The sequence below is a fragment of the Stenotrophomonas sp. WHRI 8082 genome, from assembly GCF_040223995.2.
Lineage (GTDB): Bacteria > Pseudomonadota > Gammaproteobacteria > Xanthomonadales > Xanthomonadaceae > Stenotrophomonas.
This window is the reverse complement of the sequence record NZ_CP167826.1, coordinates 458,675-514,059: the sequence shown is the minus strand read 5'-3', so window position 1 is coordinate 514,059 and position 55,385 is coordinate 458,675. Positions and strand designations below refer to the sequence as shown.

General features: G+C 66.4%; 54 protein-coding genes and 4 tRNA genes (2 of these 58 running past the window's edge). 31 read left to right on the top strand and 27 right to left on the bottom strand.

The annotated features are described in order from the left end of the window. Positions 1 to 753, top strand: the 3' portion of a protein-coding gene (locus ABRP17_RS02240) for a response regulator transcription factor (RefSeq protein ID WP_349985947.1). Its footprint begins 15 nt before the window's first position; only the last 753 of its 768 coding nucleotides appear in the window; the start codon falls outside the window, past its left edge; the stop codon is at positions 751 to 753. Here ABRP17_RS02240 and ABRP17_RS02235 read toward each other — a convergent pair. Next, positions 698 to 2,095 (bottom strand): ATP-binding protein, encoded by a 1,398-nt coding sequence (locus ABRP17_RS02235; protein ID WP_349985948.1) that lies wholly within the window; start codon positions 2,093 to 2,095, stop codon positions 698 to 700. The genes ABRP17_RS02240 and ABRP17_RS02235 overlap by 56 nt on opposite strands. Before the next feature lie 133 nt (positions 2,096 to 2,228). On the opposite strand from ABRP17_RS02235, the gene ABRP17_RS02230 reads away from it, so the two are divergent. Both ABRP17_RS02230 and ABRP17_RS02225 read left to right on the top strand, forming a co-directional pair. Further along, positions 2,229 to 4,625, top strand: a complete 2,397-nt coding sequence (locus ABRP17_RS02230; RefSeq protein ID WP_349985949.1) for a YadA-like family protein — start codon at positions 2,229 to 2,231, stop codon at positions 4,623 to 4,625. Positions 4,626 to 4,688: 63 nt separating this feature from the next. Continuing rightward, complete coding sequence (locus tag ABRP17_RS02225; RefSeq protein WP_349985950.1) at positions 4,689 to 6,656, top strand: S8 family serine peptidase; 1,968 nt, start codon at positions 4,689 to 4,691, stop codon at positions 6,654 to 6,656. A gap of 147 nt (positions 6,657 to 6,803) precedes the next feature. Here the strand turns inward: ABRP17_RS02225 and ABRP17_RS02220 are convergent, their stop codons facing one another. After that, on the bottom strand, positions 6,804 to 6,971 hold the full coding sequence (locus ABRP17_RS02220; RefSeq protein ID WP_188324395.1) for a hypothetical protein: 168 nt from the start codon (positions 6,969 to 6,971) through the stop codon (positions 6,804 to 6,806). A gap of 216 nt (positions 6,972 to 7,187) precedes the next feature. On the opposite strand from ABRP17_RS02220, the gene ABRP17_RS02215 reads away from it, so the two are divergent. Continuing rightward, complete coding sequence (locus ABRP17_RS02215) at positions 7,188 to 8,105, top strand: hypothetical protein (RefSeq protein ID WP_349985951.1); 918 nt, start codon at positions 7,188 to 7,190, stop codon at positions 8,103 to 8,105. A 58-nt stretch (positions 8,106 to 8,163) separates the two neighbouring features. Here ABRP17_RS02215 and ABRP17_RS02210 read toward each other — a convergent pair whose 3' ends face one another. Continuing rightward, the gene (locus ABRP17_RS02210; protein ID WP_349985952.1) at positions 8,164 to 8,865 is read right to left on the bottom strand and encodes a pirin family protein; all 702 of its coding nucleotides are present in this window, start codon (positions 8,863 to 8,865) and stop codon (positions 8,164 to 8,166) included. A gap of 138 nt (positions 8,866 to 9,003) precedes the next feature. Between ABRP17_RS02210 and ABRP17_RS02205 the strand changes: the two genes are divergently transcribed. Next, a complete protein-coding gene (locus tag ABRP17_RS02205; protein ID WP_349985954.1) occupies positions 9,004 to 9,918 on the top strand; it encodes a LysR family transcriptional regulator in 915 nt (304 codons plus the stop codon). Positions 9,919 to 10,024: 106 nt separating this feature from the next. Here the strand turns inward: ABRP17_RS02205 and ABRP17_RS02200 are convergent. The 9 genes from ABRP17_RS02200 to ABRP17_RS02160 form a co-directional block, all read right to left on the bottom strand. After that, positions 10,025 to 10,101 (bottom strand) — tRNA-Arg (locus tag ABRP17_RS02200). 53 nt (positions 10,102 to 10,154) lie between these two features. Next, positions 10,155 to 10,231: transfer RNA gene (locus ABRP17_RS02195), tRNA-Arg, on the bottom strand. Between the two features lie 58 nt (positions 10,232 to 10,289). Further along, positions 10,290 to 10,366 (bottom strand) — tRNA-Arg (locus tag ABRP17_RS02190). A 63-nt stretch (positions 10,367 to 10,429) separates the two neighbouring features. After that, positions 10,430 to 11,284 (bottom strand): alpha/beta fold hydrolase, encoded by an 855-nt coding sequence (locus ABRP17_RS02185; RefSeq protein ID WP_349985955.1) that lies wholly within the window; start codon positions 11,282 to 11,284, stop codon positions 10,430 to 10,432. Then, positions 11,281 to 12,090 carry a bifunctional hydroxymethylpyrimidine kinase/phosphomethylpyrimidine kinase gene (gene thiD, locus ABRP17_RS02180; protein WP_349985956.1) on the bottom strand — a complete coding sequence of 270 codons (810 nt, stop codon included), beginning with the start codon at positions 12,088 to 12,090 and terminating at the stop codon, positions 11,281 to 11,283. Before thiD ends, ABRP17_RS02185 begins: the two co-directional genes overlap by 4 nt. Before the next feature lie 33 nt (positions 12,091 to 12,123). After that, complete coding sequence (locus tag ABRP17_RS02175) at positions 12,124 to 12,612, bottom strand: hypothetical protein (protein WP_349985989.1); 489 nt, start codon at positions 12,610 to 12,612, stop codon at positions 12,124 to 12,126. An 8-nt stretch (positions 12,613 to 12,620) separates the two neighbouring features. Next, complete coding sequence (locus ABRP17_RS02170) at positions 12,621 to 14,018, bottom strand: PhoH family protein (RefSeq protein ID WP_188324390.1); 1,398 nt, start codon at positions 14,016 to 14,018, stop codon at positions 12,621 to 12,623. Between the two features lie 82 nt (positions 14,019 to 14,100). Next, positions 14,101 to 14,580, bottom strand: a complete 480-nt coding sequence (locus ABRP17_RS02165; protein WP_188324389.1) for a peroxiredoxin — start codon at positions 14,578 to 14,580, stop codon at positions 14,101 to 14,103. Between the two features lie 112 nt (positions 14,581 to 14,692). Continuing rightward, the gene (locus ABRP17_RS02160) at positions 14,693 to 15,253 is read right to left on the bottom strand and encodes a glycine cleavage system protein R (RefSeq protein ID WP_223202868.1); all 561 of its coding nucleotides are present in this window, start codon (positions 15,251 to 15,253) and stop codon (positions 14,693 to 14,695) included. Positions 15,254 to 15,418: 165 nt separating this feature from the next. On the opposite strand from ABRP17_RS02160, the gene dapA reads away from it, so the two are divergent. Then, complete coding sequence (gene dapA, locus ABRP17_RS02155) at positions 15,419 to 16,309, top strand: 4-hydroxy-tetrahydrodipicolinate synthase (RefSeq protein WP_188324388.1); 891 nt, start codon at positions 15,419 to 15,421, stop codon at positions 16,307 to 16,309. Between the two features lie 28 nt (positions 16,310 to 16,337). Continuing rightward, positions 16,338 to 16,886, top strand: coding sequence for a hypothetical protein (locus ABRP17_RS02150; RefSeq protein ID WP_349985958.1), 549 nt, complete (start codon positions 16,338 to 16,340; stop codon positions 16,884 to 16,886). 427 nt (positions 16,887 to 17,313) lie between these two features. Here the strand turns inward: ABRP17_RS02150 and fdxA are convergent, their stop codons facing one another. Continuing rightward, the gene (gene fdxA / locus ABRP17_RS02145; protein WP_188324386.1) at positions 17,314 to 17,637 is read right to left on the bottom strand and encodes a ferredoxin FdxA; all 324 of its coding nucleotides are present in this window, start codon (positions 17,635 to 17,637) and stop codon (positions 17,314 to 17,316) included. 390 nt (positions 17,638 to 18,027) lie between these two features. On the opposite strand from fdxA, the gene xylB reads away from it, so the two are divergent. The 3 genes from xylB to ABRP17_RS02130 are packed head-to-tail and all read left to right on the top strand — an operon-like array spanning position 18,028 to position 22,376. Beyond that, complete coding sequence (gene xylB, locus ABRP17_RS02140) at positions 18,028 to 19,557, top strand: xylulokinase (RefSeq protein ID WP_349985960.1); 1,530 nt, start codon at positions 18,028 to 18,030, stop codon at positions 19,555 to 19,557. Positions 19,558 to 19,578: 21 nt separating this feature from the next. Then, entirely contained in the window at positions 19,579 to 20,919 is a 1,341-nt protein-coding gene (gene xylA / locus ABRP17_RS02135; protein ID WP_349985962.1) for a xylose isomerase, read from the top strand. Positions 20,920 to 20,951: 32 nt separating this feature from the next. After that, entirely contained in the window at positions 20,952 to 22,376 is a 1,425-nt protein-coding gene (locus ABRP17_RS02130) for a sugar porter family MFS transporter (RefSeq protein WP_349985964.1), read from the top strand. A 152-nt stretch (positions 22,377 to 22,528) separates the two neighbouring features. On the opposite strand, the gene ABRP17_RS02125 is transcribed toward ABRP17_RS02130, so the two are convergent. Further along, positions 22,529 to 22,603, bottom strand: a tRNA-Glu gene (locus ABRP17_RS02125). Between the two features lie 53 nt (positions 22,604 to 22,656). Between ABRP17_RS02125 and pcnB the strand changes: the two genes are divergently transcribed. The 4 genes from pcnB to panC are packed head-to-tail and all read left to right on the top strand — an operon-like array spanning position 22,657 to position 26,213. Beyond that, positions 22,657 to 24,036 (top strand): polynucleotide adenylyltransferase PcnB, encoded by a 1,380-nt coding sequence (gene pcnB, locus ABRP17_RS02120; RefSeq protein ID WP_188324382.1) that lies wholly within the window; start codon positions 22,657 to 22,659, stop codon positions 24,034 to 24,036. Between the two features lie 5 nt (positions 24,037 to 24,041). Further along, a complete protein-coding gene (gene folK / locus ABRP17_RS02115; protein ID WP_349985966.1) occupies positions 24,042 to 24,530 on the top strand; it encodes a 2-amino-4-hydroxy-6-hydroxymethyldihydropteridine diphosphokinase in 489 nt (162 codons plus the stop codon). A 31-nt stretch (positions 24,531 to 24,561) separates the two neighbouring features. Beyond that, positions 24,562 to 25,377, top strand: coding sequence for a 3-methyl-2-oxobutanoate hydroxymethyltransferase (gene panB, locus ABRP17_RS02110; RefSeq protein ID WP_349985967.1), 816 nt, complete (start codon positions 24,562 to 24,564; stop codon positions 25,375 to 25,377). Continuing rightward, positions 25,374 to 26,213, top strand: a complete 840-nt coding sequence (gene panC, locus ABRP17_RS02105; protein ID WP_349985968.1) for a pantoate--beta-alanine ligase — start codon at positions 25,374 to 25,376, stop codon at positions 26,211 to 26,213. The genes panB and panC overlap by 4 nt, the downstream gene beginning before the upstream one ends. A gap of 77 nt (positions 26,214 to 26,290) precedes the next feature. On the opposite strand, the gene ABRP17_RS02100 is transcribed toward panC, so the two are convergent. Next, a complete protein-coding gene (locus ABRP17_RS02100) occupies positions 26,291 to 26,857 on the bottom strand; it encodes a hypothetical protein (RefSeq protein WP_349985969.1) in 567 nt (188 codons plus the stop codon). A 170-nt stretch (positions 26,858 to 27,027) separates the two neighbouring features. Here ABRP17_RS02100 and panD point away from each other — a divergent pair, with 170 nt between their 5' ends. Together panD and pgi are read left to right on the top strand one after the other, a co-directional pair. Then, positions 27,028 to 27,408 carry an aspartate 1-decarboxylase gene (panD, locus tag ABRP17_RS02095; protein ID WP_182337771.1) on the top strand — a complete coding sequence of 127 codons (381 nt, stop codon included), beginning with the start codon at positions 27,028 to 27,030 and terminating at the stop codon, positions 27,406 to 27,408. Further along, positions 27,405 to 28,913 (top strand): glucose-6-phosphate isomerase, encoded by a 1,509-nt coding sequence (pgi, locus tag ABRP17_RS02090; protein ID WP_349985970.1) that lies wholly within the window; start codon positions 27,405 to 27,407, stop codon positions 28,911 to 28,913. Before panD ends, pgi begins: the two co-directional genes overlap by 4 nt. 99 nt (positions 28,914 to 29,012) lie before the next feature. Here the strand turns inward: pgi and ABRP17_RS02085 are convergent, their stop codons facing one another. After that, a complete protein-coding gene (locus ABRP17_RS02085) occupies positions 29,013 to 29,597 on the bottom strand; it encodes a response regulator transcription factor (protein WP_192080584.1) in 585 nt (194 codons plus the stop codon). Then, the gene (locus ABRP17_RS02080) at positions 29,594 to 30,823 is read right to left on the bottom strand and encodes an ATP-binding protein (protein ID WP_188324375.1); all 1,230 of its coding nucleotides are present in this window, start codon (positions 30,821 to 30,823) and stop codon (positions 29,594 to 29,596) included. The genes ABRP17_RS02085 and ABRP17_RS02080 overlap by 4 nt, the downstream gene beginning before the upstream one ends. A 114-nt stretch (positions 30,824 to 30,937) precedes the next feature. Between ABRP17_RS02080 and ispG the strand changes: the two genes are divergently transcribed. The 3 genes from ispG (at position 30,938) to ABRP17_RS02065 (ending at position 33,756) form a co-directional block, all read left to right on the top strand. Further along, complete coding sequence (ispG, locus tag ABRP17_RS02075) at positions 30,938 to 32,203, top strand: flavodoxin-dependent (E)-4-hydroxy-3-methylbut-2-enyl-diphosphate synthase (protein ID WP_349985971.1); 1,266 nt, start codon at positions 30,938 to 30,940, stop codon at positions 32,201 to 32,203. After that, positions 32,184 to 32,924, top strand: a complete 741-nt coding sequence (locus tag ABRP17_RS02070) for a phosphatase PAP2 family protein (RefSeq protein WP_192080590.1) — start codon at positions 32,184 to 32,186, stop codon at positions 32,922 to 32,924. Before ispG ends, ABRP17_RS02070 begins: the two co-directional genes overlap by 20 nt. 184 nt (positions 32,925 to 33,108) lie before the next feature. Continuing rightward, a complete protein-coding gene (locus tag ABRP17_RS02065; RefSeq protein WP_188324372.1) occupies positions 33,109 to 33,756 on the top strand; it encodes a response regulator in 648 nt (215 codons plus the stop codon). An 89-nt stretch (positions 33,757 to 33,845) separates the two neighbouring features. Here the strand turns inward: ABRP17_RS02065 and eda are convergent, their stop codons facing one another. The 5 genes from eda to zwf form a co-directional block, all read right to left on the bottom strand. Beyond that, positions 33,846 to 34,505 carry a bifunctional 4-hydroxy-2-oxoglutarate aldolase/2-dehydro-3-deoxy-phosphogluconate aldolase gene (gene eda / locus ABRP17_RS02060; protein WP_349985973.1) on the bottom strand — a complete coding sequence of 220 codons (660 nt, stop codon included), beginning with the start codon at positions 34,503 to 34,505 and terminating at the stop codon, positions 33,846 to 33,848. Positions 34,506 to 34,695: 190 nt separating this feature from the next. Beyond that, a complete protein-coding gene (edd, locus tag ABRP17_RS02055) occupies positions 34,696 to 36,612 on the bottom strand; it encodes a phosphogluconate dehydratase (protein WP_188324370.1) in 1,917 nt (638 codons plus the stop codon). 55 nt (positions 36,613 to 36,667) lie between these two features. Further along, positions 36,668 to 37,390: a 6-phosphogluconolactonase gene (gene pgl, locus ABRP17_RS02050; RefSeq protein WP_188324369.1), complete on the bottom strand. Its 723-nt coding sequence runs from the start codon at positions 37,388 to 37,390 to the stop codon at positions 36,668 to 36,670. Continuing rightward, complete coding sequence (gene glk, locus ABRP17_RS02045; protein ID WP_188324368.1) at positions 37,390 to 38,397, bottom strand: glucokinase; 1,008 nt, start codon at positions 38,395 to 38,397, stop codon at positions 37,390 to 37,392. The genes pgl and glk overlap by 1 nt, the downstream gene beginning before the upstream one ends. Continuing rightward, positions 38,394 to 39,830 (bottom strand): glucose-6-phosphate dehydrogenase, encoded by a 1,437-nt coding sequence (gene zwf / locus ABRP17_RS02040; protein WP_349985974.1) that lies wholly within the window; start codon positions 39,828 to 39,830, stop codon positions 38,394 to 38,396. The genes glk and zwf overlap by 4 nt, the downstream gene beginning before the upstream one ends. A 341-nt stretch (positions 39,831 to 40,171) precedes the next feature. Between zwf and ABRP17_RS02035 the strand changes: the two genes are divergently transcribed. Continuing rightward, a complete protein-coding gene (locus tag ABRP17_RS02035) occupies positions 40,172 to 41,260 on the top strand; it encodes a sn-glycerol-3-phosphate ABC transporter ATP-binding protein UgpC (protein WP_349985976.1) in 1,089 nt (362 codons plus the stop codon). 156 nt (positions 41,261 to 41,416) lie between these two features. On the opposite strand, the gene ABRP17_RS02030 is transcribed toward ABRP17_RS02035, so the two are convergent. Then, on the bottom strand, positions 41,417 to 42,277 hold the full coding sequence (locus ABRP17_RS02030) for a folate-binding protein (protein WP_349985977.1): 861 nt from the start codon (positions 42,275 to 42,277) through the stop codon (positions 41,417 to 41,419). Between the two features lie 39 nt (positions 42,278 to 42,316). On the opposite strand from ABRP17_RS02030, the gene ABRP17_RS02025 reads away from it, so the two are divergent. From ABRP17_RS02025 to ABRP17_RS01980, 10 genes are all read left to right on the top strand, one after another. Continuing rightward, entirely contained in the window at positions 42,317 to 42,490 is a 174-nt protein-coding gene (locus tag ABRP17_RS02025; RefSeq protein WP_223202865.1) for a DUF1674 domain-containing protein, read from the top strand. 58 nt (positions 42,491 to 42,548) lie between these two features. Beyond that, positions 42,549 to 42,944 carry a succinate dehydrogenase, cytochrome b556 subunit gene (gene sdhC, locus ABRP17_RS02020; protein ID WP_188324364.1) on the top strand — a complete coding sequence of 132 codons (396 nt, stop codon included), beginning with the start codon at positions 42,549 to 42,551 and terminating at the stop codon, positions 42,942 to 42,944. Continuing rightward, entirely contained in the window at positions 42,941 to 43,327 is a 387-nt protein-coding gene (sdhD, locus tag ABRP17_RS02015; RefSeq protein ID WP_188324363.1) for a succinate dehydrogenase, hydrophobic membrane anchor protein, read from the top strand. Before sdhC ends, sdhD begins: the two co-directional genes overlap by 4 nt. 31 nt (positions 43,328 to 43,358) lie before the next feature. Then, the gene (sdhA, locus tag ABRP17_RS02010) at positions 43,359 to 45,149 is read left to right on the top strand and encodes a succinate dehydrogenase flavoprotein subunit (protein ID WP_192080596.1); all 1,791 of its coding nucleotides are present in this window, start codon (positions 43,359 to 43,361) and stop codon (positions 45,147 to 45,149) included. Positions 45,150 to 45,218: 69 nt separating this feature from the next. Next, entirely contained in the window at positions 45,219 to 46,004 is a 786-nt protein-coding gene (locus ABRP17_RS02005) for a succinate dehydrogenase iron-sulfur subunit (protein WP_188324361.1), read from the top strand. A 69-nt stretch (positions 46,005 to 46,073) separates the two neighbouring features. Next, positions 46,074 to 46,322, top strand: coding sequence for a succinate dehydrogenase assembly factor 2 (locus ABRP17_RS02000; protein ID WP_188324360.1), 249 nt, complete (start codon positions 46,074 to 46,076; stop codon positions 46,320 to 46,322). Positions 46,323 to 46,338: 16 nt separating this feature from the next. Next, positions 46,339 to 46,710, top strand: coding sequence for a hypothetical protein (locus ABRP17_RS01995; protein ID WP_349985981.1), 372 nt, complete (start codon positions 46,339 to 46,341; stop codon positions 46,708 to 46,710). A 35-nt stretch (positions 46,711 to 46,745) separates the two neighbouring features. Next, positions 46,746 to 47,987 carry a lipoprotein-releasing ABC transporter permease subunit gene (locus tag ABRP17_RS01990; RefSeq protein WP_192080599.1) on the top strand — a complete coding sequence of 414 codons (1,242 nt, stop codon included), beginning with the start codon at positions 46,746 to 46,748 and terminating at the stop codon, positions 47,985 to 47,987. Next, entirely contained in the window at positions 47,980 to 48,693 is a 714-nt protein-coding gene (gene lolD / locus ABRP17_RS01985) for a lipoprotein-releasing ABC transporter ATP-binding protein LolD (RefSeq protein ID WP_188324358.1), read from the top strand. The genes ABRP17_RS01990 and lolD overlap by 8 nt, the downstream gene beginning before the upstream one ends. 165 nt (positions 48,694 to 48,858) lie before the next feature. Next, a complete protein-coding gene (locus ABRP17_RS01980; RefSeq protein WP_349985983.1) occupies positions 48,859 to 49,299 on the top strand; it encodes a DUF6491 family protein in 441 nt (146 codons plus the stop codon). A 6-nt stretch (positions 49,300 to 49,305) separates the two neighbouring features. Here the strand turns inward: ABRP17_RS01980 and ABRP17_RS01975 are convergent, their stop codons facing one another. The 4 genes from ABRP17_RS01975 to htpG form a co-directional block, all read right to left on the bottom strand. Beyond that, positions 49,306 to 49,575: an oxidative damage protection protein gene (locus tag ABRP17_RS01975; RefSeq protein WP_188324356.1), complete on the bottom strand. Its 270-nt coding sequence runs from the start codon at positions 49,573 to 49,575 to the stop codon at positions 49,306 to 49,308. 188 nt (positions 49,576 to 49,763) lie between these two features. Beyond that, a complete protein-coding gene (gene mutY, locus ABRP17_RS01970; RefSeq protein ID WP_349985992.1) occupies positions 49,764 to 50,825 on the bottom strand; it encodes an A/G-specific adenine glycosylase in 1,062 nt (353 codons plus the stop codon). A gap of 31 nt (positions 50,826 to 50,856) precedes the next feature. After that, positions 50,857 to 52,260, bottom strand: coding sequence for a signal recognition particle-docking protein FtsY (gene ftsY, locus ABRP17_RS01965; protein WP_349985986.1), 1,404 nt, complete (start codon positions 52,258 to 52,260; stop codon positions 50,857 to 50,859). A 317-nt stretch (positions 52,261 to 52,577) separates the two neighbouring features. Continuing rightward, on the bottom strand, positions 52,578 to 54,485 hold the full coding sequence (gene htpG, locus ABRP17_RS01960; RefSeq protein WP_349985988.1) for a molecular chaperone HtpG: 1,908 nt from the start codon (positions 54,483 to 54,485) through the stop codon (positions 52,578 to 52,580). Between the two features lie 650 nt (positions 54,486 to 55,135). Here htpG and rsmD point away from each other — a divergent pair. Next, on the top strand, positions 55,136 to 55,385 hold the beginning of the coding sequence (rsmD, locus tag ABRP17_RS01955) for a 16S rRNA (guanine(966)-N(2))-methyltransferase RsmD (protein WP_349986818.1). The gene runs 329 nt beyond the window's last position; 250 of the gene's 579 nt are visible here — the first part of the coding sequence; it begins with the start codon at positions 55,136 to 55,138; its stop codon lies off the right edge, out of view.

Here is a 55,385-nt window from a genome sequence, read left to right as displayed (position 1 = left end):
GAAACCGAAGTGCCTGACTCGCTGATCTGCGTCGCCCTGCTGGAGGACGACGACATGCTGCGCGACCGGGTGCTGTTGCCGGGGCTGCGGCGCCATGGTTTCAACGTACTGCCCATGCGTACTGTGGCCGAACTCGAACAGGTGCTGCAGCACCGTCGGTTGGACCTGATCGTGCTGGATATCGGTCTACCTGATGGCGATGGTCTGGTTGTGACCCGTGATCTGCAGCAGCGCTTCCCTGGCCTTGGCATCGTCATCCTGAGTGGCCGTGGCAGCGCCCCGGACATGGTGCAGGGACTGAGCCAGGGCGCCGATGCGTATCTGGCCAAACCGGTGGAAATCGAGATGCTGGCGGCGACGCTGTTCAGTGTCGCGCGGCGGCTGCAGCGGGTCGCCGTCGGTGCGACGGTTGCCGCGGAGCGTGATATGACCAGTGCCCCGGCCGCCGCGGACTGGGTCCTGCAGGATGATGGCTGGTGCCTGTTCGCACCGGATGGCAGTGCGCTTGCCTTGACCAGCTCCGAGCGGCGTGTGCTGTTGTGCCTGTGGCGCACGCGCGGACGGCTGGTGCAGCGCGATGCCTTGCTGGCGACCCTGGGCGGCGAGCTCGGCATGGAGATCGACCCGCATCGGCTGGATGTGCTGCTGCACCGGTTGCGGCAGAAAGTGCTGGAGCGCACAGGCAGTGCGCTGCCCCTTACCTCGATTCGTGGGCAGGGGTATCTGCTGATGCCTGTGGCAGGCGCAGGCTGAAACACGCCCCCACCGCGCGTGTGCTGTCCACGCTGATCGTGCCCCCGGCGTCGCGTGCCATTTCCCACGCTACCGCCAGCCCCAGGCCGGTGCCCTGGCCGGTCGGCTTGGTGGTGTAGAAGGCTTCGAATACACGCGCGGCGACGTCCGGGCTCATGCCGGTGCCGGTGTCGGCCAACTCCAGCAGTGTCCAGGTGCCTTCGTGCTGGATGCTGATCGAAAAACAACCGCCGGCGGGCATCGCATCGCGCGCATTGGCGGCGAAGTTGAGCAGGACCAGTTCGAACTGGCTGCGATCCAGACGAACCGTGCACGGCTGTGCGGGGACGGTCACCTCCAGTGCCACGCCGGGGCCGAGCAGCTGGCGCAGCATCGGCCGCAGCTCCTGCACGGCGTGGCCGACGTCGAACACCACCGGCACCAACAGGTCCTGGCGGCTGAAACTGAGCAGCTTGCGGGTCACGCTGATGCCACGTTGGGCGGCCTGTTCGACGCCTTCCAGCGCATCGGCCAGCTGCGGTGCCTCGCTGGCAGCATCGAAATCCAGTTCATGGATGCGGTGGCGCAGCGAGGCGTGGCCGATGATGCTGCCCAGGATGTTGTTGAAGTCATGCGATATGCCGCTGGTGAGCTGGCCGACCGTCTCGATCTTCTGCATGTGCAGCAGCCGCTGCTGCACGCGTTCGCGTTCGCGCATCTCCTCGCGCATCCGCCGTGCGGCATGTTGCGCGCGCGCCAATCCTTCGCGCAGCGCGGCGACGGTCCGGTCCAGCACCAAGGTGATCATCAGGTAGCTCAGTGCAAGCGATGGCAGGTTCTGGAACCGGCTGCCGCTGCCCGACGGCGGCTGCCCCCACGGGCTGCCCATGCCCAGCACGAACATCAGCGGGATGCAGGCGTAGACACTCCACAGCGCACCGCGACCGATCACCAGCGCGGCCAGGGTTAGCAGCAGCATCGGGTAAGGATCGAAGGCCTGCAATTGGTAACCGAAGGCGAGGTTGGCGATGAGCGCGCAGCACATCGTGACCGCGATGAACATGGCCGTGCCGGGCTTGACCAGCCCGCGGCGGATCATCACCACACCGCTCCACGCTGCCACCGTCATTGCGGAATCGGTGCCGATATCCACCGCCAACTGCGCGGCGCTCATCTGTATCTCGTAGGTAAGCAGGTGATAGAGCTTGTTGAGCGGTATTTCCACGCCCAGGAAAATCAACAGGATCTGCAGTGCCGGCGCGTTGCGGCGGTCAATCGGATCAGCCACCGGCACGCGGCGCAGCCATGCCGCCGCCCGGCGCCATGGCGCCCACGTGACCCGCTGCAGTCCAGGCATCCCCATGCGGTGAGTCTAGCGTGAGGAAGCAGAGAGAATGCGTGCATTGAAGCGACGTCGTCGCTGTCGGTAAATCGAGGTACGGAACGCGTCGGCCAAGGGGGCCCGGTGCGGCCAACCCTTCCTCCGGACAACCCACATGACCAGCCGAATCAAGCCGATCGCCCGCGTCGGGCAGCGTTCCCTGCGCCGCAGTCTGAGCGCCCCGTCTTTCAGTTCGTTGACAGCCGCATTGCTGCTGGCGCTGTCCTCGCTGGCGACCGCCGCCGAGCCGACGGCCGCCGATACGGCCGCCGTGCAGGCTGACGCCGATCCCGTGGTCACGCCTGCATCGGTCGATGCGGCCAACCGTTACTTCGCGGCAGACGGCGAAGAAGACGATACCGACGACGCCACGGCGGTCGGCACGCATGCGATCGGGATCGGTGCCAGCGCGGCGGCGGACGGCAACTTCGGTGTGGCCATTGGTCCGCGTTCGCTGGTGACCGACGCCTACGGCATCGCCATCGGCCACCGCACGACCGCCGGCAACACCGCCATCGCGATGGGTGACGGCGCGGCAGCCACTGGCCAGTCGGCCGTGGCGATCGGCGGGAGTTTCTTCGGCAGTTCCTTCGGTGACTCGGACGGCGCGCTGAGCAGCGGCTTCGGGTCCGTGGCAGTGGGCTCGGTGGCTACCGCAACGGGTAACACGTCCACGGCGGTCGGCTGGTCGGCCGTTGCCGAAGGCGACAACGGCACCGCATTGGGCTCCGGCTCGCGGGCACAAGGCCTGTATTCGGTGGGCGTGGGCGCTTCAGCGGCCGGCAACGGTGTTCAATCCACTGCAGTGGGTTACGGCGCCTATGCCAACAATGACGTCGCGGTGGCGCTGGGCAGCTTCGCCGAGGCGACCGGCTTTGCCTCGCTGGCCGCCGGTTGGTCCAGCCAGGCTGCAGGCGATGGTGCGGTGGCCCTGGGTGAAACCGCACTGGCCCAAGGGCAGCAGAGCATCGCGATCGGGTCCAGCAGCGCGGGCATCTACACACAGGCCAATGGACTCGGCTCGGTGACCGTCGGTGCAGGCTCGTGGGCACTGTCGGACTATGGCGTGGCGATGGGGTATGACAGTCACGCCGATGGCATGTATGCCACCGCCCTGGGTGGGCAGGCATTGGCCACCGACAACAGCGCAAGCGCATTGGGTGCGATGAGCTTCGCCGCTGCAGAAGAAGCGACGGCAGTGGGCTACGTCGCCAGCGCCAACGGGGTCGGCGCCACGGCATTGGGCGCCGGTGCGACCGCATTGAGTGACGGCTCGTTGGCCTTGGGCCAGAACGCGGCGGCGACGGGCTTGGGCAGCATCGCGCTGGGCGCAGGCAGCGTGGCCGAGCGGGATAACACGGTCTCGATCGGCAGCGAAGGGGCTGAGCGCCAGCTCACCCGGGTCGCGGCCGGTAGCGAAGATACCGATGCGGTGAACGTTGCGCAGTTCCGTGCGCTCTCCACCGTGCTCGGCAGCAGCGATGAAGCGCTGCGGGCCAACCTGGGGCTCACGGTTGCCGCGTTGGGTGGTCGCATCGCCGACGATGGCGCTTTCGTGGCGCCGGCGTACAGCGTGCAGGGCAATGTGTTCAATTCGGTGGATACCGCCTTCGCTGCACTGGACAGCGCGTGGACCCGGTTGGACCAACGCGTCACTGCCGTGGAATCGCGTCCGCAGGGCGGCGCCGGCAGCCCCGGTGTAGCAGTGGGCGGCGATGACAGTGCAAGCATCGCGGCAGGCAGCAATGCCGTGGCCATCGGCTCGGGTGCCAGTGCGGGCGGGCAGAATGCCACCGCCGTCGGTGCGGGTGCCGTGGCTGTGGGTCCGAACGACACGGCGCTGGGCGCCAATGCGCGGGTGCTCGCGGATGGCAGCACGGCGGTAGGGGCCAACAGCACGATCAGTGCAACGGCGACGAACGCGGTAGCGGTGGGCGAGGGCAGCCAGGTCAGCGCCGCCTCGGGTACCGCGCTCGGCCAAGGTGCCAGCGTCACGGCCAGCAACGCCGTTGCAGTGGGGCAGGGCAGTGTCGCCGACCGTGCCAATACGGTATCGGTCGGCAGCAGCGGCAATGACCGACAGGTCGCTCACGTGGCGGCAGGCACTGCTGGCACCGACGCGGTCAACGTGACCCAGATGCAGGCCGCTGATCGCCAGTCGGTGAGCACGGCCAACGCGTACACCGATGGTCGTTTCAACGCGCTCGACAGCACGCTGGATGATCGCTTCGAACGGATGGGCACCGACCTCGACCGACGCCTCGGCAAGCAGGACCAGCGCATGGACCGGATGGGCGCGATGAGCTCGGCGATGATGAACATGGCGATCAACGCAGCAGGCAGCCGCAGTCCGCGTGGTCGTGTGGCCGTCGGCGCCGGTTGGCAGGGCGGGGAGAACGCGCTGTCGGTCGGCTACGCCAAGCAGATCAGCGAGCGCGCCAGCTTCAGCCTCGGCGGTGCCTTCAGTGGCAGTGACAACTCGGCCGGCATCGGCTTCGGCATCGACCTGTAACCCGCATCGCCTGCATGGCGGTGGCTCCCTGCTGCCGCCAGCCCCTTCCTCGGAGAGAAACAGATGAGCAAGCGTTCCACGATGCTGCGCCGCAGCCTGCTGACGGCTGCGCTGCTGTCCGCACTGCCGGCCGTCCATGCCGCCCAACCGCGGTTTTCCACGCTGCAGACCGGCAGTACGACCCAGCCCACGGCGCTGTATGACGGATTGATTGTCACCTACCGCACTGGCACCACCGCACGCACCAGTGCCAGCGCCGCCGCCAGCCGCTTGAGCACCGTCATGGGCAGCAGCACGGTGCGCGCGCAGTGGAGCAGCCAGTACAAACAGGCACCGCCGGTGCTGACCCGCGTGCGTCGACTGGGTGTGGGCGCCGATCTGGTACGGCCCAGCCGCATCCTGACCCAGGGCCAGGTAGACAGTCTGGTGCAGCAGTTGAAGGCTGATCCCAACGTGGCCCATGTCGAGCCGAACCTGATGCTGAAGGCCATCCGCAGCACGGCCAGCACCGTGCTTGCTCCCGGTGCGACCGTACCCAACGATCCCAACTTCAAGGTGCAGTGGCACATGCGTGCGGCGGACGGCACGCTGGAGCGGGTGGAGCCGGATACCAGCATCACGGCACCCAACCGTGGCGGCATCGATGTGATCCCGGCATGGGAGCTGGGCGATGGCGAAGGCATCACCGTCGCTGTGATCGACACCGGCATCACCCAGCATCCGGACCTGGACCTGTCGCTGGCCAACGCGGGCTACGACTTCATCAGCAATGCGTTCGTGTCCGGGCGTGCCACCGATGGCCGCGTTGCGGGCGGTTGGGACACCGGCGACTGGACCACCGACCCCAAGTTCCTCGTCGCCAATGGCGGTTGTGTGCAGGAGCAGGAAGCCACTGACAGCAGTTGGCACGGCACGCACGTGGCCGGCACCATCGCGGAGTTGACCAACAATGGCGTAGGCATGGTCGGGGTTGCACCGAAGGCCAAGGTGCTGCCGATCCGCGCGCTGGGCCACTGTGGCGGCAGCACGGCGGATATCGCCGATGCCATCACCTGGGCATCGGGCGGCCATGTGGATGGCGTGCCGGACAACCAGAATCCGGCCGAGGTCATCAACATGAGCCTGGGCGGCAGCGGCGTCTGCACCGCCGACAGCGTGACGGCACAGGCGATTGCCGGTGCGATGTCGCGCGGCACGGTGGTGGTGGTCGCCGCCGGCAATTCGAACGTGGATGCGGCGTCCTTCACGCCGGCGAGCTGCCCGGGCGTCATCAACGTGGCCGCCACCGGCATCACCGGCAAGCGCGCTTCTTACTCCAACTACGGCAACAGCATCACCCTGTCGGCGCCCGGCGGTGGCGCGTACACCAACGATGATCCGTCTACCGGTACGACGGCACGTGCCGGCTACATCTGGTCCACGCTCAACACCGGCTCGCACGGGCCAGAAACCCCCACGTATGCGGGTTACACCGGGACCTCGATGGCCGCCCCCCACGTCGCCGGCGTGGCAGCCTTGGTGTTCAGCGCCGCATACACTGCCAACCGTCCGCTGCCGACACCGCGCGAAGTGCGTGACATCCTCACCCAGACGTCCAAGGTGTTTCCGGTCAAGCCGATTCTGCGCATCGGCGCGGGCCTGCTGGATGCACGGCAGGCTGTCGCGCGGGCGGCCGGTGTTTCCGCTGGCGGAGACGAAGGTAGCGCGGTGACCCTGGCACGCGGTGCGTCTGCCAGCCAGCTCACTGCTGCGCAGGGCGCATGGCAGCTGTACCGCGTGGACGTGCCGGCTGGCGCGCGAAATCTGCAGATCCGCACGCTGGGCGGCAGCGGGCAGCTGAAGATGTACGTACGCACCACCCGCGCACCGGAACGCGATGGCACTGGCGCGGATATCAGTGCGGTGCGCGCCGGCACGACGCAGAACATGCAGGCCGCGTTGCCGGTGGCGGATTCGTACTTCATCCGGTTGGTGGGCGGCACCGGCGGGTATCGCGCGGTGACGTTGACGGCGACCTACACCGCCCCGTGACGGACGCAGGTCATGCCGGCTGATGGTCGGCATGATGCGGTGCGGCCCGCTGCGCTCGCCGACCATGGGTCGGCGCTACCAAGGCCACGGTAGCGCCGAGCCGTGCTCGGCGGCCGACTGAAGTCGGCTCTACCTTGCGATGCCGGCTCAGCCTGGCGCAGGCTTTTCGTAGTCATCCGGGGTGGCGTGGCCCTCCTGCTCGGGCATGTCGCGTTCTTTCCAGCGTGCGCCGTCGTTGCGCAACTTGTCCGGCGTGTCCGCCTGGTTCTGATCGTCTTCTTCGTTGCCCGGATTGGTCGGCGATTGTTTGTTCATGGCACCCTCCGTGTTGTGACACGGATCGTGCAGCCCGGGTCGTTAAGCGGACGAGTCCGTCGCATGAACGCGGTGCGGGCATGGAAGGCGGACAGACCCGGCACGGACAAAGCCGTGTGTGGGACGCGTGGACGCCGCTGGCGGGACGGTGCGCTACGCTTCTTTGCCGCAGGGGGGGGGCATGCGCTGCCTCACCCAACACAAGGAGCACGGACGATGTGGATCTACAGGGCGACCGCGATGGCGGTTTTCGGGGTGACAGGCTTGTATGCGGGCACTGCAACGGGCGCGACCTGCGCGGAGAGTTTCCAAGCGGTGGGTGACCCGCGCAACGGCATGCGCTATGCGGCCAGTCGGACCATTCCCGGCATCAGCATGGCCAGTGCGCTTGGCCAGGTGCGCAGCATGGCGCTCAGTGTCGGCTTTGAAGCCAGTGGCGACGTCATCACGCCCGAGGACGGCACGATTCTGTTGACCCAGCGCAAAGGCGTCACCATTCCGGTCATCACCGCGGTCCAGGTCCAGCCCAGCGGCGAAGTGTTCGTGACGGTCAAGCTCGCGCGCGGTCAGCTGGTGCGCGATGAAGACGCGAAGACCGGCCTGTGCACCCAGTTGCTGGACAAGATCAAGCCGGGCAAGGAGGGCGAAGCAATCGCCGAGGCTGCGCGTCGTGCCAGCCGTTTCGATGAGCCTGTGTCTGTCGACGCGCAGGCGCTATCAGGTGAGCTCGGCAAAGAGGCGGGTCGCCTGGGACGTTCGATCAGCACGGCGCCGATCCGGGGGTTGTTCAGTGGCAAGAATGCCGGCGATGCAAGTGAACTGATGCTGCCCTTCGCGGCCAAGTACATGGGCCGCCGCTACATCGTCGACGGCACCGTCTATACAATCGGACCCAACCGCTTCACCCAGCGGGTCGAGCTGGATTATCTGGTGACCCAGCCGAAGGGCCTGCTGGGACTGCGCGGCTCTGCGGATTTCAACGGCGGAAACTTCGGGGTGCAGTGCCAGTTGGCGCCTGACCAGCGCCTGCTCGCGGGAACCCTCAAAGGCCGCGACAAGGTGCGCCTGGTCGGTACCGTGCACGACATCAACACCGGTGGCGTCGTCCTCGGTGACTGTCGGCAGGTTCGATAAGGGTGTCGACGACGTGCAGGCGGGTGGCAGGCATTGCCCGCCACCCGGACGACGGCCCTTACAGCGGCACGTCGAACACCAGCACCTCTGCATCGTTGCCGTTTTCCAGCGTTACCTGCACTTCGTCGCGCATCTGCAGCGCATCGCCTGCCTCCAGGGTGATGCCGTTGACCTGCAGCTGCCCGCGGGCCACCTGCACATAGGCTCCGCGGCCCGGTGCGAGGGTGTGGTGCAGGCGCTGTGCGCCATCGAGGATGCTGGCGAAGATGCGCGCGTCCTGGTGGATCAACAGGGAGCCATCGGCACCATCGGGCGAAGCGATCAGGCGGAGCTGGTCGCGCTTGTCATCCGGGGTGAAGTGGGTTTCCTGGTAGGACGGTTCGATGTTCTCCTGGTCCGGGAACAGCCAGATCTGCAGGAAGTGCACCGGTTCGTCGGCGGAATGGTTGAACTCGCTGTGGCTGACGCCGCTGCCCGCGCTCATGCGCTGCACGTCACCGTAGCGAAGGACCGACCCGGTGCCCATCGAATCCTTGTGCTCTAGCGCACCGCCCAGCACGTAGGAGACGATTTCCATGTTGCTGTGGCTGTGGGTGCCGAAGCCCTGACCACCGATCACCTTGTCTTCGTTGATCACCCGCAGCGGGCCGAACTGGGTGTAGCGGGGGTCATGGTAGTTGGCGAACGAGAAGGTGTGCATGGAGTTCAGCCAGCCATGGTCGGCCTTGCCACGGGTTGCGCTCTTGCGGATCTGGATCATGGTGAATCTCCTTGTTCGATGGTTTCGATGCGGGGTTGGCTGCCTGTGCAGGCCGTGTTTCCCGTTGCGAAGAAGTATCCGCTTGCCCTGCCGCTTTGAAAAACGGATAGTTTTGCAAGCCATCATCGAAAAATTCGAATGCTCAAGCTCAGTCTCGACGCGCTGCAGATTCTGGACGCCATCGACCGACGTGGCTCCTTCGCCGCCGCAGGCAAAGCCCTGCACAAGGTCCCCTCGACCATCTCCTACACCGTGGCCAAGCTGGAAGAGGATCTGGGGGTGCAGTTGTTTGACCGCATGGGGCCCCGGGCAGAGATGACCGAGGCGGGGCGCGCGTTGCTCGACGAGGGCCGGCACCTGCTGCGCGCGGCACGCGAACTGGAACTGCGTGTCCGGCGCGTGGCCTCCGGCTGGGAGGCCGAACTCACGCTGGCGATGGACTCGATGTTTCCCACCTGGTTGCTGGGGACGGATATCGCGGCGTTCCGTGAGGTCGCGGCGCAGACCCGCCTGAGGCTGATCGGCGAGGCGCTGTCGGGCACGTGGGAGGCCCTGTTGGATCGTCGCGCGGACCTGCTGGTCGGTGCGGCGGGCGAGGGCCCCAGTGGCGGGGGCTATGTGGTGGAGCCGATGGGGAGCGTGGCGTTCGTGTTCGCCGTGGCACCGGGACATCCGTTGGTGGGCGTGCCGGGCGTGCTGCGGCGCGAACAGCTGGTGGAGCACTGTGCGATCGCCGTATCAGACTCGGCACGACGCCTGCTGCCGCGCACCGTTGGCCTGTTGATGGGACAGGAAACACTGAGCGTGCCCGACATGGCCAGCAAGTTGCGGCTGCAGCGCGAAGGGGTGGGCTTTGGATTCCTGCCTGAGCCCTGCGCGCGCGCGGCCGTGGCGCGGGGCGAGCTGGTGATCCGCGATGTCGAGGAACACAAGCCGGAGGAAACGTTCTGGCTGGCGTGGCGCACCGGAGAAGATGGCGCCGCACTGCGCTGGTGGCGTGAGCGCCTGCGCGCGCCGGGCGTGCTGGATGCATGGTGGAGCGCGATGCGGTAAGCATTCTGTTGGAATGGGGGTAGCGCCGACCCAGAGTCGGTGACGGCCGGAATCCGGACACGCAAAAAAAAACAGCAGGCCGAGGCCTGCTGTTTTCTTCGAATAATGGTGCGCCCGGAGAGATTCGAACTCCCGACCGCCTGGTTCGTAGCCAGGTACTCTATCCAACTGAGCTACGGGCGCACGGTGTACTGCTTTTACGGCTGCATCAACGGCGGCGTTGATGATCGCGTCACTGGTGCGCCCGGAGAGATTCGAACTCCCGACCGCCTGGTTCGTAGCCAGGTACTCTATCCAACTGAGCTACGGGCGCATGCGACAGCGATTTTTTTACCACTCAACACCAGCGGCGGGGCTGGTGTTCCTGTTGATGGTGCGCCCGGAGAGATTCGAACTCCCGACCGCCTGGTTCGTAGCCAGGTACTCTATCCAACTGAGCTACGGGCGCGCTTCAACAGGAGCGGAATTATGCGGATTACCGCCGCATCCGTCAACGTTTTTGTGAAGGGTTTCATTCAAGTGAACGCGTCAGCGCCCCTGCGACGGCCTGTGGCGCCTTCATCCAGTGGAAGTGGTCGGCACGTACGCCCAGCCTTGCCGCATCCAATGTGCAGGTCGTGGCCTGCACCTGTGGCAGTTTCTGCAGCAGGGCCTGCATCGATCCGGCCGGCGCCAGCCAGTCATCGGCCATCAGGACCGCCTGCGCGTGCCCCTGCACCCGCTGCAGTTGGCCGTCCAGGTCCTCATCCAGGCCCGCCGCTGCGTACCGGCTGCTTAGTCCAACCCGCGACCAGTCGGCGATCAGGCTGCGCGCCTCGGTACCGCCAAAGCCCAGCCGTCGGCCAGGCAGCACACCCGTGCGCTGCGCCAGCCACGCCAGGAAGCGATAGGCCAGCGGCAACGACCAACGGCGTGGAGCGGGAAAGCTGCGCCACCAGGGCGTGCCACTGGCCACCAGCCAAAGACGTGGAAAAACGGAGGGGACGCGGCCGGCATGCAGGCAGGCCAGCTGCCCACCCAGGCTGTGCCCGCCGATGATCCAGGGCAGCGCGCCGTCCTGGGCGTCGTGCGCGGCAAGCACCTGCTGGCTGGCCGGCAGGTCGTACTCGAGAATCTGCCGGTAGCCCCAATCCTGCGACCGCGAAGGACGCAATGCGCTGCTTCCATTGCCGCGCCACTCGTGCAGGTACACCGCGATCCCGTCGGCAGCCAGCGCCTGCGCCAAGGGCAGGTAATGGCGCGCGGCCACGCCCAGGGCAGGCAACCACAGCAGCCGCGCACGGGGATGAGTGGGGAGACAGTGCAGCAGATCGAAGCGGTGCCCGTCCGCGGTCTGCAGCGGGCTGGTGCGGCTGTCGACGGTCATGCGTGGGTTGCCGCACCGAAATGGTCCAGCACCAGCACCTCGCTGCGACCAGGCAGGTAGCCCAGCTGCAGGCCACGCGCCACATAATCGATTGCGGCCTCGCAGGCGTTGGGCAGGCTGAGGCCGTTGCAGAGTTGTGCGGCGATGGCAGAGGCCAGCGTGCATCCGGTGCCATGTGCATCCACCACCAGGCGTGCGTGGCTGAACTCCTCGCTGCTGACGCCATCGAAGTACCGGTCGATGACCCGGTTGCCTTCATGCAGATGGCCGCCTTTCAGCAGCACGGCGCCCGCACCACGGTCCAGCAGGATGGCCGCCGCATGCTCGGCGTCGTCGGCATTGAGGATGCGGCGTCCGATCAGCAGCTCGGCTTCCGGCGTGTTCGGGGTGATCAGCGTGGCCAGTGGCAGCAGGCGCGTGCGCAGGGCGTCCAGCGCACTGTCTTCCAGCAGCCGCGCACCACTGGTGGCGACCATCACCGGATCCAGCACGATGTGCGGCGGGCGATGTTTCTCCAGCGCATCGGCCACGCAGTGGATGACCTCGGCGGTCGCCAGCATGCCCAGCTTGACGGCATGCACGTCGAAGTCGTCGAAACAGGCGTCGATCTGCGCTTGCAGGAACGAGATCGGCGGCACGTGCACCGCGATGACGCCGCGCGTGTTCTGCGCCGTCAGCGCGGCGATCGCGGAAAGCCCATGCACGCGGTGTGCGGCAAAGGCTTTCAGGTCGGCCTGGATACCAGCGCCACCGCCGGAATCAGATCCGGCGATGGTGAGGACGGAGGCAGGGGTGTTCGGGCTCATGCAGGCATTGTAGGCCGTGACGAGCACCGGCCGTCAGATGCCCGGTTTGCCGCCGCCATTGGGATGGAACTCGGAGAACGTGGCCGTCTTCGGATCGAACACCGCACCCCAGAACATCGCGCCGCCATCGCATGCGCGGATCGCTTCGCGTGCCGGATTGATCGTGCTGTTGTCCGGCAGGTGGAAGGCGTTGACGTAGATCAGCTCGCTGCCGCCGGCCTCGATGCCGACGTACTGGCGATCGAAATCCTGCGGCGCCGCGACACGGGGCTCCAGTTGCGCAAGTTGCGCTTCGAGCTGCTCCACCTGCTGGCGACTGGGGGCCCAGTAACCGGTGACCCGGCCCTCGTCGCGCCCCGGGCTGGGGCGTGAGCACGTGTCCAGCACCTGCGCGGCAATGACCGGCCGGGTCACCACCCACGATTGCCCTGTCTTGATCGCCGTCGGCACGCTGGGCGGCCCTTTCACCGTGCTGCAGCCCGCCAGCACGGCAACCGCCACCAGCGGAAGCGTTTTCCACATCGTGTTGCTCACAGCACCTCCGAAGCGTAGTCGGCCAAGCGCGAACGTTCGCCCCGGCGCAGGGTGATGTGCGCGCTGTGTGGCCAGTTCTTGAAACGGTCCACCGCGTAGGTCAGGCCCGAGGTGGTCTCGGTCAGGTACGGCGTATCGATCTGCTCCACGTTGCCCAGGCAGACGATTTTGGTGCCAGGGCCGGCGCGGGTGATCAGGGTCTTCATCTGCTTCGGCGTGAGGTTCTGCGCCTCGTCCAGGATCAGGTAACGCGACAGGAACGTACGGCCGCGCATGAAGTTCATCGAGCGGATCTTGATCCGGCTGGCCAGCAGGTCGTTGGTCGCCGCCCGCCCCCACGAACCGCCTTCGGAAGGCTGGGTCAGCACTTCCAGGTTGTCGGTCAGCGCGCCCATCCACGGCGTCATTTTTTCTTCTTCGGTACCGGGCAGGAAGCCGATGTCTTCGCCCACGCTGACCGTCGCACGGGTCATGATGATTTCGCGGTAACGCTGCTGGTCCAGCGTCTGCGCCAGGCCCGCAGCCAGCGCCAGCAGGGTCTTGCCGGTGCCGGCAGTACCCAGCAGGGTGACGAAGTCGATGTCCGGGTCCATCAGTGCATTGAGGGCGAAGTTCTGTTCGCGGTTGCGCGCGCTGATACCCCATACGGCATGGCTGCCGTGGCGGAAATCATCGACCAGCGACAGCGTGATCCTGTCTCCGGCGACCTTGCTGACACGCAGCTCGACTTCGTCATCACCGGGCAGATGGACGTACTGGTTCGGGTACCAGTCTTCGGTCTCATGCGCTTCCACTTCGTAATGCGTGCGGCCCTTGTCGCTCCAGCTGCGCAGGTCGCTGCCGTGCAGCTTCCAGAAGTCTTCCGGCAGCTCGGTGGCGCCGGTGTAAAGCAGGCTGAAATCATCCAGCGCGCGGTCGTTTTCGTAGTCTTCGGACACGATGCCTGCGATCGCTGCCTTGATCCGCAGGTTGATGTCCTTGGACACGAACACCACCGGAACTTCCGGCGTCTCCTCGTTCAAGGCCAGGATCGCGCCCAGGATGGCGTTGTCCGGGATGACCTTGCCAAAGCTCTTGCCGGCATCGAAATGGCTGGTCTGGAAGCGCAGCTTGCCCGCACTGTGCTTGCCACGCAGCTGCAGGCCGTTGGGCAGCTGCAGGGGAATGCCTTCGGCGAGGTTGTCCAGCCCCGACGCCTGCACCAGTTCATTGAGGAACCGGCTTACCTGGCGTGCGTTGCGGCTCGCTTCAGAGGTGCCCTTCTTGCCATTGTCCAGTTCTTCGATCACCTGCATCGGCAGGTAGACATCGTGCTCCTCGAATTTGAACAGCGCGGTGGGATCGTGCATCAGCACGTTGGTATCCAGCACGTAGATGCGCTTGCCTCGGGTCATCATCGGTTCCTGGTGGACGGGCAGGGAAAAATCACCACAGCCTGCAGGGCAGGGTGGTGACGGACGAAGTAGGCGATGGGAGTCACTGTGCTTGGGCGGCCTTCAGCGCGTCGAGAACCGCATCGGCATGGCCGGCTACCTTCAGCTTGCGCCACGACTGCACGATGCGGCCTTCCGGCGAGATCAGGAATGTGCTGCGTTCGATGCCGCGCACCTGCTTTCCGTACATGTTCTTCAGCTTGATCACATCGAACGCAGCGCACAGCGCCTCATCCGTGTCGCTGATCAGTGGGAAACGAAATCCCTGCTTCGCGCAGAACGTGTCGTGCGACTTGACGGAATCCCGAGACACGCCGAGCACGCGGGCGCCGAGCTGTTCGAACTGCGGCAGCCGGGCGTTGAAATCGATCCCTTCGGTGGTGCAGCCGGGAGTGCTGTCCTTCGGGTAGAAGTAAAGCACCAGCCACGAGCCGGAAAAATCGGCGAGGGTGGCGTGATCGCCGCCGGACAGCGCCAGCGGCAGGGAGAGGGTGGTGCGGTCCAGGGTGTCGCCGTTGTCCATATGTTCCTTGTGCCGAACCGGGTTCTGGCCAATCGACTGAATGCCACTACACCTGCACGCTGCTACAGCTTCATGAAACATCGCGCACCCGTGACGAACGCGCGAAAAACCGTCAGAACTTCATCGGGTCCATGATCGCATCCAGGTTCAGATGGTCGCAGAACTCCAGGAAGTCATCGCGCAGCGCGGCGATGTGCATGGCAGCGGGCACGCCGACGGTGACCTGCGCGCTGAACATTTCCGCGCCGGTCTGCATGGCCCGGTAGCGGGTGCTCTGCAGGTTTTCGATGGTGATGCCCTGGCGGTCGAAGAAATCGGCCAGCTGGAACAGGATGCCGGGCTTGTCGGCGGCAATCACTTCCACGATGTAGGGCAACAGGTTGGACTGTGCGCCTTTCGCTTCGGTGCGGTACCAGACCAGCTTCAAGCCTTCTTCGCGCTCCAGCCGCGTCAGCATGGCTTCCAGCTTGGCGACCGAATCCCACGAGCCGGTGGCCAGCGCGGTGACCGATACATCGCGGCCCACGGTGGACAGGCGGGCGTCGACCAGGTTGCAGCCGCTATCTGCGATGCGGCGGGTGACAGGCAGCAGGGGGGACTCCGGATGCGTCGTATAGGCGTTGATCAGGAGGTGGTTTTCGCTCGGCGAAGGGCGCGGGGTGGTGTCGGTCAAGGCGATTCCGGGGTAATGCGTGCGTGAGTCTGAATGCCCGCAACGGGCGGGGATTCACCGGTGACCAGCATACTTGCCCGCGCTTTCGCGCCGCAAGTAACATGCAGGGCGCATCGGAGCTTTCCGGCCCCGTCGCGTCTCCCCTACAGCCAAGAGCAGCACGCCTTGTCCCTTTCCGGTCTCATCACCGCGCTGGCGACCCCGTTCCGGGCCGACGGTTCCCTCGATATCGATGGTTGGCAGCGTCTGCTGCGCCTGCAGCTGGAAGGAGGCGTGCACGGCGTTGTCGTGGCAGGTTCCACCGGCGAAGCCTCCACCCTGTCCGACGACGAGTACGACCAGCTGCTGGCCAGCGCGGTCGCGCAGGTCGCCGGTCGGCTGCCGGTATTGGCCGGTACCGGCCTGTCGGGCACCGCCAGGACGATCGCCCAGACCCGGCGCGCGGCGGCGGCCGGCGCTACCCACGCGCTGGTCGTCACCCCCCCCTACGTGCGTCCCACCCAGGCCGGCCTGATCGCGCATTACCGCGCGGTGGCGGACCAGGGCGGGCTGCCGGTCGTCCTGTACAACGTGCCGGGCCGCACCGGCTGCGACATGCTGCCGGACACGGTGGCCGAGCTGGCCCAGCACCCGAACATCGTCGGCATCAAGGAAGCGGTGGGCGAGGCCGGCCGTGTGCAGGCCCTGCTGGCGCTGCGTGCGCCGGGCTTCGTGGTGCTCAGTGGCGATGACGGGACCGCGTCGCGTTCCATCCAGGCCGGCATGGAGGGGTTGATCTCGGTGGGGTCCAATGCCTTGCCGGGCGCCTACCGCCGCCTGTGTGACCTCGCCGCCGCGCATGACCCCGCCGCCGACAGCTGGGACGCGCGACTGCAGCCGTTCCATGATTTCTGCGGTGTTGAATCCAACCCGATCCCGGTGAAGGCGCTGCTGCGCCGGATCGGCATCGGACACGACCTGCGCCTGCCGCTGCTGCCCCTGTCGGCAGCGCACCAGCCCGCTGCCGAGCAACTGGCCGGTGATATCGCCGCGCTTGAAGCCCTTTCCAGCCACTGATCCCCACGTGGCGTCCCAGGAGATTCCCATGCGTCAATCCACTACTACCTTCCGCGTGCTGTCCATCGCGTTCCTTGCCCTCGGCACCGTCGTGGCGACCACCGGTTGCTTCAAGAAGGGCGCGAAGGGCGATTACGCCTTGGCCCCGGAAATGCGTCCGCTGGAAGTGCCGCCGGATCTGACGGCACCGGCCGGTGCGACCGCCGCAGGTGCATCCGCTGGCACCAGTTCCGCGCTGGCCTCGCAGGCCAACCGTCCGGCGGCGCCCGCCGTTGCCGGTCAGGCGCCTGCCGCCCCGGCCAACAGCGCGTCCGGCTTCAACGTCAGCACCGCCAAGGATGCCGCGTTTGCCGCCGTCGGCACCGCGCTGGAGGGTACCGAGGGCGTGCAGATCGTCACCCGTGCCCAGCTGTTGGGTTCCTACGACGTCGCCTTCGAGGGCAGCAACTTCCTGGTGCGCGTGGTGGCCGTGAATGGCGGTTCGTATATTTCCGCTGTTGACCCGCGCGGCCTGCCGGCCACCGGCGACGCGCCGGTGAAGCTGATCGCTGCACTCAAGGCGAAGCTGGCCCCGTAAGCCACGTCGGACCCTGTCCACGCCGGGCATGCCGGGCGTGGATGGGCTGATGGCGGCCTGGAGGTGGCTGGGTTGGGCCGCTTGGATTGTGTTGCCTCGCCTTGCCTTGCCTCGCCTCGCCTCGCCTTGCGTTGGCTTGGCCTGGCTTGGCTTGGCTTGGCTTGGCTTGGTTTGGTTTGATTTGGCCTGGTGGTTTGGCTTGGTCTGGTTTGGTCTGGTTTGGTAGAGCCGACTTCAGTCGGCTGCACCTGCCGGGACAACGGGCCATGCCATTGCCCATCAGCCGACTGAAGTCGGCTCTACCAATCGGCCCCACTGGTCGGCCCCACACGTAGGCCCCATCCATAGGCCCCACCGTTCGGCCCCACCCGCCGGGTATTACGAAAAAGGGCGCCCTCGGCGCCCTTTTTTTTGCATCGCGCCTGTCTCAGCGCTCCAGCAGCTTCAGCTTGTCCGGCTTGCCGTCCCACTCTTCTGCATCGGCCGGCGGATCCTTGCGCACGGTCAAGACCGGCCAGTCCTTTGCCAGTTCGGCATTCAGGCTGACGAACACTTCCTGGCCGGCGGGCACGTCGTCTTCGGGGAAAATCGCGTTGACCGGGCATTCCGGCTCACACAGGGTGCAGTCTATGCACTCGTCCGGATCGATTACCAGGAAGTTGGGGCCTTCGTGGAAGCAGTCCACGGGACACACTTCCACGCAATCGGTGTGTTTGCACTTGATGCAGTTTTCGGTGACGACAAAAGGCATAGGGGGAGAGGCAGATCCGTCTTCAAGCCCGCAATTCTAGAACAGGTTGGGCGTGGGTGCTGGTCGAACGGATAAACCCCTTCGCGGCCACGGCACAGCAAGGTGTCGGAAACGGGTCGGGCGGGGTGGCTGTCCGGGGCACGCGCAAGTACGTCCGTGTAGCTCTTCGCGGCTCCTGCCTCTCAAGGCCCCGCACAGCCACCCCACCCGACCCTCTGACAGGGTGCGGGCGCGGTGGGTGGCCGCGACGAAAAAAGAAAGAAAAAAGAAGAGCAGGGCAGGGCACTGCGCGGCCCGGCGCGGCCTGTGCTTTTGCCGCAGTGCACATTGCCAATCCGAAAACAGCGGGCAACACTCGATGTCTAGCGGTAGACATTTTCGGAGGCGGGGGTGCGGGAGCAAGGCGGTGAGGCAGCAGGACCCGTTTATCTGGGTATCGATGCGGGGACGCAGAGCCTGAAGGTGCTGGCTTACGACTCTGCCCTGCGGCAGGTGGTGGCCCAGCAGGCACGTGAACTGGGACTGGTCAGTGCCGATGACGGCACCCGCGAGCAGGACGCAGGTGAGTGGATCCGTTGCCTGCAGGCCTGCGTGTTGGCGCTGCCCGCGGACATCCGGTCGCGGGTACGCGGCTTGGCCGTATCGGGCCAGCAGCATGGCTTCGTGCCCGTGGCTGCCGATGACAGCGTGCTCGGTCCGGTGAAGCTCTGGTGCGACACCAGCACCACCGCCGAATGTGACGACATCACAGGGGCGATGGGCGGTGAAGCGGCGTGTATTACGGCCGCAGGCAATCCGCTGCGTGTGGGCTATACGGCCTCGAAGCTTCCCTGGACCCGGCAGCATCGTCCGGAGGTCTATGTGGCGCTGGATGGCATCCTGCTGCCACACGACTACCTCAACCTGTGGCTCACCGGCGAGCGGTTCATGGAGTGCGGCGATGCCTCGGGTACCGGCTGGCTGGACGTGCGCTCGCGCACTTGGTCTGCCCCGTTGCTGGCGGCCACGGATGGCACGCGGGACCTGCGCGCGCTGTTGCCGCCGCTGGTCGCGCCCGATGCCACGTTTGCCTTGCAGTCGGCCACGGCACAGGCGCTGGGCCTGCCCGCCGATGTGCGCGTGGCGGTCGGTGGTGGCGACAACATGATGGCGGCGATCGGTACCGGCGCGGTGCGCGAAGGCCGCCTGAGCATGAGCCTGGGGACATCCGGCACGCTGTTTGCCTGGCGCGGCAGTCCGACGATCGACCCGCAGGGACGCTGGGCCGCCTTCTGCGCGTCCGATGGCGGCTGGTTGCCGCTGATCTGCACCATGAACTGCACCGTGGCCACCAACCAGGTCGCGCAGTTGCTGGGGCTGCACCGTGGCGACGGCGAGCAGTTGATGGCGGCCAGCCAACCCGGTGCCGGTGGCCTGGTGCTGCTGCCGTTCTTCAACGGTGAGCGCAGCCCGGACCTGCCGCTGGCCAAGGGCGCCTTGCATGGCATGGATCTGCACAACCTGACCGCAGCGAATCTGTACCGCGCTGCGATGGAAGGCGCCAGCTTCAGCCTGCGCCTGGGCTACGACGCACTGTGCGAGGCCGGGCTGCAGGGCGAGCGGATCGTGCTCACCGGCGGCGGCGCCAACAGTGCCGCTTGGCGTCAGTTGATCGCCGATCTTTTCCAGTTGCCGGTGGAGGTACCGCTGCAGACCGAGGGCGCGGCCTTCGGTGCGGCGCTGCAGGCGCTGTGGGCCTGCGACGGTGCAGGGCATGAAGGCAACGCACTGCAGGACATCGTCGATGCGCACGTGGTCTTCGATCCCCGGCTGTCCGCCCGGCCGGACCCCGCACGCGGTGCGCTGTATGCGCGTGCGTACCAACGGTTTGTCCACCATCTGCAGGAACTGTTGCCGCTTTACCGGCAGCGCCTGCCCTGATTCCCCCAAAGGATGTCGACCATGAGTGCTTCGTTCCACGTTGGCCAACGCGAGTTCTTCCCGGGTATCGGCCGGATTCCCTTCGAGGGACGTGATTCCGACAATCCGCTGGCCTTCAAGGTGTATGACGCAGGCAAGCAGATCGGTGGCCGCAGCATGGCCGAACACCTGCGCTTTGCCGTTGCGTATTGGCACAGCTTCTGCGGGGCAGGGCACGATCCTTTCGGCCCGGGTACGCGGGCGTATCCGTGGGACCAGGGGGCCACGCCGCTGGCGCGTGCCGAGTCCAAGGCCGACGCGGCCTTCGAGTTTTTCACCAAGCTGGGCGTGCCGTACTACTGCTTCCACGACGTCGATCTGGCGCCGGATGCCGATGACATCGGCGAGTACCGGGACAACCTGGCGCACATGGTCGAGGTGGCGCGCGAGCGGCAGGACAAGACCGGCATCAAGCTGCTGTGGAGCACGGCCAACCTGTTCTCGCATCCGCGCTACATGAACGGTGCGGCGACCAACCCGGATTTCAGCGTGGTGGCGCGCGGCGCGGTGCAGGTGCGTGCGGCGCTGGATGCCACGGTCGCGCTGGGTGGCAGCAATTACGTGTTCTGGGGCGGCCGCGAGGGCTATTCGTGCCTGCTCAACACCGACATGAAGCGCGAACAGGCGCATCTTGCGCGCTTTTTGACAGCGGCCCGCGATTACGGGCGCAGTGTCGGCTTCACGGGCACCTTCCTGATCGAACCCAAGCCGATGGAGCCGATGCACCACCAGTACGATTTCGACAGCGCCACCGTGGTCGGCTTCTTGCGCGCGCATGGCCTGGACAAGGACTTCAAGCTCAACATCGAAGCCAACCATGCCACCTTGTCCGGGCACACCTTCGCGCACGATCTGCAGGTAGCTTCCGACGCGGGCCTGCTGGGCAGCATCGACGCCAACCGCGGCAACCCGCAGAACGGCTGGGACACCGATCAGTTTCCCACCGACATGTATGACGCGGTGGGGGCGATGCTGGTGGTGCTGCGGCAGGGCGGATTCGCCGATGGCGGCCTGAACTTCGATGCAAAGGTACGTCGCGAATCAACAGATCCGCAGGACCTGTTCATCGCCCACATCGGCGGCATGGACGCGTTTGCCCGCGGCCTGGAAGTCGCCCATGCACTGCTCACGGCATCGCCGCTGGAGCAGTGGCGCAGCGAGCGCTATGCCAGCTTCGACCAGGGCCCCGGTGCCGCGTTTGCCCAGGGGCAGCTGACCCTGCAGGACCTGTGTGCCCATGCACAGCAGGCCGGCGAGCCGCGCCAGCGTAGCGGACGGCAGGAAGCGTATGAGAATCTGCTCAACCAGTACCTGCTGCGCTGAGCAGCCGGCGTCCACCGCAACCGGATAAACCCATGTCCACAGCGATACCTGCATCCGTCGGCACGCGCGGAGAGAACACGGCTTTCATCGTGCTGATCAGCTGCGTGGCCACCATTGGCGGCTTCCTGTTCGGCTTCGACAGTGGCGTCATCAACGGCACCGTCGATGGCCTGCGCACCGCGTTCAATTCCAGCGAAGCGGCGCTGGGTTTCGAGGTGGCCTCGATGCTGCTGGGCTGCGCCATCGGTGCATTCCTGGCCGGGCGGCTGGGGGACCGGCTGGGCCGGCGCGGGGTGCTGATCATCTCCGCGGTGCTGTTCCTGCTGTCCGCGCTGGGAGCTGGCGCCGCCCATGCATCGTGGCTGTTCGTCACGGCGCGCGTGGTGGGGGGCTTTGCCGTCGGTGCTGCCAGCGTGATGGCCCCGGCCTACATCGCCGAGGTCGCCTCGGCACGCTATCGCGGCAAGCTGGCGACGGTGCAGCAGATCGCGATCATCAGTGGGCTGTTCGCTGCGTTCCTCAGCAACTATCTGCTGGCCCGCGCGGCGGGCGCCTCCACCGAAGCCTTGTGGCTGGGGCAGGAGGCGTGGCGGTGGATGTTCTGGATGCAGGCCATCCCGTCGTTGCTGTTCCTCGCGCTGCTGCTGGTGATTCCCGAAAGCCCGCGCTTCCTGGTGGTGAAGGGACGGCGCGAGGAGGCCGCCGCCGTGTTGACGCGGCTGTATGGAGCAGCCGAGGCGCAGGCCAAGCTGGGCGAGATCGAAGCCAGCCTGTCGCAGGACCAGCACACACCGTCCTTTGCGGATCTGAAGGACCAGGGCACCGGCAAGCTGCGCCGTATCGTATGGGTGGGTATCGGCCTGGCTGTGTTGCAGCAGCTGGTCGGTATCAACGTGGTGTTCTATTACGGCGCGGTGCTGTGGCAGGCGGTCGGCTTCTCGGAAAGCGATGCATTGCTGATCAACGTGCTCTCCGGTGCCCTGAGCATCGGGGCGTGCCTGGTCACCGTGCTGCTGATCGACCGCATCGGCCGCAAGCCATTGCTGTGGATCGGCTCGGTGGGTATGGCGGTGTCCCTGGCGCTGATGGTAGTGGCGTTCTCCAGCGGCAGCCTGGTCGATGGCAAACTGCAGTTGTCCGATGGCATGGGCCGTCTGGCGCTGGTGGCCGCCAATGTCTACGTGGTGTTCTTCAACATGTCCTGGGGCCCGGTGATGTGGGTGATGCTGGGGGAGATGTTCCCCAACCAGATCCGGGGCTCGGCGCTGGCCGTGGCGGGCGCGGCACAGTGGACGTCGAACTTCGCGATCACCGTCAGCTTCCCGGTGCTGTTGACCGGGATCGGGCTGGCCGGTGCGTATGGCATCTACACGGTAGCTGCCTTCCTGTCCATCTTCTTCGTGCTGCGCTACGTGCGCGAAACGAAGGGCAAGGAGCTGGAGCAGATGGAGGGCTGAGGTGCGGTCGGCCGAGGGTCGACCGTTTCCTGCGGCGGCGGGATGTCGTGCGTGGTGCAGCCGGCTGAAGCCGGCTCTACCGGGTGCAACAGCAGGGGCTGGACGCAGAAAAGCCCGCTTTTGGCGGGCTTTTTGCTTCCTGCTGCAGTGACTGGTGCTCCCTAGGGGACTCGAACCCCTGTTTTAGCCTTGAGAGGGCCACGTCCTAACCATTAGACGAAGGGAGCGTTTGAAGTGTCACTGCCGGGGCAGGCGCGCTAGTATATGCATCTCGATGCCATTGGGCAATCCCGAAACTTCAACCGGAAGCGCCAACATCATTTCCTCCGTGACAACTCCGATAAGCCTGCGCGTCATCCCGCGCGACCAGCACACCATCTCCCGCAAGGACATCAGCCCGAACGCACTGCGCGTGCTGTACCGCCTGCGTGATGCCGGCTTCGGCGCCTACCTGGTAGGCGGTGCCGTGCGTGACCTGCTGGTCAATGGCCATCCCAAAGATTTCGACGTGGCCACCGACGCCACGCCCGAGCAGGTCAAGCAGCAGTTCCGCAACTGCCGGCTGATCGGCCGCCGTTTCCGCCTGGCCCATGTGGTGTTCGGCCGCGAGATCATCGAAGTGGCCACCTTCCGCGCCAATCTTGATGATGGCAGCGGTGACCGCGAGATGGACAACGGCATGCTGGTGCGCGACAACGTGTACGGCTCCATCGAAGAGGATGCGATCCGCCGCGATTTCACCTGCAATGCGTTGTATTACGCGGTCGAGGATTTCTCGGTGCGCGACTACACCGGTGGCTTTGAAGACGTGCAGGCGCGCCTGATGAAGCTGATCGGCGACCCGGAGCAGCGCTATCGCGAAGATCCGGTGCGCATGCTGCGCGCGATCCGCCTGGCGGCCAAGCTCGGTTTCCAGATTGAAGAGAAGACCGCCGCGCCGATTCCGCAGCTGGCGAACCTGCTGAACGAAGCCGCGCCCGCACGCCTGTTCGAGGAAGTGCTGAAGCTGTTCCTGTCCGGCCACGGCGTGGCCAGCTTCGAGGGACTCGAGCGCTATGGCTTGTTCGACGTGCTGTTCCCGGAAAGCGGCAAGGCGCTGCGCTCCAACCGCAGTGGCGCGCTGCGCCGCATGTTGATCGAAGGTCTGGCCAACACCGACCTGCGCGTGGCCAATGATGAGCCGGTGTCGCCGTCGTTCCTGTTCGCGCTGCTGCTGTGGCCGGCGTTCTGCCGCGCCCAGGCCAGCCTGCTCAAGCAGGGCGTGGCTGAAGAAGAGGCGCAGCGCCGTGCGGCCGATCGGGTGACCCTGCACCAGCTGACTACCGTGGCACTGCCGCGCCGGTTCTCCCTGCCGATGCAGGAGATCTGGTTGCTGCAGGCACGCTTCGGATCGCGCCAGCGCAAGCGGGTGTTCCGCACCCTGACCCACCCGCGCTTCCGCGCCGCCTTCGATTTCCTGATCCTGCGCCAGGTGGCGTCCAGCGAGCACGCTGCCGACGTGGCGTTCTGGCGCGAGGCACAGCAGCAATCCGGCCGCGAGCTGGAGACCACGCTGGACGATATCCACGAGCAGGATGACGCCAGCGAAGAGGACGCGCCGCGCAAGCGTCGTCGTCGCCGTCGTCGTCCGGAAGGTGCCGCCTCCGCGCCGGCGGAATAAGTCGCATGGTCGAGGCCTGGATCGGGCTCGGGGCCAACCTCGGCGACGCCGAGGGAAGCGTGCGCGGTGCATTGCGCGCGCTCGATGGCCTGGCGGACACGACGCTCCTACGGGCATCCTCGCTGTACGCCACCCCTGCGTGGGGCAACGAGGATCAGCCGCCCTTCGTCAACGCGGTGGCCTGCGTGCAGACCACGCTGCCGCCGCTGGCCCTGCTGCACGCCTTGCTGGCGCTGGAGCAGCAGTTCGGCCGGGTGCGCGATCCGTCCCTGCACTGGGGGCCGCGCATGCTGGACCTGGATATCCTGCTGTATGCCGACCAGATGATTGATCTGGCCGAGCTGACCGTGCCGCATCCCTTCCTGCACCAGCGTGCGTTCGTCCTGGTGCCGCTGGCGGAAGTGGCTCCCGGGCTTGTGCTTCCCGGTCATGGTCGCGTGCAGGATGCAGTGATGCAGGTGGACCCCTGCGGGATTTCCCGGTTAGAGGGATAATGGGCGCGTTATCACCCCCGGTTATTTCCTGATGAGCACGCACGCAGACAGCAAGCCCTGGACCGTCCCGGCGCTGGCGGAGGCCAAGCGCAACGGCCAGAAGCTGGTCATGTTGACCGCCTATGACGCAGGGTTCGCCCGCGCCTTCGATGCCAACGGGGTCGACATCGTCCTGATTGGCGATTCACTGGGCATGGTGGTGCAGGGCCATGATTCCACGCTGCCGGTGACCGTTGCCGACATGGTCTACCACACCCGTGCGGTGGCCCGCGTACTGGAACGCGCGCTGTTGGTGGCGGATCTGCCCTTTGGTGCGGACGCTACGCCCGAGCGCGCGTTCGATGCATCGCTGCAGCTGCTGCAGGCCGGCGCGGAAATGGTCAAGATCGAAGGCGCCGGCTTCAAGCTGGACATCATCCGCCATCTGGTGGAACGCGAGATTCCGGTCTGTTCGCACCTTGGGCTGACCCCGCAGTCAGTACTGCGGCTGGGTGGCTATCGCGTGCAGGGCCGTGGTGATGCCGCGCGGCAGCTGGTGGAAGATGCCAAGGCCGTGGTCGAGGCAGGCGCCAGCATGATCGTGCTGGAATGCCTGCCCACCCCCGTTGCCGCCGCAGCAACCGCGGCGGTGTCCGTGCCCACCATCGGCATCGGCGCCGGCCCGCAGTGCGATGGCCAGGTGCTGGTGATGCATGACCTTCTCGGCCTGGACAGTGGCCACCGCCGGCCCAAGTTCGTCAAGGATTTCCTTGCCGAAGGCGGTTCGGTGGCCGGTGCTGTCCGTGCCTACGCCGACGCCGTGCGCGCCGGCACTTTCCCCGACGCTGAGCACGCCTACGCATCATGATCGAGACCGTCACCGAACTTGCCCAGCTGCGCGCCATCGTCAGCGGCTGGAAGCGCGAGGGGCTGCGCGTTGCGCTGGTGCCCACCATGGGCAACCTGCATGCGGGCCATTATTCGCTGGTCGCGCTGGCGCGGCAGTACGCCGACCGCGTGGTGTCCAGCGTGTTCGTCAACCCGACGCAGTTCGGCCCGAACGAGGATTTCACCCGCTACCCGCGCACCCCCGAGGCCGACACCAGTGGCTTGGAAGACGCGGGCTGCGACGTGCTGTGGTTGCCGACCGTCGAATCGATGTACCCGTTCGGCGTCGAGCTGGCGGCCAATGTCAGCGTGCCCGGCATCAGTGGCCTGCTTGAAGGGGCGCACCGCCCTGGCCATTTCGATGGCGTGTGCACGGTCGTATCGCGCCTGTTCAACCAGGTCCAGCCCGACGTGGCCGCGTTCGGCAAGAAGGACTACCAGCAGTTGGCGGTGATCCGGCAGATGGTGGCCGACCTGGCATTCCCCATCCAGATCGTCGGCGGTGACATCGTGCGCGAAGACGATGGCCTGGCCATGAGTTCGCGCAACCAGTACCTCGATGCAGCGCAACGCCCGGCGGCGACCACCATCCACCGGGTGTTGACGGGGATGCGCGAGGGCTACATCAGCGGGCATGCGCGCGAGCGCATCGAGGCTGATGCTGCAGACGCGCTGCAGGCGGCAGGCTTCCAGGTGGACTATGCCGCACTGCGCACGCCGGACCTGATCGAACCGCCGCATGAAGGCGGCCCGCGCGTGGCCCTGATCGCTGCCCGGCTGGGCAGCACGCGCCTGATCGACAATCTCGAGTTCTGACGCTGGGGCATGGCGCAAACGGGGGCGCAACCGGGTCAGAGTCCGTTTCGCGAAGCGAAAAGGACTTTGACCCTTTTTTACACCTGCTCCAGCGCCCGCCTGACCAGCCCTTCGCGATACCACGTTCGATCGGGGTAGACCGGCTGCCCGCGTGCCATCCGCTGTTCATGGATCTGCACCGCGATCTCCATCGCCCTGTCTGATTCGGTATCCATAAGCGTGGGCGTGCGGGATGGCGCAGGGCTCACTGCGTTAGCCGGGGCGGAAGGTCGGTAGCGGAAGCCGCTGGCCACCGAGATCGCCTTGTCGGTCTGTTCGGCCTCGGCCCACGCGGCCTGCGCCAGCTTGGCTTCCAGGTTTGCGATTCTGCGCAGCATCGGATGCGCGGCATAGATGCCGGTGGCGGGAAACTGCATAGCGTCCTTCGCCTTGCCCGCTAGCGGCGCAGTTTCCGCCGGGCCGGCGCCTGACCTCTCAACGCGGCGCCGTGGCGGCCCCACAGGTGGCCGGTGCACGTTGCGCACGGCGACCGCACGCAGCTTGCGTCGGCGGGGTTCTGCCGGCACATCGCCGATCCGGGTAGGACCGGAGAAGCGGCTGACAAGCTGGTTGAAATCCTTGGCACGGCTGAGGGTGGCGAACATGGGTACTCCCGGTTGAAGCGGACAGTTCAGCGGATGCAAGCAAGCCGCGCTTGCGGGAATCGTGCGTGGCCGCCAGTACCTGAACCGCCGCCTGACTGGCATGGGCTGCCCCTGTCGCCAATCCCCCAGATGGTAGAATCCGGACTTTCCTTTACCGCGTTGCCTGTGCCATGCATCTGTCCCTGCTGAAGACCAAGATCCACCGCGCCACCGTCACCCATTCGGAGCTGAACTACGAAGGGTCGATCGCGATCGACGACAACCTGTTGGCTGCCACCGGCATCCGCGAGTTCGAACAGGTGCATATCTGGGACGTCACCAACGGCGCCCGTTTCAGCACCTACGCCATCCGTGCCGAGGCCGGTAGCGGCGTGGTGTCGCTCAACGGCGGCGCGGCGCGCCACGTGCAGGTCGGCGACATCATCATCATCGCCGCGTTCGCCAGCATGACCGAGCAGGAAGCAGACAGCTTCCGGCCGAAGCTGGTATATGTGGATGGCAACAACCAGATCTCCCACACCAACGACAGCATCCCGACCCAGGCCGCATGACCACACACAACGGACTCGACGCGCTTCACTCCCATGCCCAGCGCCTGCGTGGCGCGCGCATCCCGGATCTGCTCACCGCCGAACCCGGCCGTGTCACCGATCTGGCGCTGCGGGTCGGTCCGTTGTATGTCAACTTCGCGCGGCAGAAGTACGATGCCGCTGCGTTGCAGGCGTTGCTGGCGCTGGCCGCCGAACGCGACGTGGGCGGTGCGATCACACGCCTGTTCCGTGGCGAGCAGGTCAACCTGACCGAAGGCCGCGCCGCGCTGCATACCGCGCTGCGTGGCGATGTGGTGGATGCGCCGGTCGCCGCCGACGCGTTCGCTACGGCACGCCAGGTCCGGCAGCAGATGGGCGAGCTGGTGCGCGCGCTGGAAACCAGTGGCGTCACCGACGTCGTCAGCGTCGGCATCGGCGGTTCGGACCTCGGTCCGCGGTTGGTGGCCGATGCCCTGCGCCCGGTTGATGGCAGCCGGCTGCGCGTGCATTTCGTGTCCAACGTGGATGGCGCGGCCATGCAGCGCACGCTGGCTACGCTGGATCCGGCGCGCACCGCCGGCATCCTGATCTCCAAGACCTTCGGCACGCAGGAGACCCTGCTCAACGGGCAGATCCTGCACGACTGGCTGGGCGGCAGCGAACGTCTGTATGCGGTCAGCGCCAATCCCGAACGTGCAGCGAAGGCGTTCGACATCGCATCCAGCCGCGTGCTGCCGATGTGGGACTGGGTGGGTGGCCGGTATTCGCTGTGGTCGGCCGTTGGTTTCCCCATCGCGCTGGCCATTGGCTTTGAACGTTTCGAGCAGTTGCTGGACGGCGCCTCGCAGATGGACGCGCACGCACTGGACGCGCCGCTCGAGCGCAACCTGCCGGTGCTGCACGCGCTGACCGATATCTGGAACCGCAACCTGCTGGGTCATGCCACGCATGCGGTGATGACCTACGACCAGCGTCTGGCCTTGCTGCCGGCTTACCTGCAGCAGCTGGTGATGGAAAGCCTGGGCAAGCGCGTGCAGCGCGATGGGCAGCCGGTGGCCAGCGATACCGTGCCGGTATGGTGGGGCGGGGCGGGCACCGATGTGCAGCACAGCTTCTTCCAGGCGCTGCACCAGGGGACCAGTGTGATTCCGGCCGATTTCATCGGCTGCGTGCGCAGCGATGATCCGTACACGGTCAACCATCAGGCGCTGCTGGCGAACCTGCTGGCGCAGACCGAGGCCCTGGCCAATGGCCAGTCCAGCGATGACCCGCATCGGGATTACCCGGGCGGTCGTCCGAGCACCATGATCCTGTTGGATGCACTGACGCCGCAGGCGCTGGGTGCACTGATCGCGATGTACGAACACGCGGTGTATGTGCAGTCGGTGATCTGGAACATCAACGCGTTCGACCAGTTCGGCGTGGAGCTGGGCAAGCAGTTGGCAGGCCAGTTGCTGCCGGCGCTGCAGGGCGAGGCAGTGGAGATCACGGATCCGATGACCCGCGAGATCCTGCGTTTGTTGTAAGTCAGGTAGATGCCCCGTGGTGTGTCACGCGGGGCCGGCATTCCGCCGAGCATGGCTCGGCGCTACCAGACGCATCGCGCGCGGGCCGGCATTCCGCCGTCAGCGTGAAGGTTCCGGGCTCGGGCGTTTGGCCAGCTTGCGCTGCAACGAACGCCGGTGCATGCCGAGCAGGCGCGCGGCGGCCGATACGTTGCCGCCGGTTTCATGCATCGCCTGCTGGATGTGCTCCCACTGCAGCCGGCTGATCGGCGTCATCGCATCAGGCAGGTCCAGCTCGCCATCGTCGGCCGGGCCGTCATCTTCTTCCCCCAGCGCGCGCAGGATCATCGGCACCGTGGCCGGCTTGGGCAGGTAGTCATCGGCGCCCAGCTTGATGGCCTCGACGGCCGTGGCGATGCTTGCATACCCGGTGACCAGCAGGATGCGCATGTCTTCGCGCAGGGCACGCAGGGGCTGGATCAGCGCCAGCCCGGACTCGCTGCCCAGCTTCAGGTCGATCAGCGCGAACGCGGGCGGCTGCTGGCGGGCGAGCAACAGGGCACTTGCTGAGTCCTGCGCGGTGCGCGTTTCCAGGCCTTTGCGGGCCAGGCTGCGCTGCAGCGTGCGCAGGTACAGTTCGTCATCGTCGACCAGCAGGCCATCGCCATGCAGGCCTGCGGCGGAAGAGGGCAGGGCAGTGTTCATGGGGTTTCCTCGCGGGGGACCAGCGGAATACGGAAGCCGACGCGGCTGCCTGCGCCATGCGCAGGGCGCATCCACATTTCGCCATGCAGCCGTTCGATGGTGGCGTGGGACAGGGCCAGGCCGACGCCCATGCCCTCGCTCTTGCTTGAGCTGAACAGGGTGGCGGGCAGGACGGCCTGGCGTGCATCGAAGCCGTGGCCGAAGTCACGGACTTCGCCCACCAGGTCGTCGCCCTCGATGCGCAGCGACAGTTCGACTTCCGCGCGTCCGGCGTTTTCACCGGCCTCGGCGGCGTTGTTCAGCAGCACCATCAGCAGGTGGCCGACGCCGGCATCCAGCGGCAGGGTAAGCGGGGCATCTGCGTTGCGGCTGAGGATGATGGTCGGCCGTACCAGCCGCCATTGCTCCAGCACCTGCAGCGCGGTGGCCGGTCCTCGCCCGGGCACATCCGGTGATGCCGGCGCGGCCAGGGCCAGGACCCGCTCGCGGCACTGCACCAGCAGTTCGCGCAGGGTTTCCACGTCGTCGCGCACCTCGGCACTTTCGTTCTGCTCGGCGATATCGTCGGCCAGCAGCGTCATCGTCGCCAGCGGGGTGTTCAGCTCATGCGCCACCGATGCGGCATGGGTGGCCAGCGCGACGATGCCCTCGTTGCGGGCGAAGCGTTCGCGCAGCAGTGACAGCTCGTGTTCGCGCTGGCGCAGGGCAACCGCCAGCCGCGTGGAGAACGCCAGCACCACCGTCACCGAGATCAGGAAGTTGGCCACCACGCCCCACTGCTGCAGGTCTTCCGGGGCGAAGTAGCCGCCGGCCGGCAGCGGCAGGCCGAACGCGGCGCTCACCGAGTAACCGATGAGGCACGACGCGGCCACCGCCAGCGTCCAGCGTGCCGGCAGGGCCAGTGCCGCCAATGCGATCAGGATGAGGAACAGCGAGCCGAAAGGATTGCTGATGCCGCCGCTCCAGCCGACCATCCAGGTCAGTACGGTGACATCCACCAGAATATGGCCGAAGGCGGTGACTGGCGCGGTATCGGTGCCGTGCACGCGCAGCTGCGCGTACGTGTTGAACAGGGCCAGCACCAGCACGCCGGCCCACAGGGGCACCTGCGGCAGCGGCAGGCCCAGCACCCAGGTGGCCACCAGGATGGTCGCCGCCTGGCCGGCGGTAGCCAGCCAGCGCAGGCTGCACAGGGTCTGCAGGAACGGGGCGTCGGGAGAGGTCATGGGCGCTCATCGTATGCGCTCCCCGTGTGTCCTGCCTGCGACAATCGGCCGCAGACCGCACCGGCACTGAATGGGAGTCACCCGGCGTGCGCGCGGCAGCGCTAGAATAATCCGATGCATGACGCCGTCTCCCGCCCCACACCTCCTGCCGAGCCCACCGCCTGGCCGCGCCGCCTGACCCAACCTGTCCGCATCGGCGGGGTGGTCGTGGGCGGTGGCAAGCCCGTGGTGGTGCAGTCGATGACCAACACCGATACCGCCGACGTGGCGTCCAGCGTCAAGCAGGTCGCCGAACTGTGGCGCGCTGGATCGGAAATGGTCCGGTTGACGGTCAACAACGCCGAATCGGCTGCCGCGATCCCGCGCATCGTCGAGAAGCTGGCGATGATGGGCATCGAGGTGCCGCTGATCGGCGATTTCCATTACAACGGCCATCAGCTGCTCACCGCCGAGCCGGCCTGCGCCGAAGCGTTGGCGAAGTACCGCATCAATCCCGGCAACGTGGGCTTCGGCAAGAAAAAAGACCTGCAGTTCGCGCAGTTGATCGAGTTCGCCATCCGCTACGACAAGCCGGTGCGCATCGGCGCGAACTGGGGCTCGCTGGACCAGTCGCTGGCCGCCAGATTGATGGATGAAAATACCCAGCGCGCGCAGCCGTGGGATGCCGGGCGGGTGCTGCGCGAGGCGCTGATCCGGTCGGCACTGGATTCGGCGGAAACCGCCGTCGACCTGGGCCTCCCGCGCGACCGCATCGTGCTGTCGGCCAAGGTCAGTGGCGTGCAGGAACTGATCGCCGTGTATCGCGACCTGGCGCAGCGGTCCGATTTCGCCCTGCACCTCGGCCTGACCGAAGCAGGCATCGGCAGCAAGGGCATCGTCGCCTCGGCAGCCGCGCTGGCGGTGCTGATGCAGGAAGGTATCGGTGACACCATCCGGATATCGCTGACGCCCGAACCGGGCCAGTCGCGTACGCAGGAAGTGATCGTCGCCCAGGAACTGTTGCAGACCACGGGCCAGCGCGCGTTCACGCCGCTGGTCACCGCCTGCCCCGGTTGTGGCCGCACCACCTCCGAGTTCTTCCAGGAGCTGGCCAAGGTCGTGCAGAACCACGTGCGCGAGCGCATGCCGCTGTGGAAGATCGAGCACCCCGGCGCCGAGAACATGACCTTGGCGGTGATGGGCTGCATCGTCAACGGCCCGGGTGAGTCGCGGCACGCCAACATCGGCATCTCGCTGCCGGGCACCGGGGAAGCGCCGTCGGCGCCGGTATTTGTCGATGGCGAGAAGTCGGTCACCCTGCGCGGCGAGAACATCGCCCAGGAATTCGTGGCCCTGATCGATGACTACGTCGAGCGCAACTATGTCCGAAGTGCCGGATAACCTCGTCGGACCGGACGGCCAGGAAGAGGCGGCAGGGGTTCGTCACTGGCTGTCGCGCAACGCGTGGCGCTTCCTGCTGCTGTTCGCCGGCGTGCTGGTGCCGCTGGCGGTGTTCGTTGCGTTGGCCGATGAAGTACATGAGTTCGAATCGTTCCACTTCGACGCCCCGCTGCTGATGCGCATGCATGGCTGGCATGGCCCGGCGCTTGACCAGTTCGTCGTGGTCGTCACGCGGCTGGGCTATGAGTGGTTCCTGATCCCGGCCGACGTGGTCATCGTGGCGGCCCTGCTGCTGCGTCGGCACTGGCGTGAGGCCAGCTTCGCGGCGATCGCGTTCGTCGGATCTGCCCTGCTCAACATGGGCAGCAAGCAGTTCTTCCAGCGCGATCGGCCAAGCCTATGGGAGTCCATCGCGCCAGAGTCCACGTACAGCTTCCCCAGCGGTCATGCGATGGGCTCGATGACCTTCGCCTGCGTGGTCGTGCTGCTGGCGTGGAACACGCGCTGGCGTGTGCCGGTGCTGATCGGTGCGCCTCTGTTCGCGGTGCTGGTCAGCATCTCGCGGATCTATCTGGGCGTGCATTACCCCTCCGACATCCTGGCCGGCTGGTGTGCGGCGCTGGTGTGGGTCGTGGGCTGCTATCTGGTGATGTTCCGCCAGCGGCGTCCGTGGGGTCCCCGGCGTGGGCCGCTCGCCCGGGCTGACGTGAACAAACCGTAAAGATGCGCCTCCTATAGGCTATATTGATCGGACAAGCAGGTTCACGGCGAGCGATACAGGGTCAGACACGGGCGTTATGTGATTCTGGCCGCAGTTCGGCAGCGACCGTCGGGAACTACGCTTGTGGGGCGTCTGCGCGGTACCTACCGTGGAAGACGGCAGCGGTGGTGAAAGGGGAACATGCATGACGATTCGTATCTATCTGGTGGATGACCACGCACTGGTCCGTACCGGAATGAAGATGATTTTGTCCGGTGAGACCGATATCGAGGTCATCGGCGAGGCGGAGTGTGGCGAGGATGCGCTGCGCGAAATCCGCCAGCTGAAGCCGGACGTCGTGCTGTGCGACCTGCACCTGCCGGGCGTCAGTGGCCTGGAAGTCACCGAGCGCATCGTGCGCGGGCAGGAGGCCACCCGCGTGGTCATCGTGTCCGTGCTGGAAGATGGCCCCATGCCCAAGCGGCTGCTGGAGGCCGGTGCGTCCGGCTACATCAGCAAAGGCTGCAACGCGCAGGAGCTGCTGCGCGCGGTCCGCGAGGCATCGCAGGGACGGCGCTACCTGGGCAGCAACATCGCGCAGAACCTGGCGTTGTCCACGGTGGAGGGCAGTGCCTCGCCGTTCGACAGCCTGTCGCCGCGCGAGCTGGAAGTGGCCCTGTTGTTGACCCAGGGGCTGCGCCAGGAAGACATCGCGCGCCGGCTCAGCCTGAGCGCGAAGACCATCAATACGCACAAGGCACGCCTGTTCGAGAAGATGGGTATCCACGACAACATCGCGCTGGCGCGCATGGCCAGCCAGTACGGCCTGGTGGACCCCGCCCGCCCGATGTGATCGGAGCAGGTAGCGGTACGTGTGGTTGGGTGACGACCGTTGATCGTCACCCTGTCGTCCGCCGCCGCGCAGGGCGCGGCGCTACCGCTTCAGTGACCGCGCACCCGGGCGACGATCTTCGCCGCACCCGCCGCTGCGTCGCGCACCTTGTCCCACGCGCCGTCGGCGATCCAGTTGCCCGGCACCATCCACGACCCACCGATGCAGAGCACGTTCTTCTGCTCGAGGTACTCTGCGGCGCTGTCTTCGGTGATGCCGCCGGTCGGGCAGAGCTTCAGCTCCGGCACCGGTCCGGCCAGTCCCTTGATCATCGCCAGCCCGCCCACGGCGGTGGCCGGGAACAGCTTGCATACCCGGAACCCCCGCGCGTACAAGGCCAGCAGTTCGGTCGGCGAGGCCGCACCCGGCACGACCGGCAGCGGTGCCGCGGCCAACGCATCGGCCATGTGCGCCGGCGTCCCCGGCGTCACCAGGAAATCCGCACCCGCATCGATGGACTGCTGCATCTGCTCCACCGTCAGCACGGTGCCTGCACCCACCACCACGCCTGGCAGTTCGCGCTTCAACATCGCCAGCGCGTCCATCGCCACCGGCGTGCGCAGGGTCAGCTCGATGGCCGGCAGGCCGCCTTCCAGCAACGCCGCGCTGACCGCTCGCGCCTGATCCAGCGTATGGACGGTCACTACCGGCAGGATGCCCGCTGCACGCAATAATTCCGCCGCCCGTACCTGATGCTCTGCGATACCCATGCTCTGCTTTTCCTTTCTTTTCTTCTGCTGCGCACAACGCGCCAGGAATGTGTCCGGAGGCTGCGGGAGGCCTCGGTCAGGACCGCTCTCGCGCAGGGATGCGCGTGTGCGAGCCTACATGGACGTACTTGCGGCGTGTCCTGATCGAGGCCTCCCGCAGCCTCGGCCAGGAATCGTCACCGCATGATGCTCAGGCGTCCTTCGACTCGTGCGGTGCCGCCGCCGCTGCGGCGTCATGCCCCAGTTCGTATTCCGCGTCGTAATCCCACGCACTGCCGTCAGAGGCTGCTGGCCCGCAGGAAATCGAAATCGCCCCCTGGTCGGCGGGACCCACTACCAGACGATTGATCGCGAACAGGTTGCGGCCCAGATCATTGGCTGCCGGCGCCGTGTTCGGTGCCTGCTCGCGCGCTGCCCACTCGGCCGCATCGATCAGCACTTCCAGCGTGCCCGCTTCACCATCCAGGCGGATGATGTCGCCCTCGCGTACCTTGCCCAGCGGACCGCCACGTGCGGCCTCCGGCGTCACGTGGATCGCCGCCGGAATCTTGCCCGACGCACCGGACAGGCGACCATCGGTGACCAACGCCACGCGGCGGCCCTGGTTCTGCAGCAGGCCCAGCAGCGGCGCCAGCGAATGCAGCTCGGGCATGCCGTTCGCACGCGGGCCCTGGTAGCGCACCACTGCCACGAAATCCTGCGGCAGCAGGCCAGCGGCATGCAGCTTGTTCAGCACCTGCGGCGCATCGACAACCACGGCAGGCGCTTCAATGGTGCGGTACTGCGGCTTCACCGCAGACAGCTTGATCAGCGAACGGCCGAGGTTGCCACGCAGCAGGCGCAGACCACCTTGGCTTTCGAAGGGGTTGTCGACGCCGCGCGCCACGTCCTCGTCCGCGCTGCGGATGATGCCGTCCACCCATACCACTTGGCCGTCCTGCAGGCGCGGCTCGCGTGCGTAGTCGGCCATGCCGCCGCGGGCGACGGTGACGATGTCGCCGTGCATCAGCCCGGCGCGGATCAGTTCACCGAACACGAAGGCCGGTCCGCCGGCAGCGGCGAAGCGGTTCACATCGGCTTCGCCATTGGGATAGACGCGGGTCAGCAGCGGGATCAGCTGCGACAGCTCGTCCATGTCGTCCCAGGTCACCACGATGCCGGCGGCACGTGCCACGGCGATCCAGTGGATGGTGTGGTTGGTCGAGCCACCGGTCGCCATCAGCGCCACGATGGCGTTGATGATTGCGCGCTCGTCGATGATCCGGCCGATCGGGCGGTAATCATCGCCCAGCGCGGTCATGTCCAGCGCGCGCACGGTGGCTTCGCGGGTCAGCGCGCCGCGCAGGGTCTGTTCCGGATTGACGAACGAGGCACCGGGCAGCTGCACGCCCATGGCTTCCAGCAGCACCTGGTTGGAATTGGCCGTGCCGTAGAACGTGCACGTACCGGCGCCGTGGTACGACGCGGCCTCCACCTCCAGCAGCTCCTCGCGGGTCGCTTCGCCGGCGGCGTAGCGCTCACGCACTTCCGCTTTCTGCTTGTTCGGGATGCCGGGGGTCATCGGTCCGGCCGGCACGAACACCGACGGCAGGTGGCCGAAGGCGAGCGCGCCGATCAGCAGGCCGGGCACGATCTTGTCGCACACGCCAAGGTAGATCGCCGCGTCGAACATGTCGTGGCTGAGGCCGATCGCGGTGGACTGGGCGATCACATCACGCGAGAACAGCGACAGCTCCATGCCGCCACGGCCTTGGGTCACGCCGTCGCACATCGCCGGCACGCCGCCGGCCACCTGGGCGGTCGCCCCCAGCTCACGCGCGATCTGCCGGATCTGCTCCGGGTAGCTCTCGAACGGCTGGTGGGCCGACAGCATGTCGTTGTACGAGGTGATGATGCCCAGGTTCGGCGTCACACCGCCACGCAGGCGGCTCTTGTCGGTACCGCCACAGGCGGCGAAACCGTGGGCAAGGTTGCCGCAGCTCAAGCGGCTGCGGAACGGACCATCGCGAAGGGCGGCATCAATCCCGGCCAGGTAAGCGGCGCGCGAGGCGGCGCTGCGGCGGACGATGCGCTCGGTGATGGCGTGCAGTTGCGGATGCAGACTCATTGGCTACCAGCGTTGGAAGGTGGCGAGAGGGGGAAAGCGGTTCACGGCGATCAGGTCAGTCGGCCCAGTGCACGCGCAGGCGCGGACCGGGCTGTTCGATGGCGGCGAGGATCGGATACTGGTGGACGTCGTTGCTGTCCAGCGCGTGCTGCAGCACTTCCAGCTTCTGCTTGCCGCGCAGCAGCAGCAGGCGCTGGCGGCAGGAACGCAGGCCATGCGGCGTCAGGGTGATGCGCAGCGGCCACTGGTTGGCGCCCGGGCAGCCGGTCGCATCCAGTGAGGCGTAGGGCAGGGTGCTTTCCAGTGCACGCGGCAGCTCGCGCGAGCCGGGGAACAGCGAGCAGGTATGTCCGTCATTGCCCATGCCCAGTGCAACCACGCTCGGCTGCAGGCTGTGCTGGGCCTGCAGGTTGGCGGTGTACACGCACTCGGCCAGCGGCTTGCCGATGCGCACCAGCGGATCGAAATGGGCGCCTTCGGCACGCTGCAGGAAGTTTTCGCGGACCAGGCGCGCATTGCTGTCGCGATCCTGCGGCGACAGCCAGCGTTCGTCGGCCAGCCCCACCTCGACGCGGTCCCAGTGCACGTCCAGCTCGGCCAGTGCCTGGTACACCGGCGCGGGGGTGGTGCCGCCGGACAGCAGCATGCGCGCACGGCCATGTTCGGCGATGTCGGCGTTGAGGATCTTCGCCATGTCCGCGGCAACGGATTCGATCCAGCCGTCGGCTTCGCGGTGGGCGATGAATTCGACGCGGTCGGTAGAGAAGGGAACAGGCATCAGGCAACAGCTCCGAGGGCACCGCACTGCGCATCGACCGCATAGGCCGCCGCGCCGAGCAGGCCGGGATTGGGATGGATGACGGCCAGCGAAGGAACGCGGCCCATGATCGAAGAAAAACGCCCCTTGTGTTCGAAGCGCTGGCGGAAGCCGGAATGCTGCAGGGATTCCAGCATGCGCGGCACCAGGCCGCCGGTCAGGAACACGCCGTCCCACGCCCCCTGGATGAGCACCAGGTCACCGGCGATGGCGCCGAAGATCGCGCAGAACAGGTCCACTGCACGCATCGCCTGCGGATCGCCCGTGGCGGCGCGTGCGGTGACATCGGCCGGCTTGAGGTGGCCCGGATCGAAGCCGGCCATTTCGCAGACGGCGCGATGGATGTTGACCAGGCCGGGGCCACAGATCAGGCGCTCGTTGGATACCCGGCCGAAGGTTTCCGACAGGATTTCCAGGATGCGGATCTCTTCCGGGGTGCCCGGCGGGAAGCTGACGTGGCCGCCCTCGGTTTCCAGCGGGAAGCAGCGGTCATTACGGATCACCAGACCACCGACGCCGAGGCCGGTGCCAGGCCCGATGACGCCGTAGTTGGCCGGTGCACCGCTGCGCCGCGGACTCCACGCGGCGCCGCCGATCTGCACCACATCCTTGGGCTGCAGCAGCGAGATGGCCATCGCCTGCGCGGCGAAGTCATTGATCAGGTGCAGCTCGGAAAACCCGAGCATTGCCGCCGTGCGGCTGCGCGAGATCACCCACGGGTGGTTGGTGATGCGGGCCTCGTCACCGTCCACGCGACCGGCAACGGCGAACACGCCGCGGTCTGCCTCGGCAGCGACTTCCTGCAGGTAATGCCGTGCGGCATCACCGAGCGAAGGAAAATCGACCACCGGGAATTCCCGGATGCTGTCTTCCAGCAGCGGCGTGTCACTGGCGGTGTCGGCCAGTGCGAAGCGCGCATTGGTGCCGCCGATGTCGGCGACCAGCAGCGGCCGCTCCTGCGCCGTCATGCCGGGTCTCCGTGTGCGGTATCGATGACATCGCCAGGCAGGAAGCCGGCCGCTTCGGCGGGGCCCCAGGTGCCGGCGGCATACGGCTGCAGCGGCAGATCGGCGTTCTTCCACGCATCGGCCACGCTGTCGATCCAGTGCCATGCCGCACGCACCTCGTCATCGCGGACGAACAACGCGTGGTTGCCATTGAAGGCGTCCAGGAACAGGCGTTCGTAAGCAATGCGGCGGTGCAGGCCGGTCGGTACCGACAGATCAAGCTCGACAGGCTGCAGTTCCAGCGCGCCCCATTCCGGGCCCGCCAGGCTGCTCATCAGGCCGAGCTCGATGTTCTCCTGCGGCTGCAGCTGGAACACCAGACGGTTCGGCGTGGCCTGGCCACGATGCGGGCGCTCGAACAACCAATGGGTGACCGGCTTCAGCGTGACCACCACCCGGCTGGTGCGCTCGGGAAGTCGCTTGCCCGTGACCAGGTGGAACGGCACGCCGCTCCAGCGCCAGTTGTCGATGTGCGCGGTGACCCCGGCGAAGGTTTCCACGTCGCTGCCTTCCGGCGGCTGATAGGCCTGCGCCGGCTGGCCGTCGATGCTGCCGGCGGTGTAGCGGCCACGCACGCTGTCACGTGCGGCGTGTTTGGCATCCAGCGGACGCAGCGAGCGCAGCACCTTGACCTTTTCATCGCGGATGCGATCGGCTTCCAGCGACGCCGGCGGCTCCATCGCCACCAGGCACAGCAGCTGCAGGATATGGCTCTGCACCATGTCGCGCAGCGCACCGGAGCGCGCGTAGTAGGCATCGCGGCCATCCACGCCTTCACTCTCGGACACCAGGATGTGCACCGATTCGATGTAGGTCCGGTTCCACACGGCTTCCAGCAGGGTGTTGCCGAAACGCAGCGCGATCAGGTTCTGTACCGCGGCCTTGCCGAGGTAATGATCCAGGCGGAACACGCGGTCTTCGTCGATCCACTGGCCGATGGTGCTGATGATCTGCTCGGCGCTTTCGCTGTCGCTGCCGATCGGCTTCTCCAGCATCAGCCGGTGCGGTGCGGCAAGTGCGCCGCCCTTGGCCAGACCTTCGCAGGTGGAGATGTACAGGCCGGGCGGAATCGCCAGGTAGCTCACGCAGCGGCGGCCGACCTGGTCGGCCACGGCTTCAGCGACCGAGTCGGCGTTGCGCAGGTCCACCGAGCGGTAGTCGATGCGCTGCAGCAGCGAGGCGATGTCCGCTTCGCTGGCCGCCGGCATGGATTGCTGCAGGCGCGGGCGCAGGAGGTCCCGGAAGGCGTCGGTGTCGTGCGGCGACAATGCCAGCGCACGGACCTTGAAGTCTTCCGGCAGCAGACCATCACCAAGCAGCCGCAGCAGGGAAGGGAAGAGGTAGCGCTGGGCCAGATCGCCAGTGGCGCCGAACAGGAAGAGGGTATCGTGCATTTCTCGAGTTTCAGATCCGGGTGACATCGTTGTCAATCGCTGCCTGGCTGGGTTCCGGGAGGGGTTTGGCGCTGCTTTGTCCGTTCCATCGTGGGTGCATGCCAGCGTCTGCTGGCGCTGCCCGTCACGAGGGGCCGGGTGTACGTTCCATCATCGATGCACACTGCGTGCGCAGCAACCTACGGATACTGCCACGTGAAAACGTTTACATGGCAGAATGTGCAACTGTATTCGATTGCATTGGTGCCGTCATGCGGCACTGAGGCAAAAACACTGCCATCGGGAGGGCCGAAGGCAGTCCACATGCAATGCCCAGGCAACGGGCGGACTGGAAGAGTGATATGGCAAAAGTACAGTTGCAGGGTGTGCGCAAGGTCTACGACAACGGCCAGGTCGCGGTGAAGGAAGCCACCTTTGAGGTGGCTGACGGTGAGTTGATGGTGCTCGTGGGCCCCTCGGGCTGCGGCAAGTCGACCCTGCTGCGGATGATCGCCGGGCTGGAAGAGATCAGTGGCGGCACGCTGACCATCGGCGACCGCGTGGTCAACGACGTGGCGCCGAAAGACCGCGACATCGCGATGGTGTTCCAGAGCTACGCGCTGTATCCGCACATGACCGTCGCCGAGAACCTGGCCTTCGGCCTGAAGCTGCGCGGCCACGACAAGGCGACCATCGACAAGCGCATCAGCGAAGCGGCGCAGACCCTTGGCCTGACCGACATGATGGACAAGCTGCCCAAGGCGATGTCCGGCGGCCAGCGCCAGCGCGTCGCGCTGGGTCGCGCCCTGGTGCGTGAGCCGGCGGTGTTCCTGCTCGATGAGCCGCTGTCCAACCTGGACGCCAAGCTGCGCCACAGCGTGCGCACGGAAATCGCGCAGCTGCACCGCAAGCTGGGGACCACGATGATCTACGTCACCCACGATCAGGTCGAGGCGATGACCCTCGGCCAGCGCATCGTGGTGCTGAAGGACGGCGTGATCCAGCAGATCGACACGCCGATGGCGCTGTATGACCGACCGGCGAACCTGTTCGTGGCCGGCTTCCTCGGCAGTCCGGCGATGAATATCCTGCGCGGCACGCTGCAGGCGACCGCGGCGGGCGTGGCGGTGATCGACGGGGCATGGAAAGCGCCGCTGGGCCAGGCCACGATCGATCCGCGCTGGCTGGACAAGCCGGTGGCCGTCGGCGTGCGGCCCGAGCATCTGCAGCCGGCCGACGGCAATGCGGAGTGGGCGTTCGAGGCCCGCATCGAAGGGATCGAACCGGTGGGCAACGAGATCTTCGTCAACATGGTCAGCGGCAACCACGCCCTGACCATGCGCGTCGCACCGCGTTCGCTGCCCGCCGTGGGCGAAACCCTGCAGGTGGCGGTACAACCCGGCGCGCTGCACTTCTTCGACCCGGAAACCGGCGAGCGCCTGACCGCCTGAAGGCAGTCGACGGGTAGAGCCGATGGGTAGAGCCGACTTTAGTCGGCTGCGCGCGGGGCTGGCCGAGACCACCGGCCATCACGTGAAAGGCAGCCGACTGAAGTCGGCTCTACCAGTGGGCACCGGCGTCGGCTCCCCTCGGCGCCACCTTCGGCTCTACCGCGCCAAGCCTTCCAGCAGCGGGAGGCGCTGCGCGGGCTGGCCGGCTACGCTCAGCGGGGCGTCACTGGCTTCCAGCGGCAACACCGCCAGCGCCAGCTCACCGGCCACGCAGGCTACGGTGCCCAAGGTGCTGCCGTTCTGTTCCACGGCCACACCGGGGGCGGCGCCGGCCGCAAGCTGCAACAGCTGCAACGCGCGCTTCGCCTTGCCAAGGAAATGCGTGCGCGCCACGATCTCCTGACCCGGGTAGCAGCCCTTCTTGACGCTGTAGCCGTTCAGTCGATCCAGGCCGAGTTGCTGCGGTGTCCACTGTTCGCGCTGGCTTGCGTCCAGTCGCGGTATACCGAAGCGAAGGTCCGCCTGGCGCCACGTCGCGGTGAATCCGGCGTCCACCTGGCTGGGCGCGTCGGCGGCAATGCGCATCGTCCTCGGCAGGTCCCCGCTACCCACGTCCAATTCCAGGAATCCAGCCAGCGATCCGGCCAGAACTGCGCCAGAAGCAGTTTTCGGGGCAGTGAACGCGGCCTGCAGCTGAAGATCATCGCGCAGACCAATTTTCACTTTCCGACGGAACACAAAACGCTGCAACTGCGACGCAATCTCATCTGCGTCGCCGTCGGCGAAGATCAGCAGCAGATCATCGGAAGTGATCCGAATGAGCTGAAACACCGCGATCGTGCGGCCTTTGGCCGTCAACCACGCGCTCCACTGCCAGTGGCCATCGGCGAGGGCGAGCACATCGCTGGAGAATTGCGCCTGCGCGAACACCGCCGCGTCGGGGCCGGAAATCGCCAGCAATTGGCGGTCTGCCAATGGGCGATATGCATCGATATCAGGGGAAAGGTTGTCAGGCACGTGCGTGAGGTCTAGAATTTGTGCGTTGCGAGAATCCTGATGATAGGCCAAACAACCCCCACTCCCGACGCTGAATCTGAAGCTCCGCTGGACCCGAAGGCGCCCGCGCCCGAAAGCATGCCTGCTGAGCAGAAGGAATACGGTGGCCGCGGCGGACTTGATCCGGTGCGGTACGGTGATTGGGAGAAAAACGGACGCTGCATCGATTTTTGATCCAGCATTGAGCCAACGCGGCAGCTGTGCCGCCCAGCCGAGACAACGAGCCCAGCGAATGGCGACCCGAGAACGCCCCCTTTCCCCGCACCTCCAGGTGTATCGCTGGCAGATCCAGATGGCCACCTCGATTCTGCATCGAGCGACCGGCATCTTTCTGTCTGTTGGAGCCTTGATCATTGCCGGCGGACTGCTCGCCCTGATGATGGGCCCCGCCTCCTGGACCTGCTTCACCGACCACGCAGGCGCCTGGTACGGCAAGCTGTTCCTGTTTGCCTGGACCTGGGCCTTCGCCTACCACCTGTGCAATGGCCTGCGCCATATCGTGCAGGACTTCGCGATCGGCTTCAGCATCCCCGCCTTCGTCCGCAGCAGCTGGCTTTCGGTGTTCGCATCGCTGGTCATCACCGCCGCGATCTGGGCCTACGTCGTGCTTTCCGGAGGTGCCGCATGAGCCGTTACCGCACCCCGCTGAAGAACGTGCGTGGCCTTGGCGCGGCCAAGACCGGTACCGAACACTTCGTCCACCAGCGCCTGACCGCCACCGCGCTGGTCGCGCTGTCGATCTGGTTCCTGGTGTTCGTGCTGAGTCTGGTCGGCGCTGATTACGTGACCGCGTCGGCGGCCATCGCCAAGCCGTGGAATGCGGTGCTGGTGGTCGGCTTCCTGGTGGCCATGTTCTGGCACGCCCAGCTTGGCCTGCAGATCGTGCTGGAAGACTACATCCACAACTCGCTGGTGGCGCTTGCGCTGCAGACCCTGGTGAAGTTCATCGCCGTGCTCGGCGCGATCGTCAGCATATTCGCTGTCGTCCGCATTGCCCTCGGCGCTGCCTGAGTCCAGGCACCAAGACAGGAATCCAGATTAGATGTCCGCTTACAAGATCACCGAACACAAGTACGACATGGTCGTGGTGGGCGCCGGCGGTGCCGGCCTGCGCGCCACGTTCGGGCTGGCTGCCAAGGGTTTGCAGACCGTGTGCCTGACCAAGGTCTTCCCAACCCGTTCGCACACCGTCGCCGCGCAGGGTGGCATCTCCGCCGCGCTCGGCAACATGGGCGAGGACGACTGGCGTTACCACTTCTACGACACGATCAAGGGCTCGGATTGGCTGGGTGACCAGGACGCGATCGAGTACATGTGCCGCGAAGCGATCCCGGCGATCATCGAGCTGGAGCACTACGGCGTGCCGTTCAGCCGTACCGAAGAGGGCAAGATCTACCAGCGCCCGTTCGGCGGCATGACCACCAAGTACGGCGAAGGCCCGGCGGCGCAGCGTACCTGCGCGGCGGCCGATCGTACCGGCCACGCCATGTTGCACACCCTGTACCAGCAGTCGCTGAAGCACGATGCACGCTTCATGATCGAGTACTTCGCGCTGGACCTGATCTTCGACGAAGACGGCACCTGCCGCGGCGTGCTGGCCATCGACATGGCCGAGGGCTCGCTGCACCTGTTCCGCGCCCAGGGCGTGGTGCTGGCCACCGGCGGCTACGGCCGTGCCTACTTCAGCGCGACCTCCGCCCACACCTGCACCGGTGATGGCGGCGGCCTGGCCATGCGTGCCGGCATCGCGATGCAGGACATGGAATTCGTGCAGTTCCACCCGACCGGCATCTACGGCGCGGGCTGCCTGATCACCGAGGGTGTGCGCGGCGAAGGTGGCATCCTGCGCAACAGCAGCGGCGAGCGCTTCATGGAGCGCTACGCACCGCACTACAAGGATCTGGCATCGCGCGACGTGGTTGCGCGTTCGATGACCGTGGAAATCCGCGAAGGCCGCGGCGTCGGCGAGCACAAGGATCACATCCTGCTCGACCTGACCCACCTCGGCCCGGGCGTGATCGATGACAAGCTGCCGGGTATCGCCGAAAGCGCGCGCATCTTTGCCGGCGTCGACGTGCATACGCAGCCGATCCCGGTCATCCCGACCGTGCACTACAACATGGGCGGCATTCCGACCAACTTCCACGGTGAAGTGGTGCGCATCGATGGCGACAACCCGGATGCAGTCATCCCGGGCCTGTACGCGATCGGCGAAGCGGCCTGCGTATCGGTCCACGGTGCCAACCGCCTGGGGTCGAACTCGCTGCTGGATCTGGTGGTGTTCGGTCGTGCGGTGGCCAACCGCTGTGCCGAAACCATCAAGCCGGGTGCATCGCACAAGCCGCTGCCGGCCGATGCCTGCGACAAGGCACTGGGGCTGCTGGACAAGCTGCGTTATGCCAAGGGCGATACGCCGACGTCGGTGATCCGCGACAACATGCAGCGCACCATGCAGGCCGATGCGGCCGTGTTCCGCACCAGCCAGACGCTGAAGGAAGGCTGCGAGAAGATGGCCGGTATCTTCGACTCGTTCCAGGACGTCAAGGTCACCGATCGTTCGCTGGTCTGGAACTCGGACCTGATCGAAACCTACGAACTGAACAACCTGCTGCTCAATGCCGTGGCGACCATCAACTCGGCCGAGCAGCGCAAGGAAAGCCGCGGCGCACATGCGCACGAAGACTTCCCGGATCGCGACGACGTCAACTGGCACAAGCACACGCTGGTCAAGGTCGACGACCAGGGCAAGTGCAGCTTCGATTACCGTCCGGTGCACATGTACACGCTGACCGATGAGGTTGACGTGGTGCCGCCGAAGCCGCGCGTGTACTGATCGCGACCCCCGCCTACCATGCAATCCGCGCCTTGAGGGCGCGGGCCGCCTGAGCCAACGAGAGCAGCCATGGCCGAGTTTTCCCTGCCAAAGAATTCAAAGATCACGAAGGGCAAGCACTTCCCCGCCACCGGCGGCGCGAAGAACGTGCGTACCTTCAAGGTCTACCGCTGGAGTCCGGACGACGACAGCAACCCGCGTACCGATACCTACGAGATCGACCTGGACGCGTGCGGACCGATGGTCCTGGACGCGCTGATCAAGATCAAGAACGAGATCGATCCGACCCTGACCTTCCGTCGTTCATGCCGCGAAGGCATCTGCGGTTCGTGCGCGATGAACATCGACGGCACCAACACGCTGGCCTGCACCCGCGCCATTGCCGATTGCGGCAAGGCCGAAGTGCCGATCTACCCGCTGCCGCACATGAGCGTGGTCAAGGACCTGGTGCCGGACCTGACGCATTTCTATGCGCAGTACGCGTCGATCAAGCCGTGGATCCGCACGCAGACGCCGGCACCGCCGGACCGCGAGCGCCTGCAGTCGCCGGAAGACCGCAAGAAGCTGGACGGTCTGTATGAGTGCATCCTGTGCGCGTGCTGCTCCACCAGTTGCCCTAGCTACTGGTGGAACGGCGAGCGTTACCTGGGGCCGGCCGTGCTGTTGCAGGCCTACCGCTGGATCGTGGATTCGCGCGATGAAGACACCGGTGCCCGCCTGGACGATCTGGAAGATCCGTTCAAGCTGTATCGCTGCCACACCATCATGAACTGCGCACGGACCTGCCCGAAGGGCTTGAACCCGGCGTTGGCGATTGCCGAGATCAAGAAGCTGATGATGGCGCGTCGCGCCTGATCTGCCTGCCACACTGACGCACCCTGCAGCGCCGAGCCATGCTCGGCGTTGCGCTATCCGGGAACCCCGATGGACGAAGCCACCCTGGTGAAGAAGCTGCGCTGGCGCTGCCGCCGCGGCATGCGCGAGCTGGACCAGCTGTTCGAACGCTACCTGGAGCGCGAGTGGCCGACTGCACCGGCAGCGGACCGCGAGGTTTTCCTGTTCCTGCTGGACTGCGAGGACGATAAGTTGTGGCGGTGGTTCATGGGCTACGAGGCCTGCCCGCATGCACACGCCGTCCCGATGCTCGACCGGATCCGCGCCCTCAAGGCTTGAGTGGCGACCTTCGCGCGTGCGCCTGCTGGCGGAGGCCCTGGTCGCGCTCGCTGCGCCTTGGCTGGTCGCTGCCAGCGGGATATCCGCACGCGCGCAATCACCGGTGATCCTGCTGTGCTGGCTGGCGGGCGTGGGCCTGATCTGGTCCGCGATGCGCTGCCCGCGTCGTCTGCTGTGGCTGCAGGAACTGCCCCGTCCATTGCTGCTGGATGGCGTGGAACTGGACGTGCCGACCCTGCAGGTACGCGGGCCGTGGCTGCAGCTGCGCTGGCAGGGACCGGGCAGCGGCGCCAGCCTGTTGTTCTGGCCGGACGTGCTGTCGCGCGGGCAGCGACGTGAACTGCGTCTAGCCGTCCGTGCACGACAGGTTTCCCGTAAGCCGCCGTAGGTGGCACCATACGCTGAATCTACCGGCGCACCTGCATGTTCAAACCCATCCCCGTGGCCATCGGCCTGCGCTACCTGCGAGCCAAGCGCCGCAACGGCTTCATCTCTTTCATTTCGATGGCATCGATCCTCGGCATTGCGCTGGGTGTCACGGTGCTGATCACCACGCTGGCGGTGATGAGCGGCTTCCAGAAGGAAATCCGTGACCGCCTGCTGCAGATGTCCGCGCACACCACCATCACCCGCGATGGCGAGCCGATGAGCGACTGGCAGCGCGCCGTGGATCTGTCCTACAAAGATCCGCGCGTGGCCGGTGCCGCGCCGTATATCGAGATCCAGGCGATGATCAGCGGCCCCCGCGTGCAGGGCGCGCTGGTGCAGGGCGTGGATCCGGCGATGGAGCCCAAGGTTTCCGTTGTCGCCGATAAAATGAAGAAGGGCCGTTTCGACAGCCTGACGCCGGGCAGCTACAACATGATCCTCGGCCAGGAGCTGGCGATCTGGCTGGGTGTTGGCGTCGGCGACCAGGTGGTGGCGACGCTGGCCGAAGTGCAGGGCACGCCGATGGGCGCGATTCCGCGGATGAAGCGCTTCACCGTCAGCGGTATCTTCGAAGCCGGTTACAACGAGATCGATCGGGGTGTGGCGTTCGCCAACATGAAGGACCTGGAGCGCGTGTTGCGCATCGATGGGGCCACGGGCGTGCGGCTGAAGCTGCATGACATGGACCAGGCGCTCAACGTCGGCGTCGACCTTGCGCAGCGCCTTGGCGGCGGCTATCGGGTCAGCGACTGGACCCAGCAGAATGCAAACCTGTACCACTCGCTGCGGATGGAAAAAGTGGTGATGGGGATCCTGCTGTCGCTGATCATCGCGATGGGTGCCTTCAACCTGGTGTCCTCGCAGGTGATGCTGGTGACCGACAAACAGGCCGACATCGCCATTCTGCGCACGTTGGGGCTGACCCCGCGCGGGGTGATGGGCGTCTTCATGGTGCAGGGCTCGCTGATCGGCATCATCGGCACGGTGGCCGGCGTGATCGGCGGCATCACCCTGACCCTCAACCTGGAGCGCATCCTGGGTGCCATCGAGGCGGTGTTCAACGTGAAGCTGCTGCCGGAAGACGTCTACTACATCACCGGCCTGCCGACCGACATGCAGCCCGCCGACATCGTGGTGATCACGGTGGTCGCGCTGGCGATGAGTTTCCTTGCCACCCTGTATCCGGCGTGGCGCGCCGCCCGCACCCAGCCCGCGGAGGCGCTGCGTTATGAATGAGGTTTTCTCTCCCGGCCAGGAAGTCATCCGCGCCGAAGCGTTGGGCAAGACCTACGCGGAAGGCAAGATGCATACCCCGGTGTTCAACGGCCTGGACCTGCACGTGACGGCCGGCGAAACCGTGGCCATCATCGGCGCATCCGGCGCCGGCAAGAGCACGCTGCTGCACCTGCTGGGCGGGCTGGATACGCCGAGTGCCGGTGAAGTGTTCGTCGCGGGTCAGCAGATGTCCAAGCTGTCCGATGGCGAGCGCGGGGTGTTGCGCAACCGGGCGTTGGGCTTCGTGTATCAGTTCCACCACCTGCTGCCGGAGTTCACCGCGTTGGAAAACGTGATGATGCCGGTGCTGCTGGGCGGCGGCGAGGTGGCGGCGGCCAATGACCGCGCAAAAGCGCTGCTGGAGTCGGTAGGCCTGGGTCACCGCCTGCAGCACAAGCCGGGCGAGCTGTCCGGTGGCGAACGCCAGCGTGCGGCCGTGGCGCGTGCACTGGTCAATCAGCCCGCCTGCGTGCTCGGCGACGAGCCCACCGGCAACCTGGATGACCGCACCGCAGGGACCGTATTCGAGCTGATGCTGGAACTGAATCGCGCGCGGCATACCTCGCTGGTGCTGGTCACCCACGACCGCAGCCTGGCGCGCAAACTGGACCGCGTGCTGGAGCTGCGCGAAGGCAAGCTGCACGCGCTGGCGCACGCCGACGTCTAACGTCGGCGACCCGGTAGTGACGGCCGCTGGCCGTCAAACTGGACCGGGTTAGTGACGGGCGCTGGCGTTCCACTGCAGCGGTCCCGGATTGACGGCCAGCGGCCGTCACTACCGCGTTCACGGTCGCGATTGCATCATCGGCCGTGAATCCCCGGGATATCCGCCATGAAGCGCCTGATCACCGCCACTGCGTTGTGCCTCTGTCTTGCGGCCTGTGCCACCAGTGGCCGGTTGACCACTGAACAGAAGGTCCAGCTGTACCGCGCCCACGCCGGTCCTCCACAGAACGACATGCCGTTTACCTCCAGCCTGAGTGGCTGGCAGGAACTGGGCGACAGCGCACTGGCCGTGTGGACACGCCCCGGCGAGGCGTACCTGCTGGAGCTGTCAGGCCCGTGCCCTGACCTTCCGTATGCGCAGGCGATCGGCCTCACCAGTCGCGTCGGGCGGGTGGCGGCCCGCTTCGACAAGGTGCTCGTAGGCGGCCCCGGCCCGGGCCCGCAGATGCCGTGCTTCATCGCCCGCATCCGCCCATTGGACATCAAGGCGCTGCGCGTGGCCGAGCAGGACCTGCGCCAGGCCGCCACCCAGGAACGCGAACCCTGAGCCCGATCAGGCCTCAGGCACGAAGCCCGGCGGCTTTTCCGCATTGCCCGCGAACAGGTACTTCACCAGTTCCTCTTCCAGGAAGGCGCGGTGTTTCGGATCACGCGGCGACAGCCGGTTTTCATTGATCAGCATCGTCTGGTGCGCCAGCCACGCGCTCCACGCCGGCTTGCCGATATGGGCGAAAATGCGCTGACCCAACTCACCGGGGTAGGGAACGAAGTCCAGCCCCTCGGCATCGGCTTGCTGGTACTGACAGAAAATAGTGCGGGACATGGGCAGATACTCTCGAAAAAAGGGAAGGGCGGCCGCAACAGCCGACCGGGATAGCCGGCCGGTAGAGCCGACTTTAGTCGGCTGCGGATAGCATCAGCCGACTGAAGTCGGCTCTACCGAACATCGCCACGTTCGCCGAGACCGAGCCGCATCACGAACATCGCCACGTTCAGCACCACCGATCCACATCACAACACCGCTTCCAGCAGCTTGCGGATCGGGGCGGGCAGGCCCAGCGCTGGCATGTCTCCGGCCGCCACCCAGCGCAGCATCGGATGGTCCACCTTCAGTCCGCTCACCCGCGCGCGCAACACCTGCAGCTGCAGCCGGTAATGACTGAAGGTGTGCTGCAGCACCGGCAACGCCTGCGCATCTTCCAGCGCGCCGTCCACGTGCGCATCGAACCAATCCTGCATCGCCAGCCCCGTGTCCGCCTGCGGCAGGGTCCACAGCGACGCCCAGATGCCCGTTTCCGGGCGCTTCTGCAGCAGCGTGCGGCCCTGGCCGTCCTGCAGCAGCACCGCCACGGCCTCGCGCTCGGGTAGTACCTTGCTCGGCTTCGCCGTGGGCAATTCCGCCGTGCGACCTTCGCGGCGGGCTACGCAGCGCTCCTGCAGCGGGCAGATCACACAGCTCGGCCTGCTGCGCGTACACAACGTAGCGCCCAGGTCCATCTGTGCCTGCGTGTAATCGGCCATCCGGCCCACCGGCACCTGCGCGACGTGGGCGTCGGCCAACGCCCACAGCGGCCGTTCCACCGCCGGCAGCCCAGGAAACCCCTCGATGCCGTGGTAGCGGGTCAGTACCCGCTTGACGTTGCCATCCAGGATCGCGAAAGGATCCTTCCACGCTTGGCTGAGGATTGCCCCGGCGGTGCTGCGGCCGATGCCCGGCAAGGCGTGCAGCGCATCGAGATCGCGCGGCAGTTCGCCACCGTGGTCGGCCACGCAGCGCTTGGCAGCCGCATGCAGGTTGCGCGCACGGGCGTAATACCCCAGCCCGGCCCACTGCGCCATTACCGCATCGTTCTCGGCGGCGGCAAGGTCGGGCAGGGTGGGGAAGTGATGCAGGAATTTCAGGAAGTACGGGATGACCGTCGCGACCTGGGTCTGCTGCAGCATGATTTCCGACAGCCACACACGGTAGGGCGTTCGCGGATGCTGCCAAGGCAGGTCATGGCGGCCGTGGCCATCGAACCAGTGCAGCAAGTGGGCGACGAACGGATCGCTGCCGCCGGCGACCGACGCCAGCGGAGGCGCGGCCGCGACGACGGTGGCGGCCTCAGGCACTGCCCAGCGCTTCAGGCAGCAGAGCGTCGACGAAGGCTTCCGGGTCGAACACGCGCAGGTCTTCCGGACGCTCACCAATACCGGCGAAGCGGATCGGGATGCCGAATTCCTGCGCCAGCGCGAACACCACGCCGCCCTTGGCCGTTCCATCCAGCTTGGTCACGACCAGGCCGGTGACATTCACTGCGGCGTTGAACTGGCGCAGCTGCGACAGCGCGTTCTGGCCCGTCGTGCCGTCGATCACCATCAGCACTTCATGCGGTGCGCCGGGATCGATCTTGCCCAGTACGCGACGGATCTTGCCCAGCTCGTTCATCAGCCCGGACTGGGTGTGCAGGCGGCCGGCGGTATCGGCGATCAGCACCGAGGTGCCGCGCGCCTTGCCGGCCTGCAGCGCATCGAACGCAACCGAAGCGGCATCGGCATTCTGACCCTGCGCGATCACGGTGACGCCATTGCGGTCGCCCCACGACTGCAACTGCGCAACCGCAGCGGCACGGAAGGTGTCGCCGGCGGCCAGCATCAGGCTGTGGCCTTCGTCTTTGAAGCGCTTGGCCAGCTTGCCGATGGTGGTGGTCTTGCCGACGCCGTTGACACCCACGGTGAGCACGACGAAGGGCTTGGCGCTGCGGTCGATGACCAGCGGCTTGGCCACCGGCACCAGGATGTTGATCAGGTCGGCGCGCAGTGCCTTCAGCAGCGCCTGCGCATCAGCGAACTCGCGTGACTTCATGCGTCGGCGCAGGCTTTCGACCAGCGTGGTGGTCGCGGTGACGCCAACATCGGCGGTGATCAGCGCGGTCTCGATTTCATCCAGCAGGTCATCGTCGAGCTTGGGGTTGCGCGAGAACAAGCCACCAAAGCTGCGGGCGAAGGTGCTGTTGCGCAGTCGCTCGCGCCAACCGCTCTTGCCGGCAGGTGCAGGCTCGGCATCCACCAGCACGGGCAGGTCGGCGGCCGGAGCGGCCGGTTCCATGGCAGGCGTGACCGGCGCGATCGGCGCCAGTACAGCGGCGGCGGCAAGCGCCTCGGCCACGAAATCTTCAGGTGCGCGCTCGGCGGTAGGCGGCGCTGCGGGGAGCGCAGGGGCAGGGATAACGGTAGCCGGCGCCGCGACCACGGGCGGCGCAGGTGCAACCGGTGCGGGCACACTGGCCACGGGCGGTGTCGGGACGACGGGTGCCGGTGCAGCCACCGCGGGTGACGGCGCGCTGGGCGCCTGCGGCGGCTCGCTCACCACTGGCGGCTCGAGCGCTACGGGCGGGGCAGGGATTTCCTCGGCCAGGCGTGCCGATGGGAAGGCAGCCGCCAGCTCTTCAGCCGTGTAGTGATGGGTCTTGGGCGCGTCGGCCTGCGGCGCATCCTGGGTCTTTTTACGACGGAAAAAACTGAGCATTGGCGGGCAGCGGCTTTGAATCAGGGGACAGGGTACCACCGGCCCCGGTAGGGCCTGCGTGGAGGAAGGGAAGCAGCCCGGTAGAGCCGACTTCAGTCGGCTGACGTGGACCGAGCAGCCTGGTAGAGCCGACTTCAGTGGGCTGACGTGGACCGGTCAGCCTGGTAGAGCCGACTTCAGTCGGCTGACGTGGATCGAGCAGCCGACTGAAGTCGGCTCTACCAAGAGCCAGACCGAGCAGCCGACCAGAGCCGGACCGGGCAGACGCAGCAGCGTGACGACCGATCGTCCTCACGCTGCTGCATCACGAACGGCCTTTACGCCGACAGCTCCAGCAGCAGCTTGTTCAAGCGAGCCACATAGGCGCCCGGATCTTTCAGGCTGTCACCGGCGGCCAGCGCGGCCTGGTCGAACAGTACCCGGCCCAGGTCGTCGAAGCGCTCGCCGTCTGCTTCCGCGTCCAGCTTGGCAATCAGCGGGTGGCCCGGATTGATCTCCAGCACCGGCTTGCTCTCCGGCACCTTCTGCCCGCTGGCTTCCAGGATCTGCCGCATCTGCAAGCCCAGGTCCTGCTCGCCGATCGCCAGCACGGCGGGCGAGTCGGTCAGCCGGTGCGACACCCTTACCTCGGCGACGTCATCACCCAGCGCGGTCTTCAGACGCTCGACAAGGGCCTGCTTGTCCTTGGCCGCCGATTCCTGTGCCTGCTTGTCTTCCTCGCTTTCCAGCGCGCCCAGGTCCAGGTCGCCCCGTGCGATGTCAACGAAACGCTTGCCGTCGAACTCCGTCAGGTAGCCCATCAGCCACTCGTCGATGCGGTCGGTCAGCAGCAGGACTTCAATGCCCTTCTTGCGGAACACTTCCAGATGCGGGCTGTTACGCACCTGGGTGTAGCTCTCGCCCGTCAGGTAGTAGATCTTGTCCTGGCCTTCCGCCACGCGGCCGAGATAATCGGCCAGCGACACCGTCTGCGCATCGCCATCGCCACGGGTCGAGGCAAAACGCAGCAGGCCGGCGATCTTCTCGCGGTTGTTGAAGTCTTCGGCGGGGCCTTCCTTCAGCACCTGGCCGAATTCCTTCCAGAACGTCGCGAACTGCTCCGGCTTGTCCTTGGACAGCTTCTCCAGCATGTCCAGCGAGCGCTTGGTCAGCGCGGACTTCATCGAATCGATGACCGGCCCGGACTGCAGGATTTCGCGCGACACATTGAGCGAGAGGTCGTTGGAATCCACCACGCCCTTGATGAAGCGCAGGTACAACGGCAGGAACTGCTCGGCTTGGTCCATCACGAACACACGCTGCACGTACAGCTTCAGGCCCTTGGGGGCCTCACGGTGGTACAGGTCGAACGGTGCGCGGCCCGGCACGTACAGCAGCGAGGTGTACTCCAGCTTGCCTTCGACCTTGTTGTGGCTCCACGCGAGCGGATCGCCGTGATCGTGGGCAACGTGCTTGTAGAACTCGGTGTATTCCGGGTCGGTGATCTCGGTGCGCGGACGCGTCCACAGCGCACTGGCGCGGTTGACGGTTTCCCATTCCAGCGCCGGCGCCGCATCGTCGCCTTCGGCGGCCGGCTGCTCCTTCGGCATCTGGATCGGCAGGCCGATATGGTCGGAGTACTTTTTCAGGATGCCGCGCAGGCGCCAGCCATCGGCGAAGTCCTGCTCGCCCTCCTTCAGGTGCAGCACGATGCGGGTACCGCGCTCGGCTTTTTCCACCTGCGCGATATCGAACTCGCCTTCGCCGCGCGAGGACCAGCGCACGCCTTCGGCGGCCGACGCACCGGCGCGACGCGAGTACACATCCACCTGGTCGGCCACGATGAAGGCGCTGTAGAAGCCGACGCCGAACTGGCCGATCAGCTGCGAGTCCTTCTTCTGGTCGCCGGAGAGCTGGCGCAGGAAGTCGCCGGTACCTGATTTGGCGATCGTACCCAGGTGGGCGATGGCTTCGTCGCGGCTCATGCCGATGCCGTTGTCTTCGATGGTCACCGTGTGCGCGGCGGCATCGAAGCTGACGCGCACGCGCAGCTCGTTGTCACCGTCCAGCAGGGCCGGCTGGGTCAGCGCTTCGAAGCGCAGCTTGTCGGCTGCGTCGGCGGCATTGGACACCAGCTCGCGCAGGAAGATTTCCTTGTTCGAGTACAGCGAGTGAATCATCAGCTGCAGCAGCTGTTTGACCTCGGTCTGGAAGCCAAGGGTCTCGGTCTGTGTGGTTTCAGTCATCGCATGGGGCTCCGTGTCAGTGCCGCGTCAGCGTGTGCGGCCTGCGCAAGGGGTGAGGGTGATTGTCCCGTTATCAAGGCCCTCGGCGTCGGGCGAACGGCTGAGCCCCTCGTGGTGGGTCGCTGGAAGCGGTGTCTTGGGAGTGGGCCGGGCGGGAGGGGTTGGTGGGGGACGGCAAAAACCGCATCCATGCGGGCCTCGTTTCGCGCCATCCTTGGCGCTCAACGCCCCCACCAACCCCTCCCGCCCGGCCCGGACAGTCCGCGCGCGCGTCCCGCCACGTAAAAAGAAAAAGAAAAAGCGGTAGCGCCGACCCATGGTCGGCGGAATGTATCCGTGGACCTCAGCGGGGAGCGGCCGACCATTCCGCTTTTCTTTTTTTCTTTCCGTGGTGGGCGCACGGGGCATGTCGCAGGGCCGGGCGGTGGGGCTGGGTGGGGGCGTTGAGCGCCAAGGATGGCGCGAAACGAGGCCCGCATGGATGCGGTTTTTGCCGTCCCCCACCAACCCCTCCCGCCCGGCCCACTCCCAGGACACCGCTGTCCGCGACCCACCACGAGGGGCTCAGCCGTTCGCTGCTGCCGCTACAATCGAAACATGCTGAATTCCATGAAACAGACCCGTACGCGGGTCAATCCCGGTAGCGCGCCATGAGCGGCCGCGGTGGCAACGAGGGCCAGGTCCGCATCATCGGCGGCCAGTGGCGCAACACACGGCTGCCGGTGCCCCCCCTGCCAGGCCTGCGCCCCAGCAGCGACCGGGTGCGCGAAACCCTGTTCAACTGGCTGATGCCCCGGCTGGGCGGGGCGCGGGTGCTCGATGTCTTCGCCGGCAGCGGCGCACTCGGGCTGGAGGCCGTGTCACGCGGTGCGGCGCACGCCACGCTGATCGAGCGTGATC

Bases quoted from the DNA above. Each gene is read 5' to 3' on its own strand.
- panB (WP_349985967.1), top strand. From the start codon at position 24,562: ATGAGCACGCACGCAGACAGCAAGCCCTGGACCGTCCCGGCGCTGGCG.
- ABRP17_RS02005 (WP_188324361.1), top strand. From the start codon at position 45,219: ATGGCCGAGTTTTCCCTGCCAAAGAATTCAAAGATCACGAAGGGCAAG.
- ABRP17_RS01975 (WP_188324356.1), bottom strand. From the start codon at position 49,575: ATGTCCCGCACTATTTTCTGTCAGTACCAGCAAGCCGATGCCGAGGGG.
- ABRP17_RS02165 (WP_188324389.1), bottom strand. From the start codon at position 14,580: ATGGACAACGGCGACACCCTGGACCGCACCACCCTCTCCCTGCCGCTG.
- ABRP17_RS02000 (WP_188324360.1), top strand. From the start codon at position 46,074: ATGGACGAAGCCACCCTGGTGAAGAAGCTGCGCTGGCGCTGCCGCCGC.
- pgl (WP_188324369.1), bottom strand. From the start codon at position 37,390: ATGCCTGTTCCCTTCTCTACCGACCGCGTCGAATTCATCGCCCACCGC.
- glk (WP_188324368.1), bottom strand. From the start codon at position 38,397: ATGACGGCGCAGGAGCGGCCGCTGCTGGTCGCCGACATCGGCGGCACC.
- ABRP17_RS02175 (WP_349985989.1), bottom strand. From the start codon at position 12,612: ATGTGGAAAACGCTTCCGCTGGTGGCGGTTGCCGTGCTGGCGGGCTGC.
- ABRP17_RS02170 (WP_188324390.1), bottom strand. From the start codon at position 14,018: ATGACCCGAGGCAAGCGCATCTACGTGCTGGATACCAACGTGCTGATG.
- folK (WP_349985966.1), top strand. From the start codon at position 24,042: ATGGTCGAGGCCTGGATCGGGCTCGGGGCCAACCTCGGCGACGCCGAG.
- ABRP17_RS02225 (WP_349985950.1), top strand. From the start codon at position 4,689: ATGAGCAAGCGTTCCACGATGCTGCGCCGCAGCCTGCTGACGGCTGCG.
- fdxA (WP_188324386.1), bottom strand. From the start codon at position 17,637: ATGCCTTTTGTCGTCACCGAAAACTGCATCAAGTGCAAACACACCGAT.
- zwf (WP_349985974.1), bottom strand. From the start codon at position 39,830: ATGCACGATACCCTCTTCCTGTTCGGCGCCACTGGCGATCTGGCCCAG.
- ABRP17_RS02085 (WP_192080584.1), bottom strand. From the start codon at position 29,597: ATGAACACTGCCCTGCCCTCTTCCGCCGCAGGCCTGCATGGCGATGGC.
- ABRP17_RS02235 (WP_349985948.1), bottom strand. From the start codon at position 2,095: ATGGGGATGCCTGGACTGCAGCGGGTCACGTGGGCGCCATGGCGCCGG.
- ABRP17_RS02080 (WP_188324375.1), bottom strand. From the start codon at position 30,823: ATGACCTCTCCCGACGCCCCGTTCCTGCAGACCCTGTGCAGCCTGCGC.
- ABRP17_RS02185 (WP_349985955.1), bottom strand. From the start codon at position 11,284: ATGACCGTCGACAGCCGCACCAGCCCGCTGCAGACCGCGGACGGGCAC.
- xylA (WP_349985962.1), top strand. From the start codon at position 19,579: ATGAGTGCTTCGTTCCACGTTGGCCAACGCGAGTTCTTCCCGGGTATC.
- ABRP17_RS02220 (WP_188324395.1), bottom strand. From the start codon at position 6,971: ATGAACAAACAATCGCCGACCAATCCGGGCAACGAAGAAGACGATCAG.
- ABRP17_RS02100 (WP_349985969.1), bottom strand. From the start codon at position 26,857: ATGTTCGCCACCCTCAGCCGTGCCAAGGATTTCAACCAGCTTGTCAGC.
- ABRP17_RS02065 (WP_188324372.1), top strand. From the start codon at position 33,109: ATGACGATTCGTATCTATCTGGTGGATGACCACGCACTGGTCCGTACC.
- ABRP17_RS02025 (WP_223202865.1), top strand. From the start codon at position 42,317: ATGATAGGCCAAACAACCCCCACTCCCGACGCTGAATCTGAAGCTCCG.
- ABRP17_RS02215 (WP_349985951.1), top strand. From the start codon at position 7,188: ATGTGGATCTACAGGGCGACCGCGATGGCGGTTTTCGGGGTGACAGGC.
- ABRP17_RS02205 (WP_349985954.1), top strand. From the start codon at position 9,004: ATGCTCAAGCTCAGTCTCGACGCGCTGCAGATTCTGGACGCCATCGAC.
- edd (WP_188324370.1), bottom strand. From the start codon at position 36,612: ATGAGTCTGCATCCGCAACTGCACGCCATCACCGAGCGCATCGTCCGC.
- sdhD (WP_188324363.1), top strand. From the start codon at position 42,941: ATGAGCCGTTACCGCACCCCGCTGAAGAACGTGCGTGGCCTTGGCGCG.
- ispG (WP_349985971.1), top strand. From the start codon at position 30,938: ATGCATGACGCCGTCTCCCGCCCCACACCTCCTGCCGAGCCCACCGCC.
- panD (WP_182337771.1), top strand. From the start codon at position 27,028: ATGCATCTGTCCCTGCTGAAGACCAAGATCCACCGCGCCACCGTCACC.
- thiD (WP_349985956.1), bottom strand. From the start codon at position 12,090: ATGAGCCCGAACACCCCTGCCTCCGTCCTCACCATCGCCGGATCTGAT.
- lolD (WP_188324358.1), top strand. From the start codon at position 47,980: ATGAATGAGGTTTTCTCTCCCGGCCAGGAAGTCATCCGCGCCGAAGCG.
- sdhC (WP_188324364.1), top strand. From the start codon at position 42,549: ATGGCGACCCGAGAACGCCCCCTTTCCCCGCACCTCCAGGTGTATCGC.
- ABRP17_RS01990 (WP_192080599.1), top strand. From the start codon at position 46,746: ATGTTCAAACCCATCCCCGTGGCCATCGGCCTGCGCTACCTGCGAGCC.
- pgi (WP_349985970.1), top strand. From the start codon at position 27,405: ATGACCACACACAACGGACTCGACGCGCTTCACTCCCATGCCCAGCGC.
- htpG (WP_349985988.1), bottom strand. From the start codon at position 54,485: ATGACTGAAACCACACAGACCGAGACCCTTGGCTTCCAGACCGAGGTC.
- ABRP17_RS02210 (WP_349985952.1), bottom strand. From the start codon at position 8,865: ATGATCCAGATCCGCAAGAGCGCAACCCGTGGCAAGGCCGACCATGGC.
- sdhA (WP_192080596.1), top strand. From the start codon at position 43,359: ATGTCCGCTTACAAGATCACCGAACACAAGTACGACATGGTCGTGGTG.
- ABRP17_RS02150 (WP_349985958.1), top strand. From the start codon at position 16,338: ATGCGTCAATCCACTACTACCTTCCGCGTGCTGTCCATCGCGTTCCTT.
- ABRP17_RS02070 (WP_192080590.1), top strand. From the start codon at position 32,184: ATGTCCGAAGTGCCGGATAACCTCGTCGGACCGGACGGCCAGGAAGAG.
- ABRP17_RS01980 (WP_349985983.1), top strand. From the start codon at position 48,859: ATGAAGCGCCTGATCACCGCCACTGCGTTGTGCCTCTGTCTTGCGGCC.
- ftsY (WP_349985986.1), bottom strand. From the start codon at position 52,260: ATGCTCAGTTTTTTCCGTCGTAAAAAGACCCAGGATGCGCCGCAGGCC.
- panC (WP_349985968.1), top strand. From the start codon at position 25,374: ATGATCGAGACCGTCACCGAACTTGCCCAGCTGCGCGCCATCGTCAGC.
- eda (WP_349985973.1), bottom strand. From the start codon at position 34,505: ATGGGTATCGCAGAGCATCAGGTACGGGCGGCGGAATTATTGCGTGCA.
- ABRP17_RS02130 (WP_349985964.1), top strand. From the start codon at position 20,952: ATGTCCACAGCGATACCTGCATCCGTCGGCACGCGCGGAGAGAACACG.
- ABRP17_RS02035 (WP_349985976.1), top strand. From the start codon at position 40,172: ATGGCAAAAGTACAGTTGCAGGGTGTGCGCAAGGTCTACGACAACGGC.
- ABRP17_RS02230 (WP_349985949.1), top strand. From the start codon at position 2,229: ATGACCAGCCGAATCAAGCCGATCGCCCGCGTCGGGCAGCGTTCCCTG.